53 protein-coding genes and 3 pseudogenes (1 of these 56 running past the window's edge) are annotated in these 57,671 nt (G+C 43.2%); 28 read left to right on the forward strand and 28 right to left on the reverse strand.

The genetic code is table 11. The annotated features are described in order from the left end of the window. Positions 1 to 242: 242 nt before the first annotated feature. The 3 genes from ACED42_RS09715 to ACED42_RS09725 all read left to right on the forward strand — a co-directional run bounded on the left by ACED42_RS09715 (position 243) and on the right by ACED42_RS09725 (position 3,496). On the forward strand, positions 243 to 938 hold the full coding sequence (locus ACED42_RS09715; RefSeq protein ID WP_269336341.1) for an NAD-dependent epimerase/dehydratase family protein: 696 nt from the start codon (positions 243 to 245) through the stop codon (positions 936 to 938). 185 nt (positions 939 to 1,123) lie between these two features. Then, a complete protein-coding gene (locus ACED42_RS09720) occupies positions 1,124 to 2,497 on the forward strand; it encodes an L-cystine transporter (protein ID WP_009846939.1) in 1,374 nt (457 codons plus the stop codon). A 240-nt stretch (positions 2,498 to 2,737) separates the two neighbouring features. After that, positions 2,738 to 3,496, forward strand: a complete 759-nt coding sequence (locus ACED42_RS09725) for a YdcF family protein (RefSeq protein ID WP_371702356.1) — start codon at positions 2,738 to 2,740, stop codon at positions 3,494 to 3,496. A gap of 200 nt (positions 3,497 to 3,696) precedes the next feature. Here the strand turns inward: ACED42_RS09725 and ACED42_RS09730 are convergent, their stop codons facing one another. Continuing rightward, positions 3,697 to 4,218 carry a DUF2058 domain-containing protein gene (locus ACED42_RS09730; protein WP_004734880.1) on the reverse strand — a complete coding sequence of 174 codons (522 nt, stop codon included), beginning with the start codon at positions 4,216 to 4,218 and terminating at the stop codon, positions 3,697 to 3,699. A 192-nt stretch (positions 4,219 to 4,410) separates the two neighbouring features. Next, entirely contained in the window at positions 4,411 to 5,454 is a 1,044-nt protein-coding gene (locus ACED42_RS09735; protein ID WP_371702358.1) for an AraC family transcriptional regulator, read from the reverse strand. Between the two features lie 169 nt (positions 5,455 to 5,623). Between ACED42_RS09735 and ACED42_RS09740 the strand changes: the two genes are divergently transcribed. The 7 genes from ACED42_RS09740 to purT all read left to right on the forward strand — a co-directional run bounded on the left by ACED42_RS09740 (position 5,624) and on the right by purT (position 12,798). Further along, the gene (locus ACED42_RS09740) at positions 5,624 to 6,637 is read left to right on the forward strand and encodes a DUF2804 domain-containing protein (RefSeq protein ID WP_371702360.1); all 1,014 of its coding nucleotides are present in this window, start codon (positions 5,624 to 5,626) and stop codon (positions 6,635 to 6,637) included. 87 nt (positions 6,638 to 6,724) lie between these two features. Continuing rightward, positions 6,725 to 7,573, forward strand: a complete 849-nt coding sequence (locus tag ACED42_RS09745) for a sterol desaturase family protein (RefSeq protein ID WP_012604139.1) — start codon at positions 6,725 to 6,727, stop codon at positions 7,571 to 7,573. A 206-nt stretch (positions 7,574 to 7,779) separates the two neighbouring features. Then, positions 7,780 to 9,204, forward strand: coding sequence for an exodeoxyribonuclease I (sbcB, locus tag ACED42_RS09750; RefSeq protein ID WP_371702362.1), 1,425 nt, complete (start codon positions 7,780 to 7,782; stop codon positions 9,202 to 9,204). A gap of 25 nt (positions 9,205 to 9,229) precedes the next feature. Beyond that, the gene (locus ACED42_RS09755; RefSeq protein ID WP_371702364.1) at positions 9,230 to 9,601 is read left to right on the forward strand and encodes a CidA/LrgA family protein; all 372 of its coding nucleotides are present in this window, start codon (positions 9,230 to 9,232) and stop codon (positions 9,599 to 9,601) included. Between the two features lie 2 nt (positions 9,602 to 9,603). Beyond that, positions 9,604 to 10,281 (forward strand): LrgB family protein, encoded by a 678-nt coding sequence (locus tag ACED42_RS09760; RefSeq protein WP_371702366.1) that lies wholly within the window; start codon positions 9,604 to 9,606, stop codon positions 10,279 to 10,281. A 286-nt stretch (positions 10,282 to 10,567) separates the two neighbouring features. After that, positions 10,568 to 11,455, forward strand: coding sequence for a cytidine deaminase (cdd, locus tag ACED42_RS09765; RefSeq protein ID WP_371702368.1), 888 nt, complete (start codon positions 10,568 to 10,570; stop codon positions 11,453 to 11,455). Between the two features lie 167 nt (positions 11,456 to 11,622). Continuing rightward, complete coding sequence (gene purT, locus ACED42_RS09770) at positions 11,623 to 12,798, forward strand: formate-dependent phosphoribosylglycinamide formyltransferase (protein ID WP_102258542.1); 1,176 nt, start codon at positions 11,623 to 11,625, stop codon at positions 12,796 to 12,798. 202 nt (positions 12,799 to 13,000) lie between these two features. Here purT and ACED42_RS09775 read toward each other — a convergent pair whose 3' ends face one another. Further along, complete coding sequence (locus ACED42_RS09775; protein WP_009846951.1) at positions 13,001 to 13,654, reverse strand: thiopurine S-methyltransferase; 654 nt, start codon at positions 13,652 to 13,654, stop codon at positions 13,001 to 13,003. Positions 13,655 to 13,977: 323 nt separating this feature from the next. Here ACED42_RS09775 and ACED42_RS09780 point away from each other — a divergent pair, with 323 nt between their 5' ends. Then, positions 13,978 to 14,754, forward strand: coding sequence for a phosphoribosylglycinamide formyltransferase (locus tag ACED42_RS09780; protein WP_371702371.1), 777 nt, complete (start codon positions 13,978 to 13,980; stop codon positions 14,752 to 14,754). A gap of 285 nt (positions 14,755 to 15,039) precedes the next feature. On the opposite strand, the gene ihfA is transcribed toward ACED42_RS09780, so the two are convergent. Both ihfA and ACED42_RS09790 read right to left on the reverse strand, forming a co-directional pair. Then, positions 15,040 to 15,336, reverse strand: coding sequence for an integration host factor subunit alpha (ihfA, locus tag ACED42_RS09785; RefSeq protein WP_004734853.1), 297 nt, complete (start codon positions 15,334 to 15,336; stop codon positions 15,040 to 15,042). 468 nt (positions 15,337 to 15,804) lie between these two features. After that, complete coding sequence (locus ACED42_RS09790) at positions 15,805 to 16,698, reverse strand: EamA family transporter (protein ID WP_029225334.1); 894 nt, start codon at positions 16,696 to 16,698, stop codon at positions 15,805 to 15,807. 103 nt (positions 16,699 to 16,801) lie between these two features. Here ACED42_RS09790 and ACED42_RS09795 point away from each other — a divergent pair, with 103 nt between their 5' ends. Then, positions 16,802 to 18,184 (forward strand): PLP-dependent aminotransferase family protein, encoded by a 1,383-nt coding sequence (locus tag ACED42_RS09795; protein ID WP_371702373.1) that lies wholly within the window; start codon positions 16,802 to 16,804, stop codon positions 18,182 to 18,184. A gap of 313 nt (positions 18,185 to 18,497) precedes the next feature. Continuing rightward, positions 18,498 to 19,679, forward strand: a complete 1,182-nt coding sequence (gene cqsA / locus ACED42_RS09800; RefSeq protein ID WP_371702375.1) for an alpha-hydroxyketone-type quorum-sensing autoinducer synthase — start codon at positions 18,498 to 18,500, stop codon at positions 19,677 to 19,679. Positions 19,680 to 19,852: 173 nt separating this feature from the next. Here the strand turns inward: cqsA and ACED42_RS09805 are convergent, their stop codons facing one another. Together ACED42_RS09805 and ACED42_RS09810 are read right to left on the reverse strand one after the other, a co-directional pair. Continuing rightward, entirely contained in the window at positions 19,853 to 21,901 is a 2,049-nt protein-coding gene (locus ACED42_RS09805) for a response regulator (protein ID WP_371702377.1), read from the reverse strand. A 271-nt stretch (positions 21,902 to 22,172) separates the two neighbouring features. After that, positions 22,173 to 22,988: a TauD/TfdA dioxygenase family protein gene (locus ACED42_RS09810; protein ID WP_371702379.1), complete on the reverse strand. Its 816-nt coding sequence runs from the start codon at positions 22,986 to 22,988 to the stop codon at positions 22,173 to 22,175. Between the two features lie 520 nt (positions 22,989 to 23,508). Here ACED42_RS09810 and ACED42_RS09815 point away from each other — a divergent pair. After that, positions 23,509 to 23,913, forward strand: coding sequence for an ACT domain-containing protein (locus ACED42_RS09815; RefSeq protein ID WP_371702382.1), 405 nt, complete (start codon positions 23,509 to 23,511; stop codon positions 23,911 to 23,913). Positions 23,914 to 24,016: 103 nt separating this feature from the next. Here ACED42_RS09815 and ACED42_RS09820 read toward each other — a convergent pair whose 3' ends face one another. From ACED42_RS09820 to ACED42_RS09830, 3 genes are all read right to left on the reverse strand, one after another. Beyond that, a complete protein-coding gene (locus ACED42_RS09820) occupies positions 24,017 to 25,903 on the reverse strand; it encodes a methyl-accepting chemotaxis protein (protein ID WP_371702384.1) in 1,887 nt (628 codons plus the stop codon). A gap of 477 nt (positions 25,904 to 26,380) precedes the next feature. Then, complete coding sequence (locus ACED42_RS09825; protein WP_017096974.1) at positions 26,381 to 26,524, reverse strand: hypothetical protein; 144 nt, start codon at positions 26,522 to 26,524, stop codon at positions 26,381 to 26,383. Positions 26,525 to 26,600: 76 nt separating this feature from the next. Further along, on the reverse strand, positions 26,601 to 27,116 hold the full coding sequence (locus ACED42_RS09830; RefSeq protein WP_371702386.1) for a cytochrome c: 516 nt from the start codon (positions 27,114 to 27,116) through the stop codon (positions 26,601 to 26,603). A 185-nt stretch (positions 27,117 to 27,301) separates the two neighbouring features. On the opposite strand from ACED42_RS09830, the gene ACED42_RS09835 reads away from it, so the two are divergent. Next, positions 27,302 to 27,925, forward strand: coding sequence for a cytochrome b/b6 domain-containing protein (locus ACED42_RS09835; protein WP_017096976.1), 624 nt, complete (start codon positions 27,302 to 27,304; stop codon positions 27,923 to 27,925). Positions 27,926 to 28,011: 86 nt separating this feature from the next. Here ACED42_RS09835 and ACED42_RS09840 read toward each other — a convergent pair whose 3' ends face one another. Further along, positions 28,012 to 28,728, reverse strand: coding sequence for a DUF1826 domain-containing protein (locus ACED42_RS09840; protein ID WP_102258556.1), 717 nt, complete (start codon positions 28,726 to 28,728; stop codon positions 28,012 to 28,014). 435 nt (positions 28,729 to 29,163) lie between these two features. Between ACED42_RS09840 and ACED42_RS09845 the strand changes: the two genes are divergently transcribed. From ACED42_RS09845 to ACED42_RS09860, 4 genes are all read left to right on the forward strand, one after another. Continuing rightward, the gene (locus tag ACED42_RS09845; protein ID WP_017096977.1) at positions 29,164 to 29,859 is read left to right on the forward strand and encodes a VC0807 family protein; all 696 of its coding nucleotides are present in this window, start codon (positions 29,164 to 29,166) and stop codon (positions 29,857 to 29,859) included. A 392-nt stretch (positions 29,860 to 30,251) separates the two neighbouring features. Further along, the gene (locus ACED42_RS09850) at positions 30,252 to 30,527 is read left to right on the forward strand and encodes an HU family DNA-binding protein (protein WP_009846966.1); all 276 of its coding nucleotides are present in this window, start codon (positions 30,252 to 30,254) and stop codon (positions 30,525 to 30,527) included. A 26-nt stretch (positions 30,528 to 30,553) separates the two neighbouring features. Beyond that, positions 30,554 to 30,697, forward strand: a complete 144-nt coding sequence (locus tag ACED42_RS09855) for a hypothetical protein (RefSeq protein WP_009846967.1) — start codon at positions 30,554 to 30,556, stop codon at positions 30,695 to 30,697. A 299-nt stretch (positions 30,698 to 30,996) separates the two neighbouring features. After that, positions 30,997 to 31,200 carry a hypothetical protein gene (locus ACED42_RS09860; RefSeq protein ID WP_122046688.1) on the forward strand — a complete coding sequence of 68 codons (204 nt, stop codon included), beginning with the start codon at positions 30,997 to 30,999 and terminating at the stop codon, positions 31,198 to 31,200. On the opposite strand, the gene ACED42_RS09865 is transcribed toward ACED42_RS09860, so the two are convergent. Then, a complete protein-coding gene (locus ACED42_RS09865) occupies positions 31,181 to 31,672 on the reverse strand; it encodes a PaaI family thioesterase (RefSeq protein ID WP_371702390.1) in 492 nt (163 codons plus the stop codon). The genes ACED42_RS09860 and ACED42_RS09865 overlap by 20 nt on opposite strands. Positions 31,673 to 31,716: 44 nt before the next feature. Here ACED42_RS09865 and ACED42_RS09870 point away from each other — a divergent pair, with 44 nt between their 5' ends. Further along, complete coding sequence (locus ACED42_RS09870; protein ID WP_009846970.1) at positions 31,717 to 31,995, forward strand: DUF134 domain-containing protein; 279 nt, start codon at positions 31,717 to 31,719, stop codon at positions 31,993 to 31,995. A gap of 64 nt (positions 31,996 to 32,059) precedes the next feature. On the opposite strand, the gene nqrM is transcribed toward ACED42_RS09870, so the two are convergent. Beyond that, entirely contained in the window at positions 32,060 to 32,257 is a 198-nt protein-coding gene (gene nqrM / locus ACED42_RS09875; RefSeq protein ID WP_009846971.1) for a (Na+)-NQR maturation NqrM, read from the reverse strand. Next, positions 32,254 to 32,700 (reverse strand): NifB/NifX family molybdenum-iron cluster-binding protein, encoded by a 447-nt coding sequence (locus ACED42_RS09880; protein ID WP_371702392.1) that lies wholly within the window; start codon positions 32,698 to 32,700, stop codon positions 32,254 to 32,256. Before ACED42_RS09880 ends, nqrM begins: the two co-directional genes overlap by 4 nt. A 279-nt stretch (positions 32,701 to 32,979) precedes the next feature. On the opposite strand from ACED42_RS09880, the gene ACED42_RS09885 reads away from it, so the two are divergent. Then, the gene (locus ACED42_RS09885; RefSeq protein WP_371702394.1) at positions 32,980 to 33,483 is read left to right on the forward strand and encodes a YcxB family protein; all 504 of its coding nucleotides are present in this window, start codon (positions 32,980 to 32,982) and stop codon (positions 33,481 to 33,483) included. A gap of 140 nt (positions 33,484 to 33,623) precedes the next feature. Here the strand turns inward: ACED42_RS09885 and ACED42_RS09890 are convergent. Beyond that, positions 33,624 to 35,312: pseudogene (locus tag ACED42_RS09890) on the reverse strand (PLP-dependent transferase); the annotation flags it as partial. Between ACED42_RS09890 and ACED42_RS09895 the strand changes: the two are divergent. Then, positions 35,303 to 35,647: pseudogene (locus ACED42_RS09895) on the forward strand (Lrp/AsnC family transcriptional regulator); the annotation flags it as partial. The pseudogenes ACED42_RS09890 and ACED42_RS09895 sit on opposite strands and share 10 nt — an antisense overlap. Before the next feature lie 285 nt (positions 35,648 to 35,932). Continuing rightward, positions 35,933 to 36,940, forward strand: coding sequence for a tetratricopeptide repeat protein (locus ACED42_RS09900; protein WP_012604167.1), 1,008 nt, complete (start codon positions 35,933 to 35,935; stop codon positions 36,938 to 36,940). 191 nt (positions 36,941 to 37,131) lie between these two features. On the opposite strand, the gene ACED42_RS09905 is transcribed toward ACED42_RS09900, so the two are convergent. Then, on the reverse strand, positions 37,132 to 37,470 hold the full coding sequence (locus ACED42_RS09905) for a hypothetical protein (RefSeq protein ID WP_009846986.1): 339 nt from the start codon (positions 37,468 to 37,470) through the stop codon (positions 37,132 to 37,134). Between the two features lie 170 nt (positions 37,471 to 37,640). Between ACED42_RS09905 and folK the strand changes: the two genes are divergently transcribed. The 4 genes from folK (at position 37,641) to folM (ending at position 40,005) form a co-directional block, all read left to right on the forward strand. Beyond that, positions 37,641 to 38,138 (forward strand): 2-amino-4-hydroxy-6-hydroxymethyldihydropteridine diphosphokinase, encoded by a 498-nt coding sequence (gene folK / locus ACED42_RS09910; RefSeq protein WP_371702397.1) that lies wholly within the window; start codon positions 37,641 to 37,643, stop codon positions 38,136 to 38,138. Positions 38,139 to 38,265: 127 nt separating this feature from the next. After that, complete coding sequence (gene folX, locus ACED42_RS09915) at positions 38,266 to 38,643, forward strand: dihydroneopterin triphosphate 2'-epimerase (RefSeq protein WP_371702399.1); 378 nt, start codon at positions 38,266 to 38,268, stop codon at positions 38,641 to 38,643. 10 nt (positions 38,644 to 38,653) lie between these two features. Continuing rightward, positions 38,654 to 39,292, forward strand: coding sequence for a GTP cyclohydrolase I FolE (folE, locus tag ACED42_RS09920; RefSeq protein WP_017099742.1), 639 nt, complete (start codon positions 38,654 to 38,656; stop codon positions 39,290 to 39,292). Next, the gene (folM, locus tag ACED42_RS09925; protein ID WP_371702401.1) at positions 39,289 to 40,005 is read left to right on the forward strand and encodes a dihydromonapterin reductase; all 717 of its coding nucleotides are present in this window, start codon (positions 39,289 to 39,291) and stop codon (positions 40,003 to 40,005) included. The genes folE and folM overlap by 4 nt, the downstream gene beginning before the upstream one ends. An 88-nt stretch (positions 40,006 to 40,093) precedes the next feature. Here the strand turns inward: folM and ACED42_RS09930 are convergent, their stop codons facing one another. The 3 genes from ACED42_RS09930 to ACED42_RS09940 all read right to left on the reverse strand — a co-directional run bounded on the left by ACED42_RS09930 (position 40,094) and on the right by ACED42_RS09940 (position 42,239). Further along, positions 40,094 to 40,462, reverse strand: coding sequence for a hypothetical protein (locus tag ACED42_RS09930; RefSeq protein WP_371702403.1), 369 nt, complete (start codon positions 40,460 to 40,462; stop codon positions 40,094 to 40,096). 15 nt (positions 40,463 to 40,477) lie between these two features. Further along, positions 40,478 to 41,350 carry a patatin-like phospholipase family protein gene (locus ACED42_RS09935; protein WP_371702405.1) on the reverse strand — a complete coding sequence of 291 codons (873 nt, stop codon included), beginning with the start codon at positions 41,348 to 41,350 and terminating at the stop codon, positions 40,478 to 40,480. Positions 41,351 to 41,684: 334 nt separating this feature from the next. Continuing rightward, a complete protein-coding gene (locus ACED42_RS09940) occupies positions 41,685 to 42,239 on the reverse strand; it encodes a hypothetical protein (protein WP_009846993.1) in 555 nt (184 codons plus the stop codon). 412 nt (positions 42,240 to 42,651) lie between these two features. Here ACED42_RS09940 and ACED42_RS09945 point away from each other — a divergent pair, with 412 nt between their 5' ends. Beyond that, the gene (locus tag ACED42_RS09945; RefSeq protein WP_009846994.1) at positions 42,652 to 44,160 is read left to right on the forward strand and encodes a DUF3360 domain-containing protein; all 1,509 of its coding nucleotides are present in this window, start codon (positions 42,652 to 42,654) and stop codon (positions 44,158 to 44,160) included. A 97-nt stretch (positions 44,161 to 44,257) separates the two neighbouring features. Here the strand turns inward: ACED42_RS09945 and ACED42_RS09950 are convergent, their stop codons facing one another. From ACED42_RS09950 to ACED42_RS09990, 9 genes and pseudogenes are all read right to left on the reverse strand, one after another. Then, the gene (locus ACED42_RS09950) at positions 44,258 to 45,445 is read right to left on the reverse strand and encodes an MFS transporter (RefSeq protein WP_371702407.1); all 1,188 of its coding nucleotides are present in this window, start codon (positions 45,443 to 45,445) and stop codon (positions 44,258 to 44,260) included. Between the two features lie 731 nt (positions 45,446 to 46,176). Continuing rightward, complete coding sequence (locus tag ACED42_RS09955) at positions 46,177 to 47,103, reverse strand: hypothetical protein (RefSeq protein ID WP_371702409.1); 927 nt, start codon at positions 47,101 to 47,103, stop codon at positions 46,177 to 46,179. A gap of 594 nt (positions 47,104 to 47,697) precedes the next feature. Beyond that, a pseudogene (locus ACED42_RS09960) lies at positions 47,698 to 47,910 on the reverse strand (alpha/beta fold hydrolase); the annotation flags it as partial. Between the two features lie 149 nt (positions 47,911 to 48,059). Further along, entirely contained in the window at positions 48,060 to 48,812 is a 753-nt protein-coding gene (locus ACED42_RS09965) for a hypothetical protein (RefSeq protein ID WP_102249809.1), read from the reverse strand. Continuing rightward, positions 48,805 to 51,732: an AAA family ATPase gene (locus ACED42_RS09970; RefSeq protein ID WP_102249808.1), complete on the reverse strand. Its 2,928-nt coding sequence runs from the start codon at positions 51,730 to 51,732 to the stop codon at positions 48,805 to 48,807. The genes ACED42_RS09965 and ACED42_RS09970 overlap by 8 nt, the downstream gene beginning before the upstream one ends. 282 nt (positions 51,733 to 52,014) lie before the next feature. Continuing rightward, entirely contained in the window at positions 52,015 to 54,420 is a 2,406-nt protein-coding gene (gene pheT, locus ACED42_RS09975; protein WP_371702412.1) for a phenylalanine--tRNA ligase subunit beta, read from the reverse strand. 18 nt (positions 54,421 to 54,438) lie between these two features. Beyond that, complete coding sequence (gene pheS / locus ACED42_RS09980) at positions 54,439 to 55,422, reverse strand: phenylalanine--tRNA ligase subunit alpha (protein WP_065676958.1); 984 nt, start codon at positions 55,420 to 55,422, stop codon at positions 54,439 to 54,441. Between the two features lie 218 nt (positions 55,423 to 55,640). Further along, positions 55,641 to 56,750 (reverse strand): GGDEF domain-containing protein, encoded by a 1,110-nt coding sequence (locus ACED42_RS09985; RefSeq protein WP_371702414.1) that lies wholly within the window; start codon positions 56,748 to 56,750, stop codon positions 55,641 to 55,643. A 203-nt stretch (positions 56,751 to 56,953) separates the two neighbouring features. Next, on the reverse strand, positions 56,954 to 57,671 hold the 3' portion of the coding sequence (locus ACED42_RS09990) for a hypothetical protein (RefSeq protein ID WP_371702416.1). 515 nt of this gene lie beyond the right edge of the window; the window shows 718 of its 1,233 coding nt (coding positions 516-1,233); the start codon falls outside the window, past its right edge; it ends in the stop codon at positions 56,954 to 56,956.

The following is a 57,671-nucleotide window of genomic DNA, read 5'->3' on the forward strand; positions in this document are numbered from 1 at the left end:
ACCATCTGTAGGATCGTTCAACTGATCAGGAAAATGCTTAAATGATCAGTGTTACGTCGCCCAGCGGGCTTTGTTATCTTTAACACTTTAATAGAGGTTTACGTAGCCAAGCACATACCTTCCGTATAAAAGCCCATCATCAAACCCCATCTTCCTAACGCTCATTAATGAAACTTTTGTTCGCTTAAAATTCAAACACTGTTTATATTAAACAAGCACTTGTAGAGCGAGTAAGGAATAGAATGAGTATTAATGGAGATAAAACATCGGTTGTTATAGCTGGTGCGACAGGGCTAATTGGTCATCATGTCCTAAGACTGCTCATTAACGAGCCCGCTGTAGAACACATCTATGCTTTGTCACGAAGAGCATTAGGTGAAGAATTTCACTCCAACAAACTCGATACACTCATCCACAACGATCTACAAGTAACGAGTTGGGACGACACCAAAGCGACGCCCAACTTAGGCATTATCTGCTTAGGCACAACCAAGAAAAAAGCAGGTTCAAAAGAAGCGCTGCGAAAGATCGATGTAGAACTGATTAGCCAAGTGGCACAGTCGATGAAATTCCTTGGAGTTCAACGTGTCGCAGTCGTTTCTAGCTATGGCGCTTCGCCAGACTCCTATTCACACTATCTGCGCTGTAAGGGACAAATGGAGCAAAACCTAAAACGTATTGGCTTCAAGCAGCTCTTCATCGCTCGTCCAGGCCCGCTGGTGGGTGAACGTGCCGAACCCAGAACTGATGAAAAGCTCCTACAAAGAGTCTTCCCTTTAATATCTCCGTTAATGTTTGGAAAATTCAAAAACCTACGCCCTATCCAATCGGAAGATGTAGCGAAAGCAATATTATTCCGATTGTTCGAAAATAATTTCCAAAGTATCGAAATCTACACCTCGACTGACATGCTTAATTTATTAGCGAAATATCATTAAAACGTCTATCTATTCACCACAATGTTGAATATCCATCCAACCCATTGGGTGGATATTACTAATCGTTCTAATAAATTACTTTTCCTTATTTTACGTTTTGTTACAGGTCGCTATTTTAGCTAACAGTATTTGCGCCCATATATCTAAGCGCCCTATCGATTCATGGTTATTCATAAGGAAAAACAATGTCATTTTCAGCTATCGCTGCCTTAGCGGTATTCACTGGTATCCTCTTTTTTCTCTACGGACAGCAGAAAAAAGAAAACACACTTTCTCGCCTCGTTTTACTCGGTTTAGTTTTCGGTAGTGCTTTTGGCCTTGGTCTTCAACTGCTATTTGGTGAAGGCAATCCTATTATCAAAGAGACGCTCGACTGGGTAAACATTGTGGGTCGTGGTTACGTTGGCCTACTAAAAATGGTCATCATGCCATTAGTGTTAGTTTCAATGATTGCGGCAGTAGTGAAGCTTGAGAAAGGCGGCTCACTAGGTAAGATTTCCGGCATCACCATTTCTGTGTTGCTAGCAACAACGGCAATTTCTGCGATTGTTGGTATTGTTGTAACACAAGCATTCGGCTTGTCGGCTGAAGGTTTAACTGAAGGCGCTCGTGAAACAGCACGTATCGCAACACTAGAAAGCCGCATCGGCAGCGTTTCAGATCTAACGATTCCACAAATGCTGGTTAGCTTTATTCCGACTAACCCATTTGCAGACCTAACAGGGGCTCGCTCTACTTCTATCATCGCGGTAGTTATCTTTGGCGTGCTAACGGGTATTGCTGCTCGTAAGGTGATGGCAGAGAAAGAAGAATTAGAATCTCCAATCCGTACGTTCGTTGAAGCGGCTCAATCTATCGTTATGCGCTTAGTTAAGATGATCATGGCACTAACGCCATACGGCATCGCAGCATTAATGGCGAAGGTAGTCGCAACGTCAAGTGCTTCTGACATCCTAAGCCTATTGGGCTTCATCGTTGCTTCTTACGTCGCTATTATCCTGATGTTCGTCGTTCACGGTGTGTTGGTTTCTTTTGTTGGTGTCAACCCGAAAGAGTACTTCCAAAAGATCTGGCCAGTACTGACGTTCGCTTTCACGTCTCGTAGCTCTGCAGCAACTATTCCCCTGAACGTTGAAGCTCAAATCACTAAGTTAAACGTGCCACCAGCGATTGCTAACCTGTCTGCGTCTTTCGGTGCAACAATAGGTCAAAATGGTTGTGCGGGTATTTACCCTGCAATGCTTGCAGTTATGGTTGCGCCTACGGTTGGTATCGACCCAATGGACATCAACTTCATTCTGTCTCTCATTGCTATTATTACGGTGAGCTCATTCGGTATCGCGGGTGTGGGTGGCGGTGCAACTTTCGCGGCACTTATCGTACTACCCGCGATGGGTCTACCTGTGACTATCGCAGCACTGCTTATCTCTATCGAACCACTTATCGATATGGCACGTACTGCGCTTAACGTATCTGGTGCAATGACAGCTGGTACAATCACAAGCCGCCTATTGGCTAAAAAGGACAAACAGCAAGATTTGGAACAAGCGAACGCTTAATGGGTTCGATTGATCCAATAACTTGAGTCTCGTTAAACAAAAACCGATGCACATGCGTCGGTTTTTTATTGCTTATTAGTTTTGTTTATTACTTTACGACCATCCACATTCTATAACGCAAAACTCTATATTTGTTCAATAGTACAATAAGTTAGCCATGAAACATCAGCCAAACTGATATATGATGCACCGCTTCAATATGTCACATCATTCTGGCACCCGTTCGATAACAGGATCCTCATGAGCTTTATTATATTATTACTTCTAGTCTTCGTTGGCGTTACACGTTTATTTCAGTGGCGAAAAACCTCTAGTTTTATCAAACTTCTTCTTCTCTCTTTATTTATATTGATTGGTTCGGGTTTAATCCCTCGCTATCTACTAAACGACCTGCAAGCCAATTATGAGCGCAAACCTGACATTCAGTGGACCTCTCACAATGCCATTGTCTTGCTTGGTGCTGGTACTCAACTCATCGCAAGTACACAAGAATTTGAGCCGACCTTTTTCTCGTTCGGTCGCATCAATGAAACGGCAAGCCAATATAAAAACTGTGCGAAGGCTCAAACCATATGCAAAGTGATTGTTAGTGGTGGAGATGCACAAAATAATGGTGTAACCGAAGCGGAAGTTTATCAACAGCAGTTGCTTAGACTCGGCGTTCCACTAGCCGATATCATTCAAGAATCGAATAGCGTCAACACTTGGAAAAACGCGCAGCTCACCAGTGACCTAATGAAGCATCACCAGTTCGACAACATTGTTCTTGTTTCATCAGGCCTACATATTCGTCGTAGTGAACTCTACTTTAATCATTTTGGATTAAACGTCGTCCCAGTACGAGCCGACTACATGGCTGCTCAAATTTCATGGTTACCATTATGGTACAACTTCGCAGTTACAGACTTTGCATTGCATGAACAATTGGGTTTTGCTCGTTACAACCTTTACAACTTTATGGGTTGGAACAGCAAACGTGAGAAGCCCGGTGACGCCTGATCGCTTCAACCATGATCTAACTAGTTAGTTATTTAGTTATTTAGCTATTTAGCTATTTGGCTATTTGGCTATTTGGCTATTTGGCTAGTGGTCATTTAGTATCTAGAAGATTCACAGCTCATAAACAAAAAATGCAGCCACAATCGAAGGATTGTCAGCTGCATTTTTAATTCGTGCTTCTACTCAATACTAACGGGCAATTACCACATTAGGTCATCTGGGATAACGAAGTCTTTGTACGGGTCATCTTCATCTACTTCATCAGAGCTTGAAGCTTGAGTATCAACAATAGATTCTTCGTCACGCATCGCGATCTTGTTCGCTACCGCAGTAGGAATAACAACATAGCTTTCGCCTTGACGCGCGATACTTAGAATACCTTTACTTAGTTGCTTTTGAGTCAGATCTTCTACGTAAAGGTATTTAACTAGCGTACCATCGGTGAAGTTGTATTTGATCTCACCATTCTTCTGTTCTATCTTGTTCATCTCAATCAGTTGCTTCACTTGAGCTTTAATTTCTTTGCTCAACTGCTGTTCTTTCAACTGTTGGTTTAACTCTTTGTCTTTCGCTTGCTGCGCCAGTTTAGTTTCTTCTGCTGCCGCTTTTGCTTCACGAGACTGAACGCGAGACTTTTTAGAGCCTTTCTTCGCCTTCTTTAATTTTTTCTCATTTACCAAGCCAGCTTTAAGCATCTGCTCTTGGAGTGTTAACTTTGCCATGACTTTCCCAGTTCAGGATTAAAAACGGCACTATCATACCTGTTTTTGAGGTTTCTGTTTACTGAACAAGAGTAAATTACAGAACAATCGCAAAATTTGTGCTGATAGATCTAAGCTGTCGCCATATTCCCTTCTTGTTGCTCAGAACCTCCACTTTTCCACGAAATACCGTTTATACGCACATCGAGCCAATTACCCAGAAGCACTCAATCTGCCACGAAACTGTGCCGGTGTTTTATTTAGCCAGCTTTTGAATGCTCGTCTGAAATTTGCCGGGTCGCTATAACCGAGCCTTTCACCGATGTCATCGATACTCATGGTTGTGCCGAGTAACAGCTCTTTGGCCAGTTCCACTCTAACTTCGGTAAGCAATATATGATAACTGGAATCATGGGTCACTAGCTCTCTCCTGAGCGTACGAGAGCTACACCCAAACTCATCCGCGAGTTGCTCTATATTCGGGAAACTGCCTGCGGTTTGATAAAAGATCGTTTTGATTTGGTTAGTCAGCAGGTGCTCAGAGTCCAGCGTTTCGACTATCGACTGGCAAGACGCAAGATAGCGCTTCAGTGTCGCGGCATCATGAGTCAATAAGGTTTGTGATAAAACCGAGGCATCAAAACGCAGTTCACAATGGTTTTGCTCAAAAATCACCGGGCACTGGAAGCGGTTGTCATAAAGCTTGGTGTAATTGGGACGAGCGTAAGGCAAAGCCAAAGTATGAATATCCAACTCATGACCAGTCAGTTCTTTGAACAAAGAGACGATTGAACTCAAGAAATATTCACTGCAGAAAGGAAGCAGATCGCCCACTTCCAAGGTGTTCTCAATCTGAATCACTGCTTGCTCGGAATCTAGAAACAATTTAACCGAGAAGATAGGACCGTTCAGGCGCAGATATTTAAAGCCCGACTTGATGGCCTCCCCGACATTTTGACTGGTCGATAGCGCATAACCCAACACACCAAAGTGGCTCAAGCTAGCGTGTTCCCCCAGCCAAAGCCCTAAGCCATCGTGAGGAAAGCTCTGATTCGCCACGCTAAATAACGCAAGTTTATCAGCGTAAGTCAACTTTCCATTCGGGTCTCGCCAATCCATGTTCGGCAAACCGACATAATTGAGTAACCTTTCAATATCGATACCTCGTTGCTCTAACGTATTCAACAGCAGCGCGATATCTAATGTCCCCAACTGATGCCGATGTCCGGTTGGCTTATACTCCGCGATAATCTTCAATAGTCTCTCCTTATATCGAGCCCATTCCCATCAACATGACTACTCAGCTTCAACAACACTACTGACAAAATCGTGATTGGTAACGCGCTCTTGTCCGAATATGACCTCCCAATTCTACGCTACTCATCGCACAATGGCTTTAGTTGTTAAATTTATGTGAACTATCGCAATGATAAAAACGAATCCTGCTCCACACAGTTTGATTGATTCTAATGGTCAGCCGATCATTGGACATTTCGATGGCATCCCCAAGCACCTGAACATCGAGAACTTTGACTACCGAAACTCGATGGATGCAAAAGCAAACTCTTGGCAGAAGCACTTCCACTTTAAGCAATTCCAGTTTGTCAGCATCGTCACCGACACACACATTATCGGCGTCGCGATCGCGGATATTCGCTACTTAGGCTCAGCGTTTTGTTATCTGTACGACATAGAAAACAGCCATCTAGAAGAGTCATCTTGGTTGAGGCCATTAGGGTTTGATAAGCAAGTAACGCCTTCACCATTTGAAGGAAAGACAAGTATTGCTGGCCAAAGCATTACTTTCGATATCGAAGCCGGACAATGGCGAGTTCGCTTGAATACCAAACTCATCAAGGCCGACATCGCTTTAGAGCCTAAAGCCGACAGCTTGCCCTTGGCGATGTGCAGCCCAACGGGTTATTCAGGTTGGACTTACACCCAAAAGCACAATGCTTTGCGCATCAGCGGTGACATCCAAATCAAGGGAGAATCACTCGTTCTCGAACAAGCTCGTGCTGGTTATGACTTTTCAGCGGGTTACATGAGACGTGAAACCAGTTGGCGCTGGGCAAGCATCAACACGCAATCCAATGGCACAGATATTGGCCTAAACCTCGCGGCGGGCGTGAATGAAACCGGAGGCTGCGAAAACGTGTTATGGGTCAATGGAACCAGACACTTGCTTAACCCGGTACAGTTTACGTTCAGTCGCCAAGACACGAACTTGCCTTGGCAGATAACATCACAAGATGGACGTATAAACCTGACCTTTACGCCCTTAAATAACCGCAGCGAAAAGCTCAATTCATGGCTGTTAAAGAGTAACTTTCGTCAGTTCATTGGTCACTTTTCTGGCTCGATTGAAGACAACAATGGAGTGACACATCAACTCGATGGTGTTCTTGGCCTAACAGAAGATCACTTCGCTCGCTGGTAGCGTAATTCTGCTGATTGAATCTCAGGCGAGCAAGTCTAAGTAAACTTGATACTAAGAACGCGTATGACGTCTCAACAAGGATAAAACATGAATATCGACGCATTAATCAATCACCCAGAATGGCTACTGCTGGTATTAGCGCCCTTATTCATGGTGTGCATGGCGGCTGAGTATTTTATCGGTCAGAAGCAAGGTCGACTGCCAGATAACTCCAGCTATAAACTTTCAGAAGTGATGTGTAACTTCACGCTTGCGGGAATGCATCAACTCTCGGATTTGCTCACCGGGTTATTGGTCGTGCAGTTGTATCTTTGGCTGTTTGGTTGGCGCTTAATGGACGTTGAAATGGGCGTACTGAGTTTTGTTGTATTGATGGTATTACAAGACTTTTGCTATTACTGGTTCCATAGAGCAAGCCATCGTGTTCGCTGGATGTGGGCCGCGCACGTCGCGCACCACAGTTCAGAAAGCATGAACTTCAGTACGGCTTTCCGTCAGAGTTTTATGTATCCACTTGCTGGGATGTGGCTGTTCTGGGTGCCGCTGGTCATCATAGGTTTCGACCCTAAATGGGTGATCTTTGTGGTCCTTCTCAACCTAGGTTTGCAGTTCTTCGTCCATACACAATGGATACGAAGCTTGGGGCCACTGGAATACATCTTCAACACCCCTTCACATCATCGAGTGCATCACGGCAAAAACCCGCAATACATAGATAAGAACTACGCCGGCGTTTTAATCATTTGGGATAAATTGTTTGGTACGTTCGAGCCTGAAATTGAAACCGTGCGTTACGGCGTCACTAAACCCGTAAACAGTTTTAACCCTATAATCGTCACCTTTCAAGAATGGAAGGCTATATTCAAAGATTTGAGAAACCGAGAGCTAACCATTAAACAGAAAGTCCAGTTGATACTCTCACCCCCATCGGATTAAACGGACGATAGACAGATTGTCTTAACTAAGATACCGCCTCAACTGGATTCAAAGACATCCCCACCGACTCGATTGAATAGTAAAGCACCGTTTTCCGACAATTTATTTGTGATCTGGGTTGCACGCGTACCGCATACTATCAGATACTGAACAAAACTAACCTTCAGCCACAGTAAACGTTCTGCGCTTGCTGTTCAGGAATTTCAATGAGTTCAGATAATCAGCCGACCTACTTCTTTTTCGATTACGAAACGTGGGGCGTTAGCCCAGCAAAAGACCGTCCGAGTCAGTTTGCGGGTGTTCGTACCGACCAAGATTTCAATGTTATTGGAGAGCCTCTGGTTATCTATTGCCAACCTCCTGCTGATTACCTCCCTGCGCCTGAAGCTGCGTTGATCACCCGTATCACACCACAGAAAACGGCTTCACAAGGTCTCCCTGAGCCAGAGTTTATCGCTAAGATCCATGCTGAGTTGGCGAGACCAAACACCACAAGCCTTGGCTACAACAGTATCCGATTCGATGATGAAGTAACGCGTTACACCTGTTACCGAAATTTCATTGACCCATATGCGTGGAGCTGGCAGAACGGCAACTCACGTTGGGATCTATTAGATGTAATGCGCGCTGTTCACGCACTGCGCCCTGAAGGCATTGTTTGGCCAGAGAACGAAGAAGGTTATCCAAGTTTCAAACTGGAACACCTATCTGTGGCAAACGGCATTGAACACGAGAACGCGCACGATGCGATGGCCGATGTTATTGCGACCATCGAGTTAGCAAAGAAGCTTAAAGCTGCACAACCTAAGATGTTCGATTACCTTTACAACATGCGTCATAAGCGTAAGCTAAATGACCTAGTTGATATCGTAAACATGACACCATTGATGCACGTTTCGGGCATGTTTGGCCGTGACTGCAACTACACAAGCTGGATTGTGCCTATGGCTTGGCACCCAACTAATCAAAATGCGGTTATCGTGGTTGATTTAGCTAAAGATCCAAGCCCACTACTAGAACTGGACGCTGATGAACTCAGAGACAGACTCTACACCAAACGCAGTGAACTGAGTGAAGACGAGCTACCCGTACCCATCAAATTGGTTCAACTGAACAAGTGCCCTATTCTTGCTCCAGCCAAAACGCTGACGGCTGAAAATGCCGAAACCATCGGTATCGATCGCCAACAATGCTTGAAGAACTTGGCACTGCTGCGCGAACATCCAGAGATCCGCGAAAAACTCATTGGCCTGTACTCTCAAGAGCGCGAGTACGAAAAGAGTGATGATGTTGATACCCACCTTTACGACGGTTTCTTTTCACCTGCTGATAAAACAGCGATGAACATCATTCGTGAAACTGACCCGAACAACTTGGCAGCTTTGGATATCACCTTCAGTGACGAACGTATTAAACCGTTACTGTTCCGTTACCGTGCACGTAACTTCCCATGGACGCTCGACGAAGCTGAGCAATTGAAATGGGCAAACCATTGTCGTGAGTTTTATGAGTGCCGTTTAGAAGAGTACATGCTCAACCTTGAAAACCTCGCGCACGAACATGAAAGCGACGAGAAGAAAATGGCTATCTTGAAGGCGGTTTATCAGTACGTAGAAAAGTTAGCTAGCTAATTCCATTATCAAGAGACGTAACACTTTGAAAGAAAGATTGATCCAGCTGGTTTACTGCTTAATCTCCTTCACCTTAATCATAGGTGCACTTACAGCAGGTAACGCGTTACAGCATTTTTTGGATACCTCAATCCCAGGCAGTATTTTTGGCATGTTGATTCTGTTTGCTGCCATGGTGATTGGTATTGTTCCTTCGCACTGGGTACAACCCGGTGCAAGCTTGATTATCCGCCTAATGATCTTACTGTTTGTTCCGATCAGTGTTGGGTTAATGGATCACTTCGACATGCTCATCACGAACGCATTGCCAATTATGGCCAGCGCCGTTGGTGGCACGTTGCTGGTGTTGGTGTCCTTATCATGGTTTTTAGACCGCTTGCTTTCGAGAGGTAACTGATCATGTGGATTCTACTCACCATCGTGGTATTCCTGTTTGCTCGCTGGGTAAGTCAAAAAGTAAACTCACCGCTGTGTAACCCCCTGCTGATCAGCATTGGTATCATCATTCCGATACTCACGTTCTTCAAAGTACCGTTTGAGACTTACTATGCGGACAACACCTGGATTACCTACATGCTGCAGCCCGCGGTAGTTTCCCTTGCTTATCCGCTTTATGAACAGCTACCTCAAATCAGAGCCAACTGGCGCATCATCACCTTTGCTTGCACACTAGGCAGTGTAATGTCGATGACAACGACAGCATTGATCGCTGTGGCTTTTAAAGCAGACTTAAGTTTGATTGCGAGTTTATTAGGTAAATCAGTCACCACGCCAATTGCGATGGAAGTATCGAGCCATTTAGGTGGTGAAGCAGCGATTGCGGCAATACTGGTATTGATTGTTGGTCTGTTTGGGGCGATTTTTGCTTACCCAATCTACAATCTCATTGGTATTAAGAGCCCTATTGCCCGAGGTTTAACCATGGGTACCGTATCTCACGCTTTAGGCACTGCAACCTGTGCTGAAAAGAATCAGGAAGATGCAGCATTCAGTTCTTTGGCTCTTGTGCTTTGCGGCGTCATTACCTCAATCATCGCACCGAGTATATTTTCGCTCGTGGTTTGGTTCTATTCTTAACCTAAACGATCACTACGCGATTCAGCCCAACCAGAATGCTGTTTATTACAGTGTCTGTTTGGGCTTTTTATTCGCATTTATTTAGCAATAGCAGCCAAATCGCGCCCTGTTTAGGCCAATAAATGGGATATCAATGGTAGTTTTTACTCTTGCAATCGATTTCATCTGTGACCTCACTCTAATTATGCAAACCAATGTAACAACAACAATGCAATTGTGATCAACATCACAGAAAATTCCTACACATTGCATAGAATTAAAGCCTAAGGTCAAATAAGGATTCAACATGAACAGTCGTATTACCCTGGCGCTGGAAAGTGCTCCAACAGCAATCAAAGCACTTTTGAGTGACATCGTATTAGCAGACAACTTTGACGCGACATTGTCTCCAGAACAATTTGCTAGCCTACTGCAAGCAAGTGGTTTAGCGGATGACGAGCTACGTATTGCGCTACTTCCTTTTGCCGCTGCGTATTCTTACGCGCCGCTATCTGAATTCTATGTGGGTGCCATCGTGCGTGGCCTATCTGGTCGTCTGTACTTCGGTGCAAACTTGGAAATTGCAGGTGCGCAACTTGGTCAAACGGTTCATGCTGAACAATCAGCCATCAGCCACGCGTGGATGAAGGGTGAAGAAGGCCTTTCTGATATCACGATCAACTTCAGCCCTTGTGGTCACTGTCGCCAATTCATGAACGAATTGACGACGGCAAAAGAACTTAAAGTTCAATTACCACAGCGTGATGAAATGTCACTGCAAGAATACCTACCTGACTCTTTCGGCCCTGCTGATTTAGGTATTACTACTGGCCTAATGACTAAGCTGGATCACCAGTACACGTCAGAAGAAACAACGCCTATTGTTGTAGAAGCGCTAGCAGCACTAAACCGCAGCCATGCTCCTTACACCAAAAACCTAAGTGGTGTTTCGCTACAACTGACGTCAGGTGAAATTTTTACGGGTGCTTACGCTGAAAACGCAGCGTTCAACCCGAGCCTACCTCCTCTGCAAGTCGCGTTAATTCAACTTAAACTGGCTGGCTTCGATTTTGAACAAATTGAAAGTGCAGCTTTGGTTGAAATCGCCGAAGGTAGCATCAGTCACCTAGCGGATACGCAATCTACATTAGAAGCGATTAATCCCGACATTCCAGTGACTTACTTAGCAATCTAAGTACATCTAATTAACAAAAATTCAAATAAGCAGCCCTATTTAACGGGGCTCCTTTTTTTATACCTGTAATTAACGCAACAACTTGCGCAAACGTTTGCTTTTATCATTGAAATAAGTATGATCACCCCGTTTTCAATCAATCGTTCAAAAGATCGGAAGGAATTTCTATGTTTGGTACTGCTACTCGTGAAAATGCTACTCGTGTACTTCTATTAGGTTCAGGTGAACTCGGCAAAGAAGTTGCTATCGAGTGCCAACGTTTAGGTTTGGAAGTTATTGCTTGTGACCGTTATGCAGACGCACCCGCGATGCAAGTTGCGCATCGTAGCCATGTATTAGACATGTTAGACGGCGATGCACTTCAAGCGATCATTGAACTAGAAAAGCCAGATTATGTGGTTCCTGAAATTGAAGCTATTGCCACCAGCAAGTTGGTAGAGCTAGAAGCACAAGGCTTAAATGTCGTTCCGACTGCGAATGCGACCAAGCTAACGATGAACCGCGAAGGTATCCGTCGCCTAGCGGCAGAAGAGCTAAAACTGAGCACTTCTCCTTACCGCTTTGCAGACACCTTTGAAGACTTTGCTGCCGCTATTGAATTCGTGGGAATGCCTTGCGTTGTTAAGCCAGTAATGAGCTCTTCAGGTAAAGGCCAAAGCGTTATCAAAACAGAGGAAGACATTCAAAAGTCTTGGGACTACGCACAAGAAGGCGGTCGTACTGGCGCGGGTCGCGTAATCGTTGAAGGCTTCATCGACTTTGATTACGAAATTACGCTACTTACCGTTCGCGCAGTCGACGGTGTGCATTTCTGTGCGCCTATCGGTCACCGCCAAGAAGATGGTGATTACCGTGAGTCTTGGCAGCCACAAGTCATGTCAGACAACGCACTTAAAACAGCGCAATATACCGCTGAACAAGTGGTTAATGCACTAGGTGGTCACGGTATCTTTGGTGTCGAGCTGTTTGTTAAAGGCGATCACGTTATCTTCAACGAAGTATCCCCTCGCCCACACGATACTGGCTTAGTGACTCTTATGTCTCAAGACTCATCGGAATTCGCACTGCACGTACGCGCGTTTACCGGTATGCCGATCAAATCCATCACGCAATACGGTCCATGTGCATCAGCGGTTATTCTGGGCCAAGGCACTTCAACCAACATTCGTTTTGAAGGTCTTACAGAGGCGCTAGACGCACCACAAACGCAAGTTCGCTTGTTTGGTAAGCCTGATATCGATGGTCGCCGTCGTTTAGGTGTGGCGCTGACTCGTCGCAACAGCACTGAGACTGCGATTGAAGATGCAATTGAGAGTGCTTCTAAAGTAAAAGTAATTTACTAACTGTTAATTACCATTTTCTAGCTAATGACAACTAGACTACTAATTGGTAACGACTAACTCAGATCTGAACCATTACGTTCTCGCATCTGAACAATCACGAGTTCAAATATGAACAATAAAAAAGACGGGCTATCGAGCCCGTCTTTTTGTTGGTGTTATCTTTTTTATTGAAGCGGTTTTTTCACTAGAGAGCTCACTGCGCTTAAGCGTCAGACTCAATCAAATACACTTCTTCACTGAATCGAGACAAACCTTTCTTCGCAATCTTAGGGTGTTCATCATCTGCGATATCTTGATTCAACAAAGTGATCTTATAACCTGCAAATAACTGATCGATCTCTAGCTTAGGTACGCTAAACGGAGGCCCTGCCATCTCACTTTGATCGTAATCCAATGTCACCAATAAGATTTTGCCGCCTGGCTTTAACAGTTGCTTCAAACGCTCTACATATTGCACGCGCATCTCTTCAGGCAATGCGACTAAAGACGCGCGATCGTAAATGGTATCGACAGGCTGGATTGGCGCTGAGAAGTAATCGCCCGTGTAGATGTTCAGTTCATCGAATTGATACAGCTCGTGCTGACCACTGATTTGAGTCACAGTCGGGGTGTAAAGGTGCTCTGCAAAAAATGCGCGAACCGCAATCTGACTTAACTCGACACCTTGAACATCTTCATGCTTTGAAGCTAGCCAAATCAGATCTTCACTTTTGCCACAAAGTGGAACAAACACACTCTTCTCGTAGCTAGGCTCAGTCTTTTCCCAAAATTTAATCAGAAGTGGGTTTACATCTTCGAGGTGGAAACCAATTTGGTTGGCTGCCCATTTATTGTGCCAAAATTCAGGATTATTCATCTTTCGTTCATGTTAAACAGTCATAATGCAAGGGTACAGTATAGAGAGGTAAGAGCAACCTTAGCTTGGTTTAAAGTACCAAATTGGTTTCGATGAAATCAGAAACTGGCTAAGTTCAAAGTTCTAATAATTGCGGAACTAACGGTTGGATTATTTGTCTATATCTTCACATTTTAAAGCAATATTAAACGTTAGAGTTGGTTTCTGTCTTAGCTAGCCCCATTTAATATGTAGTGAGTTTAGTTAAGCTGTTTTTACTCTTGTGCGTTACTGGTTACCCCTTTTAACTACCCGTTTTTGTAACCTTGTATTTTGGAGTTTGAATGAGTGTATTTCTCCGTACGACGGCCCTAATGCTATTGGTATTGAGCCGAGCGCCTGCATTCGCAGCAGCACCTGTTTCAACAAGTTCGACTGATCAAACGCGCACTCCTGCGCAAAACCAAGTTTCATCAAACGTATTCCGTCATAGTTTGAGCGGCCTTTACGGCATCAAAGCCTTCGACTCACGCCCGACTCAGCCTTACACCGACTTCGATATTCTGTACAGCAAAGCGCATCAAGGCCAAGCTGAACTAGAAACTATCTGTAAAAGTACTGCCCTACTCACCAATTCTGAAGCGCTATTTGCTGGCGTTAAATCTCAAGCTCGTGCAGAAGAAAAAATCGTCCTTGAGCTTGATGGTGATGTAACAAAAATTACCGACTTAGCCCGTGCAACTATCATCGCGAACGATGTAGAAAGCTTGGTTGAAGTTTACGAAGCGCTAAGCCGTGAAGCAGACGTTGTTAAGCTGAAAAACAAGTTTAAGTCACCAGCCGATTCTGGCTACCGTGACCTTAACTTGTTGGTTCGTTTACCTAAAACCAACATCATTGCAGAGGTTCAGCTTCACTTGAAAGCGATTGCTGATGTGAAAAGTGGCCCTGAGCACGAACTCTACGAAATCATCCAAGGCATTGAGCGTCACGCAATTGCAGAACATCGCCCAATCAATGACATTGAAGCGGCACAAATCAATAGCCTAAGACGCCAATCTTTAGAGCTTTACCAACAAGCATGGCAACCGTACATTACCACGCACATTAAAGCGGCATAAACGCTTACCATAAACAAGAACGACAAAGGGCTGCATAATCGCAGCCCTTTCTTTTTATTAGTGCTCTCGCGTTGCTTTCATTAGTTCATTAGTTCATTACTGTCAGAAAGCAAAATATAGGGATGTCACTATTAGTAGTTAACGAGAAGGGTGATTAACGAGAAGGGTAGCTAAGAAAAGAGAGTCAGGTGATACCACTAAGAGAAACTAGTGACAAGACAGTCAGCAAATGATGCATAAGACGTAGATACAAAAAGACCACGCTAGGCGTGGTCTATTGCTTGGCTACTTCTCGATTTTAATATTTTCGACTCGGGCCTTCAGTTTTTGTCCCGGTCTAAAAGTAACAACACGTCGAGCAGAAATTGGAATGTCTTCACCAGTTTTCGGGTTACGACCAGGTCGCTCGTTTTTCTCACGAAGATCAAAGTTACCAAAACCAGACAGTTTTACCTGTTCGCCATTTTCAAGTGCCTTACGAACTTCTTCGAAAAACACTTCAACCGTTTCCTTGGCATCCCGCTTGCTGTATCCGAGTGTTTCAAACAGGTTCTCAGCCAAATCGGCTTTAGTGAGTGCCATAAAACTTTCCTCAAAGCTATGTTATACATTGCTACCATCTTCAGTAGCGCCAAAGCATTTACCCTATTCAATCAATGAGATAAGGTCATTTACAAGGAAAGTGTATGCCAAGCTTCTGATTTTCGCCAACTTTTTTATCTCATCAATTTAATTATTCTTTCAAATCAGGAAGATAACTCCCTTGTAAAGTCACATATATAGCTAAAAAACACCTAACCAACAGGTACGATGCGATATTATATCCCGAAAAATCCAACATAATAAGAATTTAAAACTTTAGTGTTCTAAAAGATAATTTTTGAGACCTCTATCCTATACCCAATAAAATCAGCCACTTGATTTGATATCAAACTCAACAGAGGTTACTAAGTAACCATTATTAAATATGATATTTGTATCATTTCAGAATTTAATTCGAATTAGTCAATCCTTTCGACAATGCTATTCTGCTGTGTTTTTAGAAAACGCTCAATCAATCGTCTTTATTTCCCTAAGAGGTCTTACGGTTGTCTTAGCAGGCTTCACTATCAAACCTATACCGACTAGAAACAGTACAGATGCCACAACTTGAGCGACTGATAGCACCTCGTCATACATAAAGTAACCACTGATCAATGCGAATATAGGTACTAGCAAGGTTAACGGCGCTGTCGTGCTTAACGGATATTGAATTAACAGTTTATTCCACACCCAGTAACCGAATAGCGTGGTTGGGTAAGCCTGAAACAACACAGCAATCGTTGCGTTCCAATCCCATTGTTCTATCGCCTGCCAAATAATTTGGTCACCGTGCAGCATCACCGCAAACAACACTAATGGAACTGGCGCAAATAGCATGCCCCACACGTTAAACGCAAAAGCCTGAGTGGTTTTAGACGCTTTAACAATCACGCCCATTAACGTCCAACTACACGCTGCGACCATAATAAGAATCACGCCATTAACAGTGACATTGCCCGTTGCTGCGGAAACCAGCACTGCCAACGCGCACATGGCTAACATCGCACCCATTAACTTGCGAACCGACGCACTTTCTTTGAAAACCCACACGCCAACCGCCATACCAATTAGCACATTGGTTGAAAGCAACACCGACGAAAGCCCCGATGAGAGCCCAGCGGTGATTGACCATGAAGCCATGCCCCAGATGCCCACACCAAACACAAAGCCATAACTCACTAAATAACGCCACGCGACATTCGGTCTTGCTACAAAAAATATCACCGGAATCACCGCTAGCGAGAAACGCGCGGCAGTTGCCAGCAACGGATGAACATTGGTTACACCCATTTTGATCATCGAGAAATTGAATCCCCAAATTGCCATCACGAACACCGCTAACAACAAATCATTTCTTTTCATACTGACCCCTCCTTTGTTTTGAATGAGTATCCCTTGATCAATAAAACCAGTACAGATACAATTTTTACAATAAAAATCAGTACAGTTAACAACGGTCGTGACCATGAGCATCTACAGAAAGCTAGCCAATCAGTTTATTGATGAGATTGAAACGGGGAAAAGACCCGAAGGTGGACGCATGCCTTCGCTGCGTCAATTAGCTAAACAACAAGCCATCAGCATGTCGACCGTGGTGAGCTGCTACCAAGAACTGGAATCACAAGGCTGGATACACTCTCGACCGCAAGCAGGGTATTTTGTTTCTCCTCATAAACCTGCTCATTCAACCCCAGAGTGGGCACAGTTTGAAAGTAAAGTGTCGAGCGTCAAGCTAACCTCATCAACTCACAGCTCAATCAATGGACCTTTAGGGGTGTCTAGCACCGCCAATGATGAACAGTCGATTGTTGAACTGGAACGCAGTTTTCGCCGCGCTATTCGGCGTATGAGCAGCAGGCTAAACCATTACCCAGATACACAAGGTGAGCCAATGTTACGTCAGGCATTATCCACTCACTTTGCCAAGCTCGATGTACACTTTTCACCTGAAGAGATGGTGATTACGGCAGGCTGTATGTCTGCGATTAAGGCTGCACTTGAATCGTGCACCAAAGAAGGCGACACCATCGCGATTAGTTCACCTTGTTTCAACGGCATTCTGGAGTTGCTCGGAAAGATGTCGCGACAAATCATCGAGATCCCATCTCTAGATGACGGTATCGACTTGCAACAATTAGAAGCACATTTGAAGAATAAACGAGTGGATGCCGCGATTTTTTGTACCTCTCATATGAACCCTCAAGGGATCAACATGTCGGCTAGTCAAAAACAAAAGCTTGCTGAATTAGCGAATCACTATCAAGTACCGATCATTGAAGATGATGTGTATCTGGAACTTTCTTATTCCTCACACACTCCACTCCCCGCGAAATACTACGACAAAGGCGGCTATGTACTATGGTGTGGTTCAATATCGAAAAGCTTGTCACCGAGTTACCGATTAGGATGGTGCTTACCAGGGAGGTTCATTAACGAATACAAGGCTCAGTTTTCTGCTGCAAGCTATGGCGTCGCCCTACCCACTCAGCTTGCAGTTGCTGACTTTATCGAATCTGGTCAATACGCAAAACACGTTAGAAGAAGGTGTACTCAGCTTCTCTCTTTGCGCCAGCAATACCTAAGTTATTTGGCTCAGCACCTTCCCCAAGGAGTAAAGATAAGTAACCCACAAGGTGGCATGGTACTTTGGCTACAAATACCAAATTTGAACCAATCAAGCTTTGCTCAGGCAGTTGCCGACCACAACGTTGATATCAGGCTTGGGCACCTGTTTAGCACTCATGACCTTTACAGCAATTGCTTACGCATCAATATTGGTTACTCGTTAGAGGGAAAAGCCAAGCAGGAATTGAACGACTTAATCGAACTGATTCACGTTCATAGCTAATACGTTCCAGTTCTTAATACGTGCCAGTTCATAATACGCAGCTAGGACATCAAAGCTTTTCAGAATCGACTTTTTCATGGTCATTAGAACACCGAATTTTAATAGCCTTTTATCATAAAAAAGAAGGCTATCATTCCTATCTGATCTAGGTTAAAGCCCCGCACCGTAAGGAAAATGACTCGCTTCGATACCTTTAAATACTGAGTTTGCTAGCACATACAAAATTATGCAAACTGACTAATGACACATCACTTTTTAACTTCAATATACAACCGCCGGCGCTGGCGTTTTCCCGTATTTGAAGAGAATAATTATGAGTGATACAACAAGAAACAAACCACTACCTTCCTTTATCGAAGAACGCTTGAATTTCTATATTCAAGACCTCATTACCCAGAACCAAAGCCAAAAGCACTTGGTATTGGGTAAACGACCTCAGCGCAATGCCGTCGTGATGCAGAGCAATGATTACTTAGCACTGTCACACAACAAACCGATCCAAGACGCCCATCAAGCAGCGATTATTGAACACGATGACAACGTAGTGATGTCTGCAATTTTTTTACAAGATGAAGAGTCAAAACCTGCGTTTGAAACCGAGCTCGCGAACTATGTCGGAATGGAGAGCTGTTTGCTTTCTCAGTCAGGTTGGGCGGCCAATATAGGACTATTACAAACCATCTGCCCGCCGGACACATCGGTGTATATCGACTTTTTTGCCCATATGTCGCTATGGGAAGGCATTCGTGCCGCTGGCGGCATCGCCCACCCGTTTATGCATAACAATATGAATCACCTGCGTAAACAGTTAGAGCGCCACGGCTCAGGCGTTATTGTGGTCGATTCGGTTTACAGTACCATTGGGACCATCGCCCCACTACGCGACATCTACGAAATGGCGCAGGAGTTTGATTGTGCCGTCGTCGTTGATGAATCGCATTCATTGGGCACGCATGGGGAAAATGGTGCCGGCATAGTTCACGCATTGGGCCTTACAAAGCAAGTCGACTTCATCACCGTAAGTTTGGCTAAAACCTTTGCTTATCGTGCAGGCGCGCTCCTTGGACCAAAACTACTTTCAGAAACCTTACCGTTTGTTGCTTATCCCGCGATTTTCAGCTCGACCGTGTTACCACAAGAGGTGGTCCGTTTAGAGAAAACATTAGAGGTAATCAAAAGTGCAGATGATAAACGACAGGCTCTGTTCCAGCGTGCTAAATCGTTGACTACGGGTCTAAAACGAATTGGCTTTAATATCCGCAGCGAGTCTCAAATTGTGGCATTAGAATGTGGTAGTGAAAGAAACACTGAACGTGTTCGCGATTTCCTCGAAGAACGGAATGTGTTCGGTGCGGTGTTCTGCCGCCCCGCTACGGGCAAGAACAAGAACATCATCCGATTTTCAGTGAATGCCGATATGACACCACGAGACATTGACCATGTGCTCACAGTTTGTCACGAAGCGTACCATCACCCAGAGTTAGAGTTCGTATAACTCTGTACACACCAATTCTATAACTAACACAAACGGCAGGACTGAATAGACGCTATCATGTCGCGATACAAAAAGAGCCCAGCGAATTGCTGAGCTCTTTCTTGTGTTCATCTATTTATCTATTTATCTATTTATCTATTTAGTTCAGCTGGATAACCGGGCGGTACAACCAATCAAATCCAGTGTGCAATTTTATCGAACAGTCGGGTTTTATCCGCTGGCTTCACAATAAAATCTGACATGCCTGACGATTCCATTTTTTCCAATGTCACTGGGGAACTGTCGCCTGTGTGAGCAATAATCGGCACTGTAGAGTATTCTTTGGCTGCACTGCGGATTCGACGAGAAGCTTCAATACCATCCATAATTGGCATCTCGATATCCATCAGAATCAAATCAACATCCTCGGTATCCAAAGCATCTAACGCTTGTTGGCCATCTTCTTTCTGTACAACGTCAAAGCCCTGTTTTTCCAATAACATTGCGGTAAAACGGCGCAAAGATTCGTTGTCATCCACCACCATTATCGTACGTTTATTAGTCGCCTCTAGTGGTTTCACAGCAACCGACGGCAACACGTAATTGGAATCGAAAAGTAAGCGCTCGATGGTGGCTTTGGTATTCAGTAGCCAAACTTGTGTTTCCACCCAAATCGGTTCAAAAGCAACGTTACGAACACGCTTAATGGGGTGATGCTCATACAAATAGATGATTCTCGCTTCAGTGAACGATAGCAAAGATTCAATTCTATCGAGGTAATTGGCTCTTAAATCTAAGCCCTCCATATCAACGAAAATAAAGTCGAACTCAAATTGATATTCCTTATTTTTAAGTGCTGATACAACGTCTAATACGGTGAGGTCAAACCCCATAAAACGTGATGTCTCAGTAATTTTATCAGAGAGTACTTTCTGGTCACTCACCATCAACACTGTCTTTAGCTTAGTGAGCTCACTCTTAATTTCGTTCACAGAGTGAGAAGTCAAAGATGGAAAAGTCATCGTGAACTGCGTCCACTGTTCCACCTCAGACTTACACTTAATCTCTCCACCAAACGACCGCATTACCTTCTGACAAAATGGCAAACCTAGGCCGTAGTTACCTGATTGGCCGGTGGTGTAAAAATCCTGGAAGATACGTCGAATGACATCGTTTGAAATACCAGCTCCGTTATCGGTAACCATAATTTGATTGGTCACGTCATCACTGCACATGGTGACATGAATATGAAAATCTTCAGGGCTGCGATGATGGAATGCGTTCTTGAACAAGTTATACATCACGTACTTCAACAAGGTATCACTACCCAAGAAGTCAAAGTTGCTTTGTACATCTAAAGAGATCGCTGATTTATCAGCTGAGCGCTTATAGTTAAAGCTATCTATCGCCCCTTCCACCACCGCTTGAGCTGAATGTTTCTTGAACGTAGAACGAGATACTCGGTTTTCATCAATTGAAGTCAATAGCAGATCAATCGTCTCGTTACCTGAGTGAATAATCTCCATCGCTTCATCACCCACTTCACGTAACTGTATAACTTCTTCATTACTCAAAGCGTATTGCCCTTGGTGGCCACCACTTTTCGGATTCGGCAATATGGACTGCATAACATCAATAGATGTCAGTAAACCACTTAGTGGGTTTCGCATCTCATGCGCGATACCAGCTCCAAAAGATTTCGCCAATGACACCTTATTCTCATGTTCCACCTGATTACGGAAGTAAAATAAGTTACCGAACAAATAGATAAATAAGAAGATTGGCACATGCGTCCAATCCATTGTGAGCTCTAAGTAGAAGCCTTGTGCCACCCATGCACACAAGGTAGCAATCCCTATCCCGGCGAAGGTTTGTGCAAACATCACTCGAGTGACGTGAACTAATAGAATATGGAGGAAAATAGCCGACATGAAAGACATAACCCATACGTTGGACCAGTTATTCATCAGCAGCATGTAAAAGAAAAAACACGGTAAGCAGAGGGTAATAGCGACTTGATAATAAGCCGGAAGGTACTTTCGCCAATCAAATGGAATACGATTACGAACAACAATCCCAAGGAACAATACCGAGCAAAACAGACGCACGGCTAAATTTTCATAGGGTTGCGGAAACAAGAATTCCCATACAATGTAGTAAGCAGGGAAACCGACAAAGCCCATCCAACCCACAAGGGTTAGGTTAGGTTCTGCGTACTGATAAACTTTACGAATCGCGTTCATACAAATACTTTATTTACTAAGCCCTAACGTTTACAAAGTCTAAAATTTGATGTTGGTTCTTATGTTTTCCGCTGAGTATATTACACATCACCTCAGAGCAGTGAGCTTTCAATCAAATATGTATCAACGCTTTTGATTTTATTATGACTTAGATGAATAAAGTCTCGGTTTCATACTTTAACTCAGACAACATCCCTAAGTGATTCAGATTTATACGCTCACGCCTACACCAATAACGCGCCTTAGCAAGTGCTGCGCCTCTTCGTTTGCATTATGTCACTGTAACGCGATGCATCTTTCTTGGAGTATCGCCGTAATCAATCACCGCGTAATGTTGCGTTACCCTATTGTCCCAAATAGCCATTGATCCCTTGTCCCATTTGAAACGGACTTGAAACTCAGGGCGTCGTGCAATTTCAAACAGTTGGTAAAGTAAAGCATCACTATCTTGTCGGTCGAGCTCGTTGATATAACGAGTAAACTGTTCATTGATATAAAGTGTTTCTTTACCGGTTTCCGGATGGCTCTTAACAACAGGATGGATTACAGGTGGATTTTTCTGCGCGGTTTTAAGTAGTGATTTGTGCCAATCAAGCTCTATCTGATCTGACTCAACTCCCTCGAAAGCCACCAGCGAATGAGTCGCAGACAACCCTCTCAGCTTTGCTTTCATGTCTTCATCTAATGACTCGAAAACCGCCGTCATCGAACACCAAATCGTATCCCCACCGGTGCTTGGAATATGTTGAGCATGCAACAAAGAAGCTTTCGATGGCACTTTGCGCCAGGTTAGATCCGTATGCCAATAGCTTTCCATGGGTGCATTACCACGGGTTGTTTCGATGACACTCACCTGAGGTGCGCTTTCGACGCGAGGAAAGAAAGGATGCGCAGGCTCGAGTTTTCCAAATCGCTCTGCAATCATCAAGTGTTGTTCTGGTGAGAGTACTTGATCACCTAGGAAGATTACTTGATGGGTAATCAGCGCCTGATAAACCTCATCGAGCTCAGTCACACTGCATGTGGCGAGATCGACTCCATGGATTCGCGCACCGATATGAGGGGTAACTTGTTCTATTTTCGCCATACTTTTTCTTTTTGGTTTTCTCTAAGTTGAGTTGGAGACTGAGACTGAGACTGAGACTGAGACTGAGAGGAATAGCCTGTTATTAAACCGGACAAATACAACATTTCTTTCAACACTGTACGTTCCAAAAGAAAGTCTCACTTTAATAAGAACAAGGCCATCTAAAAAAAGAGCCCCTAAGCTGGAGCTCTTTTCGTTTTTTGATACTTCCTGTATCCATAGACAAGTCCAATCTGTAGTACTTTCACTGAAAGCCAGATCATCGATATCTCCAGTTGTGTATCAACTTAAATGTAACACAATCTCCAGGCTTTTCTAAAACACAACAGAGATAATGAGTTTAGTCCCACTCCATCTCACCACTCAGCACTTGTTCGATGTCATCAAGATGGAAGGAATCTCGACATTAACGATACTGATGTGGAATAAGTATTATTAATTTTACTTGTGCAAAACTAAATTCTATCTTGCTGCATGACCCAACACCATAAACAAACGCGATTACGCAGGGAAAAAGACGATGACCGCCATTACCGATTTAGACATTCTGCTAAAGTCCATGTCACCAGATCTCATTGAAGGTGATTATGTTTTTTGTACTGTAGACGGGGGATTAGCAGATTATGTTCAACTCGAACCAATCGCGACCTTTCGTGAAAAGGAAGGGTTAACCTTGGTCCTAACAGAGGAATCTGCGACTCAAGCGCAGTTAAATTTCGACGGTGTATTTAGCCTGATAACTTTATCGGTCCACTCGAGTCTTGAAGCGGTTGGATTAACAGCGGCTTTTGCCACCAAGCTAGGTTCATACGGCATTAGCGCCAACGTAATTGCTGGTTATTACCACGACCATATCTTCGTTCAGAAAGAGAAAGCAGACGAAGCAATGAGCGCGCTTAGAGAGTTTTCAGAAACTGATTCATAGAGAATTGTATGGTTCACAAATACAAAAAAAGCGACGTAATCTACGTCGCTTTGACTTATTGCTTAACAATCACTCACTGATCAGGCATCAGTGAGTGAAACAGTTAAGCAAGCTTAAAAGTCGCCACTTTGTCACTTAAACCAGCGGCTTGGCTCTTAAGTTCGTTCGACTCAGTTAAGCTGTCCTGTGCGCCCACAACTAAGTGGTCGGTAACATCTTTAATGGTCGTAATGTTCTGAGTAATTTCACCCGTCACGTGCGTTTGCTCTTCTGCTGCGGTAGCAATTTGAGTCGCCATATCACTAATCAAAGCCACCGCTGTGTTGATCTCTTCTAGCGCATGTGAAGCTCGGTCGGCATCTTCGACGGAATGTATTGCCAGTTTCGAGCTGCTCTCCATAAGATCAACCGCTTGAGCCGTTGTGCGTTGTAAAACATCAATCGTTGACTTTATCTCTTCTGTTGAAGAGTGAGTTCGTTGAGAAAGCACACGTACTTCATCTGCAACTACAGCAAAACCGCGACCTTGTTCACCAGCACGCGCCGCTTCAATCGCAGCATTCAAAGCAAGCAAGTTAGTTTGCTCTGCAATACCTTGAATCGTAGCAAGTACCGTTGAAATCTCTTGAGCATGCTTGTTTAGCTCGCTGATCACGTTGCCCGCCTCGTTCACTTCATTGGCGAGGTTATTGATAGAACCTTTAGTATCGACAACCAAGGCGTGACCGCTATTAGTGCTTGTCGCAGAGTCTTGTGCCGCTTTTGCGGTTTGCTCAGCATGCGATGCAATCTCTTGCGTTGCACTCGCCATTTCCGTTACAGCCGTCGCCACCATGGTGATCTCTTGCTGTTGATGATTAAGCTCATCCACCGAACGATTCGCTCGCTGAGTACTTTTCTCTGACTGGCTGTTAAGCTGCTCTGATTGCCCACGAATATGACCAATCAACTGCTGTAAACTTCCTACAAAAGTGTTGAAGTTCTGTGCTAGTTCTCCTACTTCATCTTGGTTCTCAACATGAATACGCTGAGTTAAATCACCACTACCATTAGCGATCTGCGCCAGTGCCTGAGACACATGGTTCAACGGACGGAACAGAATAGTACACAGCAGGTTAAACAATATGGTACATACAATCACAACCAACAGTGTCACCAACACTTGACCGATCACCGCATCAAATAACGGTGCAACCAAAGAGTCATGATTAACAACACTGATAGTAATCAGGCTTGTACCATCAATCGCACGTGCGTACAGAACATAGTCGCTGCCATTTAACTCGATAGCCGTGTCTTTACCGCTAGTCAGTGCCTTCTGTACATCAGAAAAATCTAGCCCTAGCGAGCTAATGTTCTCGTTCAGCAACTTTGTATCAGCGTGCGTGTAAACCGTGCCTTTGTTGGTCGCGATAAACATGTAGCCTTCGCCTGGAAGAATCACTTTTTCAAGGCTGTTTAGAATGTCGGTAATTTCTACATCAGCACCTAAAACGACCTGCTGGCCATGCAGTTGCATTGCTGTTCCTAATGAAACAACGTTCGCCCCAGTTGCCGCAGCAACCGTTGGGTTATCCATGAACACCTTACTTGGGTTCGCAACCGCATTGGTGTACCAACCCCATACGCGTGGATCATCATTGCCCGGTGGCAACACTACGCCATTCGCATTTTTTTGCGAGCCATCAGGGAACGCTAAGAACACATTATCAAACGACCCTGAATCACGAACCTGCTTCAGGTGGGTCACCAAGCTTTCTTGTGTTGACTCCTTCGAAAGTGAAATAAGCGCACGTTCTTTGGATAAGATCCAATCCGATACATATTGATTGTAAGAAGCTGATGCACCTTCTAAGCGCTGTTCAACTTCAATATCCAACCGTTGCAATGAAGCACGAAAAGACAATACTTCGACCAAAATCCCCCCCAGGATAATGGCCATGCTGGCAGAGATCGCCAGCTTATTTTTAAGCGAGAGTTTCTTGAACATAGGAAACCTATAATTTGGAAGTAAAAACCGTGGTGACAAATTTGTCACCAACACAGTTTGCAAGCACCATTTATTTTACGCTTTAAAATAAATTAATAAACCATCCAAGGTTAATATCAGCAATATATGTGAGTAGGGGCACGTATAGCGAGACATTCACCAAGCAAATCATTGATTGTATGGAAAATCATACCGAACAGCCTGTTGAAGGGTAATTAAGTTAAATACGCTCAACATAGTGTTGTTACCTAGACGAAAAATAGAAAAGGACCCAACACATAACGTTCAGCCCTTTATTTCTCGTCATTTGAACCCAACGGCATTCTTATTTCCTTCAGATCAACACTTATATTCGATTACTTAGATCTCACCGAAATTGGGGTTAGTTAATAATCGATTTAATTACTTTACTAACTATTAGTTTTGTCAGTTATTGTATTTTCACTTACCCAATACTAACTCAACAACCAACGACTACTAGTTATTCGTCACAGACAGTTTGTAGCCCAAATGTTGAACATTCACATCAGCGTAGCCTAGAGCAACGGCATAGTCTGCTGCGTTTGTGAAAGCAGAAAACATGATTGAAACGGCTAGTGTTATAAACACACTCATTTTCATATTTTGTTCCTTTTTGGCTAAATAGTTTTAACTGGTTAAATGGGGTTAGTTAGTTAATTGAGCGAACTGAATGTTATTACCAACGTGAGCGATATGAACGATGGCAGCTTTTGCAAGTCGCCTGCGCTGCTTTTAATCCTGATTCCACCAGTGATACATCACCTTGTTGGCTACCTTGATAGAGTTCTTGGAACCCTTGATTCATTTGACTTAGTAGTCGTTCGAATTTTTCAGGCTCACTCCACACACTCTCTTTAGCTTTACTTCCCTCTTGGCTGCCCACCGGAAATGACGTCAGTAACAATTCGCTATGAGCTGTTAACTCTAAACTCGTTTCTTCTAATACCTGCCAACTCGTATCGTTGCCATCTAATAAGTCTTTGGCTTGCTCAATCAAGGTTTCAACTTGTGTAAATGCGTATTGGCGCTGTTCAATTTGGCTCGAATGATCTTGTGATGCCCAAGCGTGGGTACTAAGTAAAACGGTTGTAGTGCACAGTAGGCTCACCAATCTCTTGTGAATCATTCTCTTGTTCATATTGATCTCTCCTCGCTTCATATAGCTTTTGTTGTCTGGTTTCGATACAGACATCGATGATTCGTTTCGGTGTTCCGTTTTGCTCTGATGTCTGTGTTTCTTTGATGTCTGTGCTTCTTTGATGCCTGTGTTTCCTTGATAAATTCAATTTACACAGCAACAGTTGCAATTGCAACTATTACTGTGTAAATTATTGTAAAGCGAACAGAGATTAAATAAACAAAAGAGAGAGTGAAACTATGAAGATTTGGGATCTATCAACTCGCCTATACCATTGGACGCAAGCGGCGCTTTTCATGGGGTTAATGGCATCGGGCATTTCAGGTAATGGACCCCACGTTCAACTTGGGCTAGCACTTATGACATTAATCGTTTGGCGATTGGTCTGGGGTTGGGTGGGTAGCGAAACGAGCCGGTTCAGACAGTTTTTACGATCACCTAAATCAGTAGTTCGTTATTTATTAGGAAAAGAAAAAGAAAAGCCAGGCCATAATCCTGCTGGCGGTTGGATGGTTGTTACACTGTTATCAGCTTTAACTATTCAGTGTGTTTCTGGTTTAGCCTTAGCAGGGCTTCTTGATCACTTACCCTATGCAAATATCTGGTTGAATGACTCCGTATTTTCATTATTAGAAAACATTCACCTCACTATGATAAAAGTACTTCCAACTCTGATTGCGGTACACGTCCTTGCCGTTTTGTTCTATAAATTACGCTCAAAACCATTAACTTGGGCAATGGTCACTGGCTTCCAAAGAAAAATCGAACTTAATGGCAGTGTTGCGTTTGTTTCTCAATGGCGTGCGTTAGGCGTACTAGCTTTAGCGGCGCTGCTCATCATTATGCTGACAGTGTTGGCGTAAATTAATAGGTTTGACGAGTATAAAACCGGATGTACAAAAGGGGTAAGCCGACGACTTCTAAAAATCGTCTCGCGAATAGAGCGCGACTAACCAAAATCTAACGTCAGCAACAATCGCGTCTCGTTAAATGAAGTTACGGGTGAGCAATGCACCAGACCCGCGTTTTCGTTGCCACTCCATCGCTCCCCTTTAAGCAATGCCACATCACCACTCGAAAGTTGCTCGATATCCGACTCATGACTGTACAAGCCTGACTCTGAATCTGGCTTTCCGTTACTCCCTCTTCCTAGCTTCGTACGGTCGACCAAGTCGTTTGGCAGCCATTGAGTGGCAACACCATGATAGGTAGTCACTAAACGGCAAGGGACTTGGTCAACATGGAAGCGTGGACACATCGCTTTATTCAGAACCGCTAAACGGAGCCCTACTTCTTCAAGATCAAACAAACAACAGAACATATCCACCAGCTCTACCATGTTTTCTAGTAGTGCTTTAGATGCGGTTTCGTCGGTAGCAAACTCCAATTTCTCATAGGCGTTGTCTGGAGACAGGCTCATAGATTTACTGAAGTTTGGATTCAAGGCGATAAATTCACTGATTGCCATTGTTAAATCTTCATCAAATGTACGCTGCCAAATCGCAATATTGACATTGCTTTGATAGATGTCTGCCAGTACCGTTGGCTGCTCAGAAGCGCTATAGCATGGAGCATGATTCGCATGAACCTTGATACTTGCAGCAGAACCAATGTTAAGTGGCTGATTATTATCGGTTGTCACAGGTTTCGTTAACACGGCATTCATTACGTCATCTCCTTGATACATGCTTGTTGTTTTCCTCTTACCGATACGAACGTTATTCTCAGTAAGAGTGATATTTGGGTTATGTTATAACATAACCCAAATATCACAAGCAACTTGGCATACATGTTTCCAATTATATGGATATGCGTTTGCAGCCTTAGGTAACTTGATGAATGTGGATCACTGCAGAAAAACGCGAAAGCTTAGCTATGGCGTTCATATAAATTGACTCAGCAAGCAACGGCTTTCACACCATAAGCCCCAAGTTAATCGAGAACTCAGACACGAAAGTGTTGAATTACGCGTTCTATAAGTTCAGAGATGTCGTTGATGTCACATGTCGTTACACAGCATGACGTCTTAAGGCTTTACATCTTGAGCGAGGTAAACAACAATCCCTGAGAATAAATCCATAACATAATGTATTTAGAAATTATGAGCAGCACAGAAAACAAAAAATCGAGTCCTCTTTTCGAAGTCGTATTTAACGTCTTTCTTCCTTCATTCATCTTAATGAAGTTCAGTGGAGAGGAACACCTAGGAACTGGCTTAGCACTACTTGTCGCGCTTGCCTTCCCTATTGCTTACGGTGGTATGGAGTTAGTCCGCAACAAGAAGTTTAACTTCATCGCGGCACTTGGCTTTGTCAGCGTATTATTAACCGGCGGTATCGGCTTCTTCGAACTTGATACTCGTTGGTTAGCATTAAAAGAAGCATTAATACCCGGCCTAATTGGTTTAGCGGTTCTTGGCTCAACCTTCACTCGCTACCCGTTTATCCAAAAAGTTATCTTCACGCCTGCACTGTTAAACATATCTCTAATCGAAGAGCGTTTAAGAGAGTTTGGTAACCAAGCAGAGTTTAATCGTTGCCTAATGAAGTCAAACTACCTATTCGCTAGTACCTTCGCATTTTCTTCTGCGATGAACTACTTTCTAGCGACTTGGATTGTGACTAGCCCAGCAGGTACTGCAGCTTTTAATGAAGAATTGGGTAAGTTGACACTTTACAGCTACCCGGCCATCGCTATACCAAGTATGTTGATGATGTTAGGTATCTTCTACTACATTTGGCGCCAAGTTCGCTCGATGACTTCGCTAAAAACGGAACAGATCTTTATTACTAAATAATTTTCGTTGCGTTAGCTCCGAGTACAAAACCGCTTCAAATACTCGATTGCTTTAAAAAACAGATTGCTTCAAAAAAGCATGAGCCCAGCACACACGCTGGGCTTTTTTGTCTGTTCTACATACAGCAAAATATTAACTTTCAATTGATATCATGAATTAATTTAAACAAAACGATGTTCATTTTCATGACTCACTGTCCATAACTGGCCGAAAACAAGTAATAGTCAATGATTTGCATTGAATGAGGCGTGATATGTTTTTATAATCAACTTCGTTTGTTACTTTACAAAGTTCAATCCTAGCAATGACATAACTTCAGTTCATATTGGTCATATTTAACCAATAGTTTGCAAAAACCAAACGCCAGACGAACTCGACAAGGAATTTAAAACATGAACAAATCTCAATTAGTTGAACACATCGCAACTTCTGCTGACATCTCAAAAGAGCAAGCAGGCACAGCACTCAATGCACTCGTTGAAGGCATCTCGACTACGCTTGCTAATGGCGACGATGTATCTATCCTTGGATTTGGTAGCTTTAAAGTGAATAGCCGCGCTGCTCGCACTGGTCGCAATCCAAGAACTGGAGAAGAGATTCAAATCTCAGCGTCAAAAACACCAGCATTTAAAGCAGGTAAAGCACTAAAAGAGACATGCAACCTGTAAGATAGAAAATACAAGGAAGGTTACCGATGACAACTAAGGAAAAAACAAAAACGAGCCGCAGTAAAAAAGCCGGCAAGTCAACCAAAGCACAAGCAGAAGGGCCTAAGGCTCGTCAACGCATTGAAGAGCTGCTCGAAGAGCGTGAATTAGCCAAACTGTTAGAGCTGTAATTAAAGATTTACATGATGGTTTGTTGTCATTCAAATGCCACTGCAGATTTGCGGTGGCATTTTAGTTTGAAGAATAGGCCCTAGCGCATCACTCTTCTTTCCCCTTTCAATCCCCTCTTCACTTGCAATCCCCCTCGCTTTCAAAAACGAAACTTTAGCTTACTGGCTTTAAGCTGATATCGCGTTGACGACCAAGCTTGAGAAGCGCATGATTTTATTCCGAGCAGAATAGTTTTTTGGCCGTGTAGCCCACCCCATAACTGTTTCTGTGCAACGTACCCTATTGAACGGCAGGTCACATGAATAAAATTGTTATGTTAGTAATGGGGCTGCTTTTTACCAGTCGATTGTTCGCCAGTATTGTGCCGCATGTTAGTCAACTTGAGCATGATGCACCTATTCTACTTCGCTCAGCGTTGATCGTAGGTGTTTCGGCTTATGCCGTCTGGGCAGCGTTCAAATACTTCAAAAAGAACAAAGCTTCTAGTTCAGATCAAATCTAGGCGGTGCTGACATGAACTGACTCTTTGCCGACGAACATAACTTCCCGCACTGCGTAATTTGGCTTTCGAGGAAATAAAGATTACGTCTGCTTTTCACCCATTGAGCGCGAATTTCGAGTTCCTGACCAATGGCGATTGGATGGTGAAAGCGAGAAGTTAAACTCACCGTCATCGCATTGATATTGTTATGGAACAAGCAATACAACATCGCGCTGTCGTGTAACGCAGTAACAATACCCCCCTGCATAATACCGTCGTAGCCCTCAGCTTTATCTGTTGGTACAATCTTGGCTATAGCTTCATACTTAGTTAAATTTTCATGCTTAACTGGCGTTTCATGCTTAGCTAGCGTTTCGTACTGAGCCAAAGTCTCGCCTTCACCAACAGCTTCAAAACAAATGGGGCTGTCTGTGAAAAAACCTTGGCTGCACACTTGGCAACGGCGATGGTTGTGAGGAATGAAAACCTTCATACTTACCCTTATTCCTGTGAACCCTTAGATTCCTAGAGATTGATATGGCTCGACCAAAAAAACATCGTCAATTATGTACCCGTGCGGCTTACTCATGTTTTAAGCCTAATGGCGTTCCTATGGACGAGCTTCATAAAGAAGAATTGCTATTAGAAGAGTTAGAAGCCTTACGCTTGGCTGATCAAGAAGGATTGAGCCAGCTTGAAGCCGCCGAGCAGATGCAGGTGTCTCGCCAAACGTTCGGCAACATCATCAAGCGTGCAAGAGCCAAAGTCGCCAAGTGCATCGTCAACGGCCATGCGTTGGTGATTCAAGGCAGTTAATTCACGTGTTAGCCAGAAGTTATTTAACTCAGCGAGCGAGAACTCTTGATACTTAACTTGATACTTAGCTTGATGGCTCAGTAATCTGATACAACTTTCGGCTTTGCCCTTCACACACATCCTTGCAATTGCATTCGCGCTCAATGTCTAACTGTGCGAGTCCTCCACAACTGCCTTTGATTGGCTTGCGCGAAAAAATCACGCCTATCGCCATCAGTGTAACGACTCCGACAAACCCCAATAGCGTCAACAAAAAGGTCATTTACGGAACCCTCGAATAGCGCCTAGCTGATTAGGCTGTGCCATTAAAATCGAAGCTTGTTTTTTGTGCCCTTTCTCGCCGCACGTTTTATTGCTACACCCGCTATTTCGCGACTCGCGACCATAATCGAGGTCGTTTACTTCTTGTAGATTGCTAAAATCCAGAGTGGTAACTTCGGCTTTTCCTTTAGATGTAAAAACGCGAACGTCATGATTGAACAAGCGCGACAGCATTTTCTTCCCGATGTGACGAACCACAACAGCTTTCACATCATAAGATTTAACGACGGACATCCATTGCTTCTTCTTATTGCACGGGCTGTCTGACTCAACCAAAGGAATAAGATGCTTTATTTGTTGTTGCTCATCGACAATCGCGATCTGTGGAGAACGGGCAAAATGGTTGCCGACATGAAGGTCACGACAAGGTATTGCGTATAACATAGTAACTTCCTGTTATTGATGATCAGAAGTTCAGCATACGCCCCATTAATGGCATATGCCAATAACCATCGTATGAGAAATAAGATTTACAGAATGGATACTTAAGTTAAGAAGTAAATCCTCAACAACATCATTTAACACCAATTGAAATAACAACTGACTCTGGCATGAACAAGCGCATTCAGTATTATTGATTTACAAAAGGGAATGAAACCGCTAAGACAAACCAGCGTGAAGCGATATAATGCGCCTCAACAAAGAACTACAAAGTAGCCACACATGCCTAAAGATCCCGGTTTCACCACAGAATACACCCTCGACAAAACGTTTTTCGCAGAGTGTTATGACCAAACTAGCCTTCCGACTCAGTTTCCAAAAGCCTATTTAAAGGCATTTTTGTTTCTTATTTTTGGTTGGGTTCTATTGGAGTTTGAACTGTTACCTAGTGGCTACGTAGGCTGGTTTTTTATCGTTTTGAGTGTGATTGAAGCGTTCAGTGTATATTGCAAGAGAACCTGGTGGTTATGGCGACAAAAAATCAGCTCAGGTGCTGGCAGCAAAGTGGTCTTTTCAGGGGATACTGATGGTGTGAGTTATAAAAACCGTAAAGCCACCAATACTATCGCTTGGCGTGACATCGACCAACTTGAACAGACCGATCTCGGCTTTATCCTTCATATTGGAAAGCAGCGCCAATATGTGAGTAAATCTTGTTTAAGCGATGAAGCCATTGCCTTCATGATTGAACAACACGAAGTTTCCAAAACATCCAAAGCTTCCTAAGCTTTCTATGCAAATTAGCATCAATTAATGCCTGCCAACTTGGTGGGCATTTTTACATCACCCTAAGTGTCATGACTGGACTACAACAATGGCCACCGTATACCAAATAAGTGATTGTCACCTTTCCTTAATAACTCAGCTTACTGAGTAAGTTGCTCAAACTTCGGCAAGCTCTTCACAAACATCTGATGCACATCCATGTAGGTTTGCATATAAATTTCATCGATACTGTCACCACTCGGGAAACTCGATGAGAAGTCTGCGTGTTTGCGGTCAATCGACAATTTAGCGGCCTCGATAATGTGAGCGATGAACATTCGCGGATCTTCCAAGCCGATAGAGATACGCATTGTGGTTGGCTTGATGCCTGCTTCATTTAACGCTTCATCGCTGAGCTCTGAGTGCGTGGTCAGTGCTGGGCATAAGGCCACCGTATTGGTTTGCCCTAAACTCACTTGCATGCCGATAGCGGGCTCAAGCATGTCGAAGAACTGTTTAAACCCATCTCGATTGATTGGTGCACGGTCGCCGTTGCCTTCCATATCGATAGTGAAAAGCGCGGCTGGCAAACCCAAGTACATGTTGTTCTGGCAGTGCTCATAGTTATCACTGTCTGGCAAAGCTGGACACGACACATTGATGTCTGGGTGGGCATCGAAGATCTTCGCCAGAGTCAGTGCATTAATCGTTTTTTGCACCACTCGCATCTCATACGTTTTCATACCATTGAGCACTTCAAACGCTTTGTCTGCATCTAAGAATGCGCCTTTGATGTAATACACATTCCAAAACAGCGTTTCGTTCCATGGAATGGTGACCTCATCGCCGTTAGGTTTGGTGAAAGTGACCTCCTCTCCTTTTGGAATAAACATGGTCTCGTTACGGCCAATCACAACCCCAGCAGTTGTGGTGCCAGAACCCGCCAGTTCTTTGGTGTAAGAGTGAATAACATAATCGGGTCTTTCCATCACATCATCACGTTTCAGTACTGGGTGTAATAAAGGCGTGCCCACTGTCGAGTCAACAATCACATCCCAACCACGAGAGTGACCTGCTTTACTGATACTAGCAACATCTAACACGTGTCCATGCGGGTTACACGGTGACTCTAGGTAGACGTAGATTTTCTTACCCGCAGCGATGCGATCTGCGTATTTATCGGCAACCTCATCAAGTCGCGTCGCAAACTCATCCCCGGAGTAACCATCCACCCACTCTACCGCGACATTCAGGTTCGAAGGCTTGCCAAACCAATCTTCCAACAGTTGGTAAGAACCGCCGTAGATATTGCGTGAAGCTAAGACAATGTCTTCATACCCAAGTAGATGGCTCAACAACCCATCAATAGCGGCCATCCCCGAGTTAAAGTTCCATGCGAGGTACTCATTGGCTCTAGAGCCTGCCTCAATATCAACCATGTGGTTAGCCAGTGAAATCGATGTTGGGTTAAGCAGTCGAGAGTAAATATCGTGCAGCGGCTCCTTACCATTAAACGCATCTTCAATCCATTCTGTACACGCAAACAAATAGGTCGCGGTACGTGTAATCACAGGGCTCGCAGAGAAAATAGCAGCGACATTATCGAAGATAGGATACGCACCTTTGGATGCAAAATTACCATTATTGGTGGCAATAGACTGGTAAGTGGCGCGCATTGGGTTTTGCAGATTGTCGAAGATCTTAGCGATCTGGAATGACAAAAAACGTTTGGCGTTAAACCAAGCGATTCGGTCGCTCTTATCGAGCTCTGAAAGGCCATCAACCGTCAATGCCCAAAGATCGTGTGTCTTGGTATTGGCTTTGTACAGTGTCGTCGCCAGTTCGAGCATTAGAGAAACAAGGGATTATTCGCGGCTATCACGCCAGTGTTGACCAAGAAGCGTGTGGCCTGCCAGTCAATGTGTTTGTGTTGGTGAAACTTGAAAAGCCGACAGAAGAGAACATGCGAGACTTTGAACAGCACATCGAAGTGATTGATGAAGTGTTAGAGTGCTTTCTAATGACGGGCAATCACGACTACCTATTGCATGTAGTCAGCGAGTCGCTAAAAAGCTACGAGCAGTTTATCCGCAAGCAATTAACCCGCCTGCCCAATATTGCTTCGATTGAATCCAGCTTCGCCTTCGGTCAGGTAAAAACAAAGACCAAGCTGCCAGTCAGGTAATGAGTGTCACGATAACTTGGGTTTAAAGACCTCTAGATCATTATCGGCACATATAGAGCTCTGTCCATTGCTACTGACTCAGTGCCACCTAATTTCCGCGCCTAAGCCATTGAGTTAATCGCTTGGGTCAACGTTTATTAACCAGTCTTGGTTGCTTCCAGTATATTGAGATGCCCTAGGTCTCATTGTCGTGAATTCGGTTTTCGATAGCCCGAAATTTCCTTTATTTTCAAAGCTGTTTTGTTATATTCATGTGAAACATTACTAATATAAGAAATGGCTTAAATGATAAAACAAAGTTGTACTTTTTTAACGTCACTGTCGCTGCTGCTATCCGCTAGCACTTTTGCATACGATCTTGAGATAGAAGCTTTTGAAGGCGAAGAACTCGCACTTTTAAAGAACGCAGAAACGTCTAGCGATAACGAATTGCTAATGCAGGCTGCTAACCTTTTAATTGAAGATTCAATGTATGAAGAGAACTTACAACGCGGATATGAGTACATGAATCAAGTAGCGGAATCTGGTGAGGTAAAAGCGATGATTACCTTGGCAGATAATTATTACTACGAAGAGCAATACGAAAAAGCACTGGCTTGGTACCACAAAGCTGAAACCAGCAAAGACCCTTATGTGCTCTACTCATTAGGCGTAATGTATTTTGATGGTGAAGGTACACCTATCGACCTAAAGAAAGGCAACGATTATTACCTAGCTTCTGCAAAAGCGGGGTATTCTGACGCTATGTATCAACTCGCATTTTCATACGATGAAGGTCAAGGCGTCACTCAAGACTTCTCCAAATCTGCGTATTGGTTTGAGCAATCGGCTAACTTAGGCGATGCAAGTGCTATGTACAATTTGGGTATTTCTTACCTAAATGGACAAGGCGTTGAAAAGAGTTGCTCTAAAGCGATGCAATTATTTAGCAAAGCCATTGAAGAAGATGAACATACACTTTCTTATGTGAAGATGGGTGATATTTACTCTTCTACGCGATACAAAAAACCGTGTGGTTTCAAAACTACAGACGCAAAAAAAGCATTAGAGTATTACACTCACGCCGCAATGCAGGGCAACGATTATGGTCAATATTCCGTTGGTTACGCCTACCGTAATGGTCACGGTACATGGAGCGATTTTGTTAAAGCGCTAGCATGGTTTGAAGTCGCGCAGGAATACGGAAACTCGGATGCAGAGAAAGAGATAATCGACGTGAAACAGTACATGTCGAAAGAAAACATTGCCGCAGCTGCGCAGCTTAAAGACTCTTTAATCGAAGATATCTGGTAAGGACAGTAACGACTCTAATTGTCATGGACTAGAACACTTCTATCCAATTACCCGTTAGAGATCGGTTTATTGTAACAGCCTCAAAACTAAGGCCTCGCACACGCGAGGCCTTAGTTTTATCTACAGAGCAGCTTATTCGCAATCAATTAATCAATTAACCAATCAACCGCTCTAAACCAACTGAATCACTCTCAGTCCATGCGGGTAATGAAGGTTTGTTCGTCATCGACAAAAGCCACATAGTCGCCGTGATAAATAAACACCCGACCTCGCCCTTCCACTATGCACGCAAGCTGTGGGTTCAAATCTTCGTCAAGATTTTCACTTTGATACGTGCCGGTATCGGTGATCACACCGCGGAGTTTAGGTAAAAATCCATAACTGCGCTTGGCTTGATCAATCAGGCTCAATTCGCTGGCGGTCGAGAAGTAAGATGGGATTGGACCTGCATCTTCGATAAACATAGTTTTCAGTTCTTCAAAAGCTGTAATCACCAGCCAGTCGATGCCGTTAACGTGATGGATAAACATTGTTTATAAATACCTAGATTCTCGATAATTCTGATGCGGGGATTCTATCACTATCAGAGGCGATTTGCGGCAGAACCCTATTTTCTTTTATCTTCCTGTTTTTAAGAGAATGCATAGCTGATCTTCAGCGCGAGTTGGACGTATAGGCTCCTTAAAAGGAAGGAAATACTATGGCCAACGTCTACGTCAGCATCGGAAGCAACATTAACCGCGAACACCACGTCACAGAATCTCTCAAAGCATTGAATGACCGCTTTGCACCGCTGCACATATCTAATTTCTACGATTGCGAGCCTGTCGGTTTCGAGGGGGACAACTTCCTAAACCTTGTCGTTAGGTTTGAATGTAACCTTCCTGTCGCCGAACTGATTCAGGTTCTACATCAAATCGAAGCAGAGAATGATCGCAAGCGTCAAACCAAAGCCTATGCTTCACGCACGATGGATATCGACATCCTTCTTTATGGTAATCAAGTAGGCATGATCGATGGCGTAGAGCTACCCAGAGGCGAAATCACCGAATACGCATTTGTACTCAGACCGTTAGTCGATGTTGCCGCGCAAGAACGCCACCCCACTCTAGGCATCTCATTTCAGCAGCTCTGGGAAAACTTCGATCAGTTAAGTCAGAAAACCGAACCCATCCCGTTCGAGCTCAGTTTCACTTAGCCCGTACATGACTGAAAAAAGAACTGCTGCAATAGGAACAACTGAAATTTTATTCGCATGAGCTTTACTGATCTTTTCTTAAAACAAGCACGTAACTGACTTCACTTTCTAAGGGTTGGACACTGTTATGAATCACAACGCCATTATCACTATTACGAACCTGAGACTAAGAACCTTCATCGGCTTCAACGAAGAAGAAAAGTCCAAGCAGCAAGACATTGTTATCAATGCAGAGATCCACTACCCCGCGAACAACCTTTGCCTCTCTGATGATGTGGACAACGCGCTTAACTACAAAAACATCTGCAAGAAGATCATTCAACATGTCGAATCCGGAAGGTTTCTGCTTTTGGAAAAGCTAACCAGTGACGTTCTCGGCATTTGTATCGACCATCCTTGGGTGAAATACGCTCAAGTGAGAATCGACAAGCCTCATGTACTACGTTTTGCTGACTCTGTTTCGCTCACTCTGAGCTATGAAGCAGACAACGACAATAATTCATAAGGAGTGCGTCATGCTGAACACAGAAGCCGAAAAAGTAAGAGAAGCTTTGCTCGCAAGAGGACTTGAAACTCCAATGACACCGAGCGAAATGAACCCCAACCAGAAGTACAATCGCATCAAAGGACTTTTGACGGAAGTGGTCAGTACGCTTGGACTGGATTTAACCGATGACAGCCTTGCTGAAACACCTCATCGTATTGCAAAGATGTACGTCCATGAGATATTTTCAGGGCTCGATTACGATAACTTCCCGAAAATCAGTGTTATAGAAAATAAAATGTCGGTTGATGAAATGGTTAAGGTATCGGATATCGACTTAACGTCTACGTGCGAACATCACTTCATTACCATCGATGGTTTAGCGGAAGTGGCTTATATACCTGAAAACAAGATTCTTGGGCTGTCTAAAATAAACCGTATCGTTCGATTCTTTGCTCAGCGTCCTCAGGTACAAGAACGCCTTACACAACAAATCTTGGTTGCGATACAGACTCTAGTCGAAACAGAAAACGTGGCCGTGACAATTAAAGCCACTCACTATTGCGTTAAATCCAGAGGCGTCATGGATGCAAACTCTGAAACCTCAACAACCGCTCTCGGTGGTATTTTCAAAACTAACCCTCAAACCAGAGCTGAGTTTTTACGATGAGTGAAACGATATTGATAACCGGCGTGGGAAAGCGACTCGGATTCGCATTGGCGCAGCAACTTATAGCGGATGGATACAAAGTGGTTGGCACTTACCGCAGCGACTATCCTCAACTGCAACGGTTGCGCGACAACGGAGCCGACTTGCTGCAAGTAGACTTTTATCAACAAAGCAGCTTAGAGGGCTTTCTTGATTATGTTGGTCAAGAATATAAGACACTTCGAGCCGTCATACACAACGCTTCGGACTGGAAACCTGAGAGCAAGAAAGATCCCAGTGAAAATGCATCACACATCATGCACCAGATGATGACGATTCACGCTACCGTGCCTTATCTGTTCAATTTAACACTCAAAGACCAACTGATATCTGGCGATCAAACTTCAGACATCATCCACATCAGTGACTACGTTGCAGAAAAAGGCAGTAAAAAACACATTGCTTACGCGGCCAGTAAAGCGGCGCTCAACAACCTAACGCTATCGTTTTCAGCGATGCTGGCTCCCAAGGTCAAAGTAAATACCCTCTCTCCAGCCATGATTAAGTTTAATGAGCATGACGCTGAGGCATACAAGACCAAAGCGCTGCAGAAAGCTCTGATTCCCACAGAAGCGGGCTTTGAGGAAATAATCGATGGCATCAAGTTTGTGTTGGCCAGTCACTACATGACAGGAAGAACCTTACACCTAGATGGCGGCAGACATTTGAAGTAATGCGCTTACATTGTCTGCTACCTAAAACGGCTGCTATATAGCGAATGCGGTTAACTAGAAACCGTTATAAGCTAGAAACTGCTATGATCTAGAAACTAGTATAAGACTGAGGAAGGCGAGTCTCTTCATCCCAGCCTAACAACTCAATATTGATCAATGACTTGCGCTTCTCATTACACAGTGAAGCGAGATTGATGATAGGGAGCTGGCTACGAAACTGCGCGGTGAGGATGACCTTTTTATTTTCACTCAGGCAGTCTCGGCATTGCACCACAATCGCTTCAGTATCTAGCTGGTGTGCGTTCTCGATAATCTGAATATCAGCGTTCTCTTGATAGCACTCTATCAGCCAAGATACGGCAGCCACTTCTGAGCTGGTAAGCACGATGACATCTTTTGTTGCCATAAGCTCGTGGAGTTCAAGCTCTTTTAGTTCAGTTTCCATAAATATCCTCATTCAGCAGCAAATACATTAAAGTCGATTGCCCAGTTTAGCCTGTGCCAAATGGTATCCTCTGTCTATCATCTCTTGTGAGCGATCAAACTCTAAGGTGCCACAGGCATTACGTGGGATCTCAAGCGTAATATCGGCAGGATAAGCGGCCAATTTTTGGCGAGCAATGGTCGATTGCATCGCATCAAACGCTTGGTTGGCAATGTCGTAGGCTGCAAAGTTAAAGCTCATTTTACTTTTTACACTGCTACCGAGATTATCGATAAAGTGAACAACCTTTTCGTGCAGGTTGCTCTCTTTTGTTGGTAGGGAAACAGGTATCACTTCCTGTTGAACAATTTCAGGTTCGCCGCCTAAGTTCACAGCAAGAGTAAAGTCTGTCTTATCACCAAAGGTAGGCGCAATCGGTACGGGATTGAGTACCCCGCCATCAATCAGCGCTTCGCCATTAATCACATGAGGAGTGAAGAACAATGGCAAAGAGATAGAAGCGCGAATGGCATCAAACAGAGAGCCTGATTGCAGCCAAACCTCTTTTTCATCGGCGACGTTAGCGGCAACTGCGGTATAAGGGATAGGCAGTTCTTCAATTGAAATCTCACCGATCAATCCACGCAGTGTATCGATGATCTTGTCCCCTTTGAAGATACCACTCGACTGCCATGAAAAATCCAACATCATCGCCATATTCGATTGGTCGATACTGGTGATCCACTCTTCAAATTCATCCAATTTACCCGCCGCGTAAACACCACCGATAAGTGCACCAATTGAACAACCAGAGATGGATTTTATCTGATAGCCATGCTCAATTAACCAACGGATGATTCCAACGTGAACCAAGCCTCTTGCGCCACCACTGCCAAGTACCAACGAGATCGTTTTTTCCATCGTACTCATCCTTTAATTCATTAGCTCTTCAAAGCTTTGGGCAAAAATTATATCACTTCGTGTCAGTGTAAGCTGTGTAATGCTTTGAAAACTGCACCACCTGCGTGCCTAAATGTGTCGCGGATTGAGATCGGGCAGCTTAAGTTGATTGCTGAAACTCATAGACTTTAGACTACCGCACTAAACTAAAAGTGAGTCATTCCAGCAAGCCTAAGCGCGACTAGGAATCTGCTTTCCGTTAGCGCTTGATACAAAAAAGTCGCCCACTTGAAAGCGAGCGACCTCTTGTTGTTCATTGTGTTTTTGAGCTCATTCTGTAAGTGAGAACAAAGAATTACAACACGCGTAAGCACTCTTCTGGCGACAAGCTCAAGAGCGTATTGGCGAAGTTAATCTTCTCATCACGCCATCTCAATGCTGCCTCTCGACCTTCTTGTGCGTGTCTGTCGGCCTCAAAATAGCTTTTTCTTGGAAGCCCGTCTGCTGGCGTCATCACCATAGACTGTTCATTCAAGCGAAGCGTAAACAAGAACTGACCACGTTGTCCGGTTTGCGCTGCAGGGTGATGCAATGTGGTATCACAGCAATAGCGCCTATCACGCAGTGCGCGGCATGTGTACTCAAAAGCATCTTGAGCACCACGTCCAGGGAACGCGGTATAAACACTGATGCCATCACGTTGCAAAGACTGCTCACCCGCCGCGAGTTGCACCGCATGTTGGATCATCCTAAAGCCCAGAACCACGCCACCAATGCTGTTCAATCCACTGTATTGAATTGCGCCTTCTAAGCTCAGATGAAGTTTGTCTTCCCCTTCATAGAGAAAGAGATCAGGCGATGCCCAATCGCTCTTTGGAATAAGCAGTTGAGTAATATCCGAGTGTTCCATGTTGGTCTCCGCAACAATGAGTGTGTTTGAGCCCACAAGGTAACGTAATGAGAATTATTATCAATAGTTTTTAACCAAAAACGTTACCCCAGAAACCACTCATCGATGGATGCTATCTGATGCTTTAACGCCAAGCATTTCTTGTTAGATATTCATTTATTACCAATAAAGCTCATCGCCTACAAATAAACAGACACATACTATCTACAGGGTCTAATACTAGTCGTCCGACTCTACGACTAATGTCTAACCGACTGAGTCTATTTGTTTTTTTTGGTTTGGTATAAGGTACTAACAACTAAATGTTAATGAGTTTTTAATGATAAGTTGACGCATTGTTTTCACTTCATGCCGTGAGTCAACAACGTTTGTTGGAATAACACACCTCAGAGTGTGAACGAAAGGAATCAAAATGAGCACTACTTTAGAGTCCGCACATATACAAACAGAGAAGCCTCAAGTCCATGAGGATGAACTCACCTATGAACAACAACATAAACCAAGATCGGAATTTGATTCCCGAGAACAGTATCTAGAACACGAATTGCAAATCATGTCGCCTAAGCGCTGGCGTCCAAATTTGCCGTTTAAAGATTATCGATTTGAGATAGAAGACACCATCCCAGCGATGGCGGCGACCATTGGTAAAGTGGTTATGGTGGGCGCTATTGCAGCCACCTTTGCTGGGGCTCTCGGATTAAATGAAGACTTCATTCTAGAAAACGTTCGTTATGAACTCCTCATCGCCTCTGTTTTCATTATTATTTTCTCTGGCTTCCTGTTGCCGACCGCGAACCTCGCAGGTACACACGGTCCACTCATCCCGTTAATTCCAATTGTGGTTGCAGCAGGCGGACACCCTATGGCGTTTGGGTTATTGATTGGCGCTTTTGGCCTCATCTTAGCCATCAGTAAAGGTGGCAGCATGTTGGCCAACCTCACCAGTAAAGGCGTATGTGGCGGATTATTGCTCTACCTTGGCTTTGTTGGAACCGCTTCTCAAGTGAAAAAGCTGTTCGCTTGGGCTGAAGGAATTGGCATGAGCCACATCGCGTTTGTCGTCATCTTTTGCACCATTATCTTGTACGCGTTATTGGAACACTTCCGCAAACGTTGGTTAGCCGTACCTCTTAGTTGTTTACTGGGTGGTACGATTGCATTTGCCATGGGTGCCCCATTCGCTTTCCACACTGAGCCAGGCTTACCTAACATGAACCCTATGTATTGGTGGGGAGAAGATACAGGCTGGATGCTTGGCCTACCGACGATTGAACACTTCATGGTGGTATTGCCGTTTGCAATTCTAGCCGTGGCGATGTGGTCGCCAGATTTCTTAGGCCATCAAGTATTTCAAAAGATCAGCTACCCAGAGCGTACCGAAAAAGTACACATGAACATTGACGACACCATGACCACGGCTTCAATTCGCCAAACGTTCGGTTCTCTGCTCGGTGGTACTAACTTTACGTCTTCATGGGGTACTTATATCGTACCGGCGGCGATTGCTAAACGCCCTATTCCTGCCGGCGCATTGCTCACAGCTCTGTTCTGTATCATCGCCGCAGTTTGGGGTTACCCAATGGATTTAGCTATCTGGCAACCTGTATTGTGTGTAGCACTGATTGTTGGGGTATTTGTGCCATTGCTAGAAGCTGGAATGGAAATGACGCGTGAAGGGAAAACCACACAATCAGCAGCGATTGTTGTATTTTCTTCAGCGCTCGTTAACCCTGCATTTGGTTGGGCTCTCACCATGCTATTGGATAACTTAGGCTTAGTCGGTTGTAAAGAACGCAGTAGTGAACTGAGTAAAATGAGCCGTTGGGTGTTGCCTGGCATTATGTTTATTGTGCTAAGTGGTGTGATGGCGTTGGTTGGTCTTCTACCGGGAATTCCCGCGATTATCCCGAGTTTTCGCTAGGCTCGATTAATATTTAGTTTTAGTCGGAACAAAAAAAGGCCTCGCAATCGCGAGGCCTTAGTTTTATTTATCAAACTAGTGAGAAAAATGAGTGTCGCTATTGGTTCTGTAGCTTATTAAATCCATTAATTCGCTGATGAAGCTGCGTGCCCATAGTCAACGATACCAACAGACTAATCAAAGCAATCACTGCTCCAGAAACAAACACCCATTGATAACCAGACATCCAGATGATTCCCAACAAAAATGGTAAGAATACCGCTGCAATATGGTTAATCGTGAATGACAAACTCGCCGTTGAAGCCACTTCATCTTCCCTAATTGTCTTTTTAAAGTAGGTGTTCAAAGCGATCGCAAAACTAAAAATGATACTGTCGATAACATACAACCCCGCTGCCGCATAATGATCATCCACAAATGCGTAAGATAGGAACACCAGCACTAACGCGGCATACTCAATGACCAAAGCTTGCCTCTCTCCTACTCGATCGATAAATCTCCCAACATAAGGTAGAGCAAGAGTCGCTGCTAAGCTAGATACCATAAATAAAGCAGCCATCATCGCAATCGAATATTGAAACTTGGTCACCATCAGTAAGCCAGCAAATGCCACAAAGATCTGTCTTCTTGCCCCACTCAAAAAGGTAAGAATGTAATAGGTCGTGTATTCGCGTCGGACAATGAGTTTGGTGTGTTGTTTAAGCTCTGTGTGAGTATCTTGAAACGTGACCAAGTAAACCGCCAACGAGAAACATATTAGTCCACAAGTAAAGAAAATAGCCTTATCTGAAACGTCAAAAAGATAGCTCGCGACCATAATGCACAGAAAAGTCACCATCGAGAAAAAAGAGGCTGCAGAGCGAATATTTCCCATTGATTCACTAAAGTTCTCAGTCGCTAACAATTGCGTTGAAAGTGATTTGTTCACCGCTTCTAGATAATGGAAACCGATAGACATGATCGTCGTGCTGAAATAGAAGCCATAAATCGAAGGCAAATACCCCGTCATTGCAACACCTAGCCCTAATGTTGCAACCGACAATACCGCGACTCTTTGTTCTGAAGCGATGAACAACAGAAACAAAACAGTAAATGAGAGCAAGCCTGGGATTTCCCTAACACTCTGCAATACACCCACATCAGCACCGGTCATACCGACAGTATCGACAGCGAAGTTATTCATAACAACTCGCCATCCAGTATTCGCTATCACTGACGCGATAGCGATGATAACCAACATCGCGAATGAGCTTCGCGATGTTAAAAGCCTAAGCCAGAGAGTCATTTAAGCCGCCGATTCTAAAAGAAAGCCTTGAATATGATCGCGCATGAATAAAGCCGTTCTTAGTTTTCCGTTCATATTCAGATCCTCAAAAATAATGGAATGTTCTGGGTTTGGTAGCGATATGCAACTAAGACGAAGAACACAGCGACAGTACAATTAGTTAGCAAGTTGTTACACGATCATTTATAGAATGTTATTTCTTGAGATTGATAAGTATTCAGAGAGCTTTTACTTCTTTGAGAAATTCATTGGAGATTGTTATTTGTCGCTGACGATGATGTACAAATCAGGTCTGTACCAGTTGGATTGAATAACAAGTAAAACAAAGTCACAGACTTGCCGCTGTTAATGAAATTCTCATTGAATAATAGTGTTAGCGAGGTTTCGTTAAACGGTTCTAGCATCAAAAATCTCCCCCTCTAGCTCCCCCTCAAATGGAGTTCACCGATCTCTTTAGATTAACGTTCGAGGGGGAGAACATTCTTTGGCGCTGAGCATATAGCAGCACAAGTAGCGCTCGGTATTCAGTTCCTCCCCTTTCCCATTACCAACAAGAGATTGGAGATGTAAACCAAGGGGAGGTTAGGAGGGGATTTGTAGCCAATTCTCACATGTATCTGCCACTTTGTTTTTCTCGATCTACAGAACAAAAAAGGCCTCGCATACGCGAGGCCTTGTTTTATCTGCGTTCCAACGAACAAGTAGCTAACAATTTACGATGGTAAACCAAATTAACTGGAGAGCCATTCGTCCAATACTGTGATGAATTTAGGGTTGATTAGATAGCCGATGGAAGCATGTGGATTGCTTTTTCCGTTGCGAATATTGAGGTTATAAATGGGGTGGATATCTTTCATTCCGCCGGGTATCAGATCCAGTTTGAGCATATCCTTAAAGTCATTTCTAATTTTGCTGTCATGAGAGATAAAATCATCTTCTGCCGATATGTTTATCCATTGCTGAATGTTTAAAGGGTACTTCTTCTCATCTTTCAAGCGACTCCCCTTTAGCCTATCTTTTACGTTTTCATCGCCTAACGGTGACCCGAGCGTAAGCAATAAATTGACCTTCTTGTCTGCTCCATAGTCGTGTCTATACTCTCCGTAATGAGACAACTTCCATAACACGTCATAACTGATCATCGTCCCGAGACTGTGCGATACGATCATTACATCATCCTGATTATCGAGCGCTTCCTTCAATTCAACCATTAACCTATACCTGACATCGCTGCCGAAATAGGTATCTTCATTCCAATAGTGCGCCATGTCCGGCGCGACCTTAGTTATGAGTGTCTCGGCCACACCCAGCTTTCCAAATAGCGATGAAAAAGTATCCGCTAACGCCTCTTTTAGAAAACCAATTTTAGATACCTTGTTATACGTTGTTTTATTGAACTGGTTTGTCTTGTACTTTTTGAGTTCAGACAGAGCTTGCTGTCGACTTGCAGGGTCTTCCGTTGGTTTCTCTAATAATGTGTTTGATAGTTCACCGTAATAGACAAACCGTTTATCGACATCTTTAAAAGCTTGTAATGAACTTGAGTGTCCACAATCTCGCTGCAAGCCATGTTCTATGGCCTCGTACCAGAGTGCTTGAAGGGGAGCTTTATCGGGCTTTTGAGCGCGACCATGAATGAATATTATTTTCTTAGCCATAGCAGGACGTCCTAAACACATAGTTAAAATTATTATCAGTAGAAAGCACCACTAGATTCGGTCAGCAATTACTAATAACAGCGGTGCTAATTACGTATCTAAGGGTGGTTGTTGGATCATTTATATAACTATGAGGCACAAGTTTAGGGACCATAAACGAGTGAACGATGCGATCATTGCTCGCACATTGGGAATAAATGTATCTAGCAAAACCTCCAAATAACAAAAGGCCTCGCACACGCGAGGCCTTCGTTTTATCTATCTAACGGCTAACTACCCTTTAATAACTACAACGCCCTACTTCACTGACTTAACCGCTTTCGTCAACGTTGCGTTGAATAGTTCTAGTAGACCAAAACCTCCCCCTCTAGCTCCCCCTCTAGCTCCCCCTCTAGCTCCCCCTCGAATGGAGTGACCCGATCTCTTGAGATGTAAGAATGAGGGGGAGAACATTCTTTGCCGCTGAACATATAGCAGCACAAGTAGCGATCGGTATTCAGTTCCTCCCCTTTCCCATTACCAACAAGAGATTGGAGAGGTAAATCAAGGGGAGGTTAGGAGGGGATTATCAGCCCATTCTCACGTGCAACTGCCCTACTTCACTGACTGAACCGCTTTCATCAACGTTGTGTTGAACTGCTCAGGTTGCTCTAGCATTGGGAAGTGACCTGAGTCTTCAATGTAGTAAATACTGTAATCCTTGATGTGTTTCTTGTTCGCTTCTGAATCGGTTGGCCATAGACGAGCGTTGACCAATATTACTGGCACATTCACGTTCTCATACACGCGGTGGGCTTCGCCAACCACACAAAAACAAGAACTGACTCTAATCCATTCTGTATCGCTCCAACTGAAGTAGAAACTAAAACTAATTTACTTTACGGAAATTGTGGACCATTGCGTATAGACCCATAATCGCTCACCTACACGATATGTGTGGGTGAGCAGTTGGTTATTTATGTATGATCAGAAAACTGTTTTTTCTTAATAATTTCAGAAAACCCATATTCTGAAAGGCTGTTATTTTTGTACTCCAATAAAGCTTCTTTCTTATCACCATTATTTAGTGCTTTAATAAACTTATTAAATTTCTGGTAATGGCTAGATAATATTTCAAGCCGTAAAGATTTTGCGTGAGTATTATTATGAGAAAACGTATCGTAATGGCCTATCCCAAACATTTCTATAGTCTTCAAAGCCTTTTCATATTTATAACCGGTACTGTGTTTTGGCGTTAATTCCAATAATTTTCGCCCGCTTAATGAATTAATTAACTGAATATCAAATAAGTCATCTAATTGGTCTGTCAAAGGGTTGACAATGAGCGGTTGTTCTTGATCAATTGTTTGTTGACAAACCCCACGAACCGTGGGTGGGTGCAATGGAAACTCACATCCCTTGTATAAGTTGTTACAGTCTGCACACATTACAATATAATTTTTATGGTCATAGGCGAGGAATGGATACAGTGTGGATTTCTTAGGTCTATAATGATCCATTGTGGCCTTAATCGTAATGCTAGCACTATTATTACTTGCTCTGGTTACGCTTCCATCTAAGAGGCATTCACAGATAGGGCATTTCCCCCTAGTTACCTTTAAATGTACGGGCGTAAAAATAGACCATCGGCGTTCATCCGTCGAAGAATTGAATGTAGTCAATGTATCAGCATAGTCACCGTGACTATATAGTTCGACCATGCTAATCATTGAATAAGTCTCCAAACTCAGAAAGAAACTCATCCATTTCGTTTGATTCAATTCTTTCAAACTTATTAAAGTCAATTCCCTTATTATCTCTTAGAAACTTTAGAAACTTGTAATAATTCCTATTGTAAAGAACTTCACTTGTAAAACTGTTGTCAAGAATACACTTTATTTCACCAATACGTTTTATTTCATCCTCATTGGGTTGGTCAATTAGTTGTAGAGATGAGTATTCTTTAATCACTCCCTTCATATCACTTCCAATTAGTGAGGACAAATTAAAGTGTTCAATAAGTATTGAAGAGATGTCTAAAAATTTTGTTCCGGATTTACTTGTATCAATATTAATACTATTTTGATCAATAACTCCAATTTCATTTTCATTTCGATTCAATAAAATTAGCGGGTTGTGAGTTGTTGATACTATTTGCATTTTTGGATTTAATTCCTTTACACTGTCTATGAATGATGACTGCCATTCAACATGTAAAGAGGACTCTGGCTCATCCATTATTAAAATGGAAGACTTTCCTGAGTTTATAATTACATTAAGAAATATAATTAACAGTTGCTTTTCACCAGAAGAAAGTTGATTTAAATTTATTCTTTTATTATCTCGAGATGACAACTCAATTACTAAAGCTTCGTTTTCATCATCAATTATAATTTTTTTATCAGTATCTTTAAAGTAATCATCCATTATTTCTTTAAATTGATGCAATAACTTTGATTCATCTTCTTTAATTCTATTAATTTCGACTGTTAAATCCTTAAACTCTAACAAAGACTCCGGAGTACTATCAGAAATATTTTCGAGTATACTATTACGTTTTATTTGTAGGTCTTCGGTTTTATTAGATATGATCTGATTAATATTTCGTTGATATTTACTAAATTTATTAGTTAAGCTTTCAATAACAGTATCTAGAGTTAAAACCTCATTTCTATTGGAGAACCTACTGAGATCACTAGGTGATGCGACTATGATAGGGTTTAAATCTAAAGATGGTGTATTAGGCTTGAGAACTTGTTCTATATTTTCCCCATGTTCGTACTCTTTCTTAATTGTTATTTCTACATATGGATAATGGTAGTACTCAAGAATATCTTTATCATTAGATATACAAGCACTAAGCAAGTTTAATACAGTGCTTTTACCTGTACCATTTTTACCAACTAATAAGTTAATATCCTCTTGGAGATTCCATACTATATCTCTCTGACCAAAAATGTTAGTAATGGATATTTTACTAATAGTTGTTCGAATAGGTTCTTTCATTTCTAATGCCCCTGAAATAATTAGTAATTGTTTTAATTTTTCTCTGAAGCTTTCAAATTCGGTACTATTTTCACTAGGTAGAAATTTGGAAATTATATTTTTATATATGAATTCTTTTCTATCCTGATGGGAACCGCGTCCTTCCATCTCATATGCTTGCTGCCATAAATGCGACTTTTTAACTATTAGTTCATTATATATATAAATTCGAAGATTTTTAGAAAAGTTCCTTTTTATTTTATTTTGAGAATCATATATTTCAGAAACCAAGTTATTTTTAATCAAAAATAGATTAATGTCTCTCATGATAAACGTGAGAACCCAACTTAATGGTTTTAGGTGGCGATATTCAAAATTGAGCCAAATTAACCGCTTGCTGAATGCTTTTAAAACAGCCCAGTGTTCATTATTCAATCGTTCAATAAATTCCTCATGAAATTCATCATTTCGTATAGTAGAATAAAATTTTGAATAATCATACTCTAGATCAATAATCTTTCTTTCTCTTTTACTATTGATAGCGTCTAATAGTTTTCGTATTTGTCCCTTTGTGTGTGAATTAAATTCTTTTTTATTTAGCTCCCCAAACTTAAACGTATCTTTGTTCTCAATGTTAAAATCTATACTTTGTTTACTGAGTGCGGAGGATAAATTATGTAGATTTCTTCTAATATAGCCGTTGATATCTGTATTATCTAGTTTGTCAGTTTTTGAAAATACAAGTTGAAATTTATCCTGATAACCATTCAAGCATATGCTTTCGATTACACTTTGTCCTCCAGTAGCAAAAGCTTCTTCAGCGTCACCTATTAGAATTATATGGTTGCAGAAATCAAAGTAGTCATAATGCCTAGTTGATAATGTATCGCGTTTTTCACTATATGAATGACCAATACCTTCGCCATCAATCAGGACGCAGTTCAAGTTCTTATCAAAATTTTCAGATATTAAGTCGCCCTCAATCCTGATGTATTCTACTAATGCTGAAATAGAGCCGAAATCGTTCTTGAGTAACTCTTTATTTTTAGAAATGAAGTCATTTTTATTATGAATACCACTAATTTCAATGATTTCTTGATCAAAAAGATCACCAACATCAGGGCATGCTTTATGGAAGTTAGATTCAATTTCATAAAGAAAGTTATTTTTTATGGCTTCAATGATGTTTATAACCTTTGAATTTTCTAATAAATCATCATCATTGATGTCCAGTGATAAAGGCTTTAATTTAGATATTAAAATGGATGCCTGAGCTTCAATTACTTTATCAGATACTATATGTTTTAATTTAAATCTTTCATCAGGCGACTGTTCAAACTCATAGCTTATATCACTCAAGCTAGAGTTTGGATCTAAGGATTTTTTTATAGCTTCAAAAATCAAATCTTCGATTGCGAATAATAGATCTTCTTTTTTCTTTAGCAAGATAGTACTTTTATAATGCAAATTTCTATTAATTACATATTCAGTTGGTGCTACAGTAGTTCTACGTTGTGTGGTTGTAGGGAAGTTGACTTCTGTGGTACCCAGTATATGTTGCACAAGTGAGCTTTTTCCTGCCCCAGTGCTACCAATCAGGTAAGCTTTTGTAATATCGTCGGGGAGATCACCCATAAGAGTTTGTATCGTTTTGAAATCGCGCACCCTAACCTCTGATTCTTAAAGTTATAATTTTGATATATGGCATATTATGCCTATTGTATATATTTTTGTTAACTATTACTTTTATGTTCCTAGCATTAACTAAAAAATAAAATAGTTCTTACTCGAAAGATAAACCACTGGGGTCAAGTCTTGCCTTTTATTACATTTACCCGGTTACTAACACAATTCTTTCCAGTTATGATTTCGCCACTTTTATCAATAAAACCTAAACAAAAAGGCCTCGCAATGCGAGGCCTTTGGTTTTCTATCTATCAGAAGAGATTAGTCGCGAAGTGCTGCGCCAAATTTCTCTGAGATTGAAGCTACGATAGCATCTACTGAACCAGCGATGTCTGCATCTTCAAGTGTGCGCTCTACAGACTGTAGAGTCAGTGCGATAGCTAGGCTCTTCTTGCCTTCTTCTACGCCCTTACCTACGTAAACGTCGAACAGTTTAGCGCCTGTTAGGAATTCGCCACCAGCAGCGATACACGCTTCTACGATGTCGCCAGAAGCAACTGCTTCATCAACAACAACGGCGATATCACGACGGTTTGCAGGGAACTTAGATACGGCTACTGCTTCTGGAAGCACGCGAGTGTTGATAGCTGCCCACTCGATTTCGAATACGATAGTACGGCCGTTAAGACCAAACTTACGCTCTAGTTCTGGGTGAACAGTACCAATGATACCCACTTCTTTGCCATCTACTACGATAGCCGCAGTTTGACCTGGGTGAAGTGCTGGGTGCTTAGCCGATTTGAAGCTGTATGCGATTTCGTTTGCTGAAAGCTCAAGAACGGCTTCTAGGTCGCCTTTCAGGTCGAAGAAATCGACAGTGTTAGTTGCAATGTCCCAGTGCTCTTCGCCACGAGTACCAGAGATAACGCCCGCAAGCATCATTTCTTGGCGCATGCCGTTTTCAGCAGTTGCTTCAGGGATGAAACGTAGGCCTGATTCGAATAGACGAACGCGAGACTGTTGACGCTTCTGGTTGTGAACAACTGTGTTTAGAAGACCTTGGATTAGGCCAAGACGCATTGCTGACATGTCCGCAGAGATTGGGAATGGCAGGATTAGCGGCTCAACACCAGGTACAACAAGTTTTTGCTGTTCTGGTTCTACGAAGCTGTATGTGATTGCTTCATGGTAGCCACGGTCAACAAGAAGGTCACGAACGCGCTTAAGCGGTTGGTTAGCTTCTTTGTGGTCATTCATTTTAAGTGCCGCTTTAGGCGCTTGGTTTGGAATGTTATCGTAACCGTAGATACGACCTACTTCTTCAATTAGGTCTTGCTCGATTGCGATATCAAAACGCCAAGATGGAGACGTTGCCGTCCAACCTGAATCAGTCGTTTCAACGTTACAACCTAGGCGAGTAAGAATCTCCACTACGTCTGTAGATGGAATTTCGTGACCTAGTAGGCTGTCTAGCTTAGCGCGACGTAGAGCAACTACGTTTGCTTTAGGAAGATCAGCTTCAGATTCGCTGCCGTTTACTGGCGCAACTTCACCACCGCAGATTTCAACTAGAAGCTGTGTTGCACGCTCCATTGCTGCTGCTTGAAGTGTTGAATCAACACCACGTTCGAAACGTAGAGAAGAATCAGTGTGAAGGCCGTAAGCACGCGCGCGACCACGGATGTGATCCGGTGCGAAGAATGCAGCTTCAAGAAGTACGTCAGTCGTTTCAGTAGTCACACCTGAATCTTGACCGCCAAAGATACCAGCGATTGCTAGTGCTTTGTTTTGGTCTGCGATAACAAGTGTGTTGCTGTTTAGTTCAGCTTCGTTGCCATCTAGAAGTGTTAGCTTTTCGCCCTGCTCTGCTAGACGAACCACGATACCGCCTTCGATCTTAGCGAGATCAAATGCGTGCATTGGTTGGCCTTGCTCTAGCATCACGTAGTTTGTGATGTCTACAACTGGGTCGATTGAACGGATACCACAACGGCGCAGTTTTTCTTGCATCCAGATTGGAGATTCCGCTTTCACGTTTACGTTCTTAACCACACGGCCAAGGTAACGTGGACAAGCATCAGTTGCTTTGATTTCAACAGATACTGTGTCTTCAATGCTTGTTGCAACAGCGTCAACTGTTGGCTCTGTAACGTCTGCGCGGTTTAGTACGCCAACTTCACGAGCAAGGCCACGGATGCTGAAGCAGTCTGCGCGGTTTGCTGTTAGGTCTACGTCGATAGTTACGTCGTTAAGCTCTAGAAGCTCACGCACGTCCATACCTAGCGTTGTGCCTTCTGGCAGCTCAAGGATGCCGTCTGACTCTACGTCGATACCTAGCTCAGAGAAAGAACAAAGCATGCCGTGCGATGGAACGCCGCGTAGTTTTGCTTTCTTGATTTTGAAGTCACCAGGAAGTACTGCACCAACTGTTGCTACTGCTACAGTTAGGCCAAGACGACAGTTAGATGCACCACATACGATGTCTAAAAGCTCTTTATTACCGTCTGCATCAACAGCGCCGATATCAATTTTAGTTACTTGTAGTTTGTCTGCGTCTGGGTGCTGACCGCACTCAACCACTTTACCTACTTTAACGCCGGTGAATTCACCAGCAACAGGTTCTACATCGTCAACTTCCAAACCAGCCATAGTGATTTGGTGAGCTAGCTCTTCGCTGTTAATTGCAGGTTTAACCCACTCGCGTAGCCAAGATTCACTGAATTTCATAGTTTTGACTGCCCCGGATTACTTGAATTGTTTAAGGAAACGAAGGTCGTTCTCGAAGAACGCACGAAGGTCATTTACGCCGTAACGAAGCATCGTTAGACGCTCTACACCCATACCGAATGCAAAACCAGAGTATTTCTCAGGGTCGATGCCAACAGAGCGAAGTACGTTAGGGTGAACCATGCCACAGCCTAGAACTTCTAGCCATTTGCCATCTTTACGTTTCACGTCAACTTCAGCTGAAGGCTCTGTGAACGGGAAGAATGAAGGACGGAAACGCACTTCAACTTCTTCTTCAAAGAAGTTACAAAGGAAATCGTTAAGAATGCCTTTAAGTTGTGCGAAGTTTACGTTCTCATCAACTAACATACCTTCCACTTGGTGGAACATTGGCGTGTGAGTTTGATCGTAGTCGTTACGGTAAACACGACCCGGAGCAATGAAGCGGAATGGCGGTTTGCCGTTTTCCATCGTACGGATTTGAACACCAGAAGTGTGCGTACGTAGCATTAGATCAGGGTTGAAGAAGAAAGTATCGTGATCAGTACGAGCTGGGTGATCGTCTGCGATGTTTAGTGCATCAAAGTTGTGGAATGCATCTTCGATCTCAGGGCCAGACTCAGTGCTAAAGCCAAGCTCACCAAAGAACTGTTCGATACGCTCAACTGTGCGAGTTACTGGGTGAAGACCACCGTTCTCAATGCGACGACCTGGTAGGCTCACATCGATAGTTTCTTCAGCTAGTTTCGCTTCAAGCTCTGCACGTTGAAGTGCGTCTTTGCGAGCTACGATCGCTTGTTGAACAGCACCTTTCGCTTTGTTGATCTCTTGACCAGCAGTGCGACGCTCTTCAGGTGGAAGTTTACCTAGGCTTTGTAGTTGAAGAGTTAATTCACCCTTCTTACCTAAATACTGAACTCGCACTTCATCAAGTGCGACTAACGAATCTGCTGTATCAATAGCAGTCGTTGCATTAGCAATGATCTCTTCTAGATGTTGCATCATTTCCTCATCTACCAGTTGGTAGTGTCCGTATCGGATGATTAGTTTTTTTAGATAGCTACACATAGTAATCAAACACGCTACCAATGCCAAATTGAATCGCTAAAAGAGCAAGTTATTGACTAAAAACACGGCAAATTTAACAGGATATTAATGAGGAGTAGGAAGAAGTGGAACAATTACAGGTTCCACTCCTTAATTTGGAAATGACCTGAACGCTAAATCTGAATCGAACAAACGCTGTTCTTCCCCGCGTTTTTCGCTAAATAGACGGACTCATCGGCGGCTTTAATCAAATCGTTCATTGAGCCGAATTCTTCGGTTATTTCAGCGACACCAACACTAATGCTGCCAATCCAAACTTGATTACTGGTTTCAACCTCTAATTCAGACACTTTCTGTCGAGCGGTTTCCGCTATGTACATCCCACCTTTAAGGTCGGTGTCTGGGCAGATAACCAAGAACTCATCGCCACCTAACCGGCAAACAATATCATCATTACGGAACGTGTTTTTCAGTTCACGCGAGAGGGTTTTTAGCACCAAGTCGCCTGCATCATGACCGCTAGTGTCATTAATGCGCTTGAAGTGGTCGGCATCAATCATAATGCACACTAAAGGCATGCCAAGTTCTTTAGAGTCTTGCCAATGCAGCGCTAACTGTTTAAAAGCACTACGACGGTTATGCAAATTAGTGAGAGAGTCGGTTAATGACAGCTCTTCAAGTCTCTTGTTCGCTCTTTTTAATTCAGCCGTGCGTTCCTCAACTTTATCTTCGAGTAACTGGTTGAAGCGTAACAACTGCTTATTGCGTTCAGAGACTTGTTCAAATAAGCCTTTAAGAGCCGCCAACAAAGGCACAGTCGAAGAGTCTTGCTGCTTTTCCTCCGCTTCAAAGGCTTGCAGAGGTGTCGCGCCCTCTTCTATGGCGGTCATTTGTCGCGCCATGTTTTGATCAATGCCAAGGATGTGATAAGCAAGCCAATGGATCAAGAAATCCAGTAACTGCCGTGCTGACGACTGATCTTCTTCCAAGATGAAGGCTTGCATACTGTAGATATCTCGCATGAATACACGATGCACTTTGATGTGCTCTTCAATGTGTAACTCATACACACCGCAATCCCTCATCAAAGATTCTTCCTCTTTAAAGTGAAATTCGGCATAGCGTGTGAGATCGAGTAAAGCGACGTTAATGTCGTCAATAGAGATAGTATTCTCTGACAACAGGTTTCCGTAGTGGTTGATAAAACCAACAAGATATTGATGCTGTTCATCTACAACACCAATGCCTGTTTCAAAGTTTTTATCCCAATTAAATGAATTCATAAATCCCTTAAGGCCGATACCACCAGCACAATTTACATGCATATTCGGAGGTTATAGATATTCGAAAAAATATAACCATCTTACCTGTGGGTCTATTAGATTGTTTGATCCATTTTATAAAAAGAAGATATTGAACACTCTAAATATAACTCATCTTAAATTTGAGACGCCCCTTTTAACAAGAGCGCCTCACGAAGCTAACACTAGAAATAATATTCCAACGCCATCTCAACAAAATCATCCTTACGAGCGAAGAACAACAAGTCTTCTGGAGTTTCGTTCTCAAACAACCAAGCGTTGAGTCGCCACTTGAGGTTGTTATTGATGCGGCTTGAGGCTTCGAGCTTTGCACTGTAGACATCGCTGTTATCTAAGTCTTGAGTGATGCCTGTAAGCACTTCGGTGCCGTCTTCATCGTTCAAGGCGAAACGGGCACCAAGGAACACATCGTTTTGACCGATGGTTTGAGCGTTGTTACCTCGGCTGTCATACAGGTATTCAGCAATGAAGCCGATGTCCCAATACGATTCAAGCGCCCCAACCCATGTGTATTCAAAGCCTGTCGCGACGCCTGTGTGGTTGTCGTAGCTGTCGCGATAAATGCTTTCCAGCTTCCACAACCAATCGCCAATAATGCCTTGCACATCCAATCCGAAGTGCTGCATTTGCGCGTAATACGGCTTGAGTTCATTGCCTTCTACACGATAATAAGGGTCGCGATTTGTGCCGCCTAAATAACTTAAACCGACATCCCAATCGCCGTACATTTGGCTATAACGCAATGCCACATCGACGTGCTTTTCTTCTCTCGAAGATTCGTAAAGCGCATCGTCCGATACAGGCACTGTTGGCCTTAATCTGCCGTCTTCCCCAGCGAAGGTACGCTCACGAAAATACGGCAGCAACATGGCGTCTATGGTT

The sequence above is a fragment of the Vibrio sp. FF145 genome, assembly GCF_041439075.1.
Classification (GTDB): Bacteria; Pseudomonadota; Gammaproteobacteria; order Enterobacterales; family Vibrionaceae; genus Vibrio; species Vibrio tasmaniensis_A.

What these genes read in the sequence shown, in the direction of transcription:
- ACED42_RS09715 (WP_269336341.1), top strand. Translation starts at nt 243, where the DNA reads ATGAGTATTAATGGAGATAAAACATCGGTTGTTATAGCTGGTGCGACA.
- ACED42_RS09720 (WP_009846939.1), top strand. Translation starts at nt 1,124, where the DNA reads ATGTCATTTTCAGCTATCGCTGCCTTAGCGGTATTCACTGGTATCCTC.
- ACED42_RS09725 (WP_371702356.1), top strand. Translation starts at nt 2,738, where the DNA reads ATGAGCTTTATTATATTATTACTTCTAGTCTTCGTTGGCGTTACACGT.
- ACED42_RS09730 (WP_004734880.1), bottom strand. Translation starts at nt 4,218, where the DNA reads ATGGCAAAGTTAACACTCCAAGAGCAGATGCTTAAAGCTGGCTTGGTA.
- ACED42_RS09740 (WP_371702360.1), top strand. Translation starts at nt 5,624, where the DNA reads ATGATAAAAACGAATCCTGCTCCACACAGTTTGATTGATTCTAATGGT.
- ACED42_RS09745 (WP_012604139.1), top strand. Translation starts at nt 6,725, where the DNA reads ATGAATATCGACGCATTAATCAATCACCCAGAATGGCTACTGCTGGTA.
- sbcB (WP_371702362.1), top strand. Translation starts at nt 7,780, where the DNA reads ATGAGTTCAGATAATCAGCCGACCTACTTCTTTTTCGATTACGAAACG.
- ACED42_RS09760 (WP_371702366.1), top strand. Translation starts at nt 9,604, where the DNA reads ATGTGGATTCTACTCACCATCGTGGTATTCCTGTTTGCTCGCTGGGTA.
- cdd (WP_371702368.1), top strand. Translation starts at nt 10,568, where the DNA reads ATGAACAGTCGTATTACCCTGGCGCTGGAAAGTGCTCCAACAGCAATC.
- purT (WP_102258542.1), top strand. Translation starts at nt 11,623, where the DNA reads ATGTTTGGTACTGCTACTCGTGAAAATGCTACTCGTGTACTTCTATTA.
- ACED42_RS09775 (WP_009846951.1), bottom strand. Translation starts at nt 13,654, where the DNA reads ATGAATAATCCTGAATTTTGGCACAATAAATGGGCAGCCAACCAAATT.
- ACED42_RS09780 (WP_371702371.1), top strand. Translation starts at nt 13,978, where the DNA reads ATGAGTGTATTTCTCCGTACGACGGCCCTAATGCTATTGGTATTGAGC.
- ihfA (WP_004734853.1), bottom strand. Translation starts at nt 15,336, where the DNA reads ATGGCACTCACTAAAGCCGATTTGGCTGAGAACCTGTTTGAAACACTC.
- ACED42_RS09790 (WP_029225334.1), bottom strand. Translation starts at nt 16,698, where the DNA reads ATGAAAAGAAATGATTTGTTGTTAGCGGTGTTCGTGATGGCAATTTGG.
- ACED42_RS09795 (WP_371702373.1), top strand. Translation starts at nt 16,802, where the DNA reads ATGAGCATCTACAGAAAGCTAGCCAATCAGTTTATTGATGAGATTGAA.
- cqsA (WP_371702375.1), top strand. Translation starts at nt 18,498, where the DNA reads ATGAGTGATACAACAAGAAACAAACCACTACCTTCCTTTATCGAAGAA.
- ACED42_RS09805 (WP_371702377.1), bottom strand. Translation starts at nt 21,901, where the DNA reads ATGAACGCGATTCGTAAAGTTTATCAGTACGCAGAACCTAACCTAACC.
- ACED42_RS09810 (WP_371702379.1), bottom strand. Translation starts at nt 22,988, where the DNA reads ATGGCGAAAATAGAACAAGTTACCCCTCATATCGGTGCGCGAATCCAT.
- ACED42_RS09815 (WP_371702382.1), top strand. Translation starts at nt 23,509, where the DNA reads ATGACCGCCATTACCGATTTAGACATTCTGCTAAAGTCCATGTCACCA.
- ACED42_RS09820 (WP_371702384.1), bottom strand. Translation starts at nt 25,903, where the DNA reads ATGTTCAAGAAACTCTCGCTTAAAAATAAGCTGGCGATCTCTGCCAGC.
- ACED42_RS09825 (WP_017096974.1), bottom strand. Translation starts at nt 26,524, where the DNA reads ATGAAAATGAGTGTGTTTATAACACTAGCCGTTTCAATCATGTTTTCT.
- ACED42_RS09830 (WP_371702386.1), bottom strand. Translation starts at nt 27,116, where the DNA reads ATGTCTGTATCGAAACCAGACAACAAAAGCTATATGAAGCGAGGAGAG.
- ACED42_RS09835 (WP_017096976.1), top strand. Translation starts at nt 27,302, where the DNA reads ATGAAGATTTGGGATCTATCAACTCGCCTATACCATTGGACGCAAGCG.
- ACED42_RS09840 (WP_102258556.1), bottom strand. Translation starts at nt 28,728, where the DNA reads ATGAATGCCGTGTTAACGAAACCTGTGACAACCGATAATAATCAGCCA.
- ACED42_RS09845 (WP_017096977.1), top strand. Translation starts at nt 29,164, where the DNA reads ATGAGCAGCACAGAAAACAAAAAATCGAGTCCTCTTTTCGAAGTCGTA.
- ACED42_RS09850 (WP_009846966.1), top strand. Translation starts at nt 30,252, where the DNA reads ATGAACAAATCTCAATTAGTTGAACACATCGCAACTTCTGCTGACATC.
- ACED42_RS09855 (WP_009846967.1), top strand. Translation starts at nt 30,554, where the DNA reads ATGACAACTAAGGAAAAAACAAAAACGAGCCGCAGTAAAAAAGCCGGC.
- ACED42_RS09860 (WP_122046688.1), top strand. Translation starts at nt 30,997, where the DNA reads ATGAATAAAATTGTTATGTTAGTAATGGGGCTGCTTTTTACCAGTCGA.
- ACED42_RS09865 (WP_371702390.1), bottom strand. Translation starts at nt 31,672, where the DNA reads ATGAAGGTTTTCATTCCTCACAACCATCGCCGTTGCCAAGTGTGCAGC.
- ACED42_RS09870 (WP_009846970.1), top strand. Translation starts at nt 31,717, where the DNA reads ATGGCTCGACCAAAAAAACATCGTCAATTATGTACCCGTGCGGCTTAC.
- nqrM (WP_009846971.1), bottom strand. Translation starts at nt 32,257, where the DNA reads ATGACCTTTTTGTTGACGCTATTGGGGTTTGTCGGAGTCGTTACACTG.
- ACED42_RS09880 (WP_371702392.1), bottom strand. Translation starts at nt 32,700, where the DNA reads ATGTTATACGCAATACCTTGTCGTGACCTTCATGTCGGCAACCATTTT.
- ACED42_RS09885 (WP_371702394.1), top strand. Translation starts at nt 32,980, where the DNA reads ATGCCTAAAGATCCCGGTTTCACCACAGAATACACCCTCGACAAAACG.
- ACED42_RS09900 (WP_012604167.1), top strand. Translation starts at nt 35,933, where the DNA reads ATGATAAAACAAAGTTGTACTTTTTTAACGTCACTGTCGCTGCTGCTA.
- ACED42_RS09905 (WP_009846986.1), bottom strand. Translation starts at nt 37,470, where the DNA reads ATGTTTATCCATCACGTTAACGGCATCGACTGGCTGGTGATTACAGCT.
- folK (WP_371702397.1), top strand. Translation starts at nt 37,641, where the DNA reads ATGGCCAACGTCTACGTCAGCATCGGAAGCAACATTAACCGCGAACAC.
- folX (WP_371702399.1), top strand. Translation starts at nt 38,266, where the DNA reads ATGAATCACAACGCCATTATCACTATTACGAACCTGAGACTAAGAACC.
- folE (WP_017099742.1), top strand. Translation starts at nt 38,654, where the DNA reads ATGCTGAACACAGAAGCCGAAAAAGTAAGAGAAGCTTTGCTCGCAAGA.
- folM (WP_371702401.1), top strand. Translation starts at nt 39,289, where the DNA reads ATGAGTGAAACGATATTGATAACCGGCGTGGGAAAGCGACTCGGATTC.
- ACED42_RS09930 (WP_371702403.1), bottom strand. Translation starts at nt 40,462, where the DNA reads ATGAGGATATTTATGGAAACTGAACTAAAAGAGCTTGAACTCCACGAG.
- ACED42_RS09935 (WP_371702405.1), bottom strand. Translation starts at nt 41,350, where the DNA reads ATGGAAAAAACGATCTCGTTGGTACTTGGCAGTGGTGGCGCAAGAGGC.
- ACED42_RS09940 (WP_009846993.1), bottom strand. Translation starts at nt 42,239, where the DNA reads ATGGAACACTCGGATATTACTCAACTGCTTATTCCAAAGAGCGATTGG.
- ACED42_RS09945 (WP_009846994.1), top strand. Translation starts at nt 42,652, where the DNA reads ATGAGCACTACTTTAGAGTCCGCACATATACAAACAGAGAAGCCTCAA.
- ACED42_RS09950 (WP_371702407.1), bottom strand. Translation starts at nt 45,445, where the DNA reads ATGACTCTCTGGCTTAGGCTTTTAACATCGCGAAGCTCATTCGCGATG.
- ACED42_RS09955 (WP_371702409.1), bottom strand. Translation starts at nt 47,103, where the DNA reads ATGGCTAAGAAAATAATATTCATTCATGGTCGCGCTCAAAAGCCCGAT.
- ACED42_RS09965 (WP_102249809.1), bottom strand. Translation starts at nt 48,812, where the DNA reads ATGATTAGCATGGTCGAACTATATAGTCACGGTGACTATGCTGATACA.
- pheT (WP_371702412.1), bottom strand. Translation starts at nt 54,420, where the DNA reads ATGAAATTCAGTGAATCTTGGCTACGCGAGTGGGTTAAACCTGCAATT.
- pheS (WP_065676958.1), bottom strand. Translation starts at nt 55,422, where the DNA reads ATGCAACATCTAGAAGAGATCATTGCTAATGCAACGACTGCTATTGAT.
- ACED42_RS09985 (WP_371702414.1), bottom strand. Translation starts at nt 56,750, where the DNA reads ATGAATTCATTTAATTGGGATAAAAACTTTGAAACAGGCATTGGTGTT.